Genomic DNA, 56,200 nt, shown 5'->3' with positions numbered 1-56,200 from the left:
GGCGGGTTCGTTCTCGAATACGTCCAGGCCTGCAGCAGCAAGCCGCTTCGCGCGCAGGGCAACGATCAGCGCCGCGTCATCGACAATGCCGCCACGCGCAATATTCACCAGTGTCGCTGTCGGCTTCATCATTGCCAGTTCGATGGCGCCGATGATGTGATGGACCTGCGGCGAATATGGCAGCGCCAGCATCACATGGTCGGCCGTCTTCAGCAATTCTTCCTTGCCCACGTACTGCGCATTGTTCGCACGCGCCTCCAGTTCCGGCGCCACCCGCGAGCGGTTGTGGTAGATCACCTTCATGTCGAAACCCATCGAACGCCGGGCGATTGCCTGGCCGATGCGCCCCATGCCGATGATACCCAGCGTCGCGCCATGCACATCCGCGCCGAGGAAGGTATCGAAGCGCCACTTCTGCCATTTGCCCGCCCGCAGCCAGTGCTCGGATTCGGTGACGCGCCGCGCGGTCGCCAGCAATAGCGCCCAGGCGAAATCGGCAGTGGTTTCGTTCAGCACGTCAGGCGTGTTCGTCACCACGATTCCGGCTTTTGTGGCGGCGTCGACGTCGATGTTGTTGAAGCCGACCGCCATGTTGCACACCGCCTTGAGCGACGGATTGGCCGCAAGCACATCGGCGGTGATACGTTCGCTCGGTGTAGTGAAGATGCCGTCCTTGCCCTTCACCTTCGCTGCCAGCTCGGTCGCAGAAAGGATGCGGTCATCCTGGTTCGACTCGACGTCGAAATGCTGTTCGAGGCGTTCAATAACGTCGGGAAATACCGCACGCGTCACAAGGATCCTGGCTTTGGTCATCGCACATCACCGAAAGAAAATGAAGGTCATCACGATAAACAGCGGGACGAGCACCGCACAGGACCAGGCCATGTAGCCGAAGAAGGATGGCATCTTGATGCCGCGTTCTTCCGCGATCGCCTTCACCATCAGGTTGGGCGCATTGCCGATGTAGCTGTTCGCCCCCATGAACACCGCGCCGCAGGATATTGCGGCCAGCGTGCTCGCCAGGGTGGTCATCAGTACGGCCGGGTCGCCGCCGGCTGTATTGAAGAATACTAGATAGGTCGGCGCGTTATCGAGGAAGGACGACAGCAGGCCTGACGCCCAAAAGTACATGGCATTGATGGGCTGACCGCTCTCGCCGGTAACGGCGCGGATCACTGCAGAGAACGCACCCTCCTCGCCCGCTCGCAGCATGGCAATGACGGGGATGATGGTGATGAAGATGCCGGCAAACAACTTGGCTACCTCCTGGATCGGTCCCCACGAAAATTCATTGCCCTCGCGTGCCGCCTTCGGGGTCACCCACAGGGAAATAAATATCACCGCAACTAGCAGCACGTCGCGCACAAGATTCTGAAGCTCGACACCCGTGCCGAACACATCGAATACGACACCCGGCTTCCAGAGTCCGCTCATCAGCACCAGGCCGACAATCACGGCGAGCAGGACGAAATTGAAGCGTCCTTCGAACCGGATCTCCGAATCGGGCGTGGGATCCATCGACGGCTGGAATTCCTCCTCCCTGTTGTTGTAGTAGTGGCGGTCGAGGAGGTAGAAGATGGTAAGCAGAGCCGCGCACAGGAACAGCGTCTCGGGAAAGATATTCTTCATCGTCCAGAAAAAATCGACCCCCTTCAGGAAACCAAGGAAGAGCGGAGGATCGCCAAGCGGCGTCAGTGAGCCGCCTGCATTCGACACCAGGAAAATGAAGAACACGACAATATGGACAGCGTGCTTGCGATTATCGTTGGCGCGGATGAGAGGGCGAATCATCAGCATCGATGCACCGGTCGTGCCCATGATGCTGGCCAGCATCGTGCCCAGGGCGAGCAGACCGGTATTGAGCGCCGGCGTCCCGTGCAGGTTGCCACGGACGCAAATCCCGCCTGCAACGACGAACAGCGAAGTTATGAGGATGATAAAGGGGATGAATTCGGCGACGAATGCATGCACGGCACCGCCAACCGCTGTCCCCACGCCAAAATAGGCGGCGCACGGCAGCAGGAATGCAAGCACCCACGCGAACGCCACTTTTCCGAAGTGGTGGTGCCAGAAGACCGGGGTGAGCAGCGGACACAACGCAATAGAGAGCAGAAGACCGGCAAAGGGCAGGCCCCACCATGCCGACATCTGGCTGCCGTCAATATCCGCTGCACGGGCGATCGCTGGAAGAAATGCTGGCACAACACCGGCCAGTGCGGCCAGGATTCTTGTTCTCAATTCCGGTCTCCGATTTTTTTATCGGCCGTCATTGTAGCGTGGAACAATGGCGGCGCTTTATGTTTTGCGTACGCAATACTACTAGCGGTTGCGCGTCCGGCTGATGGGAAAATGGTCAGGCACCGAGCACCAGGACGACGTGGACGCGATACGGGCCGTGCGCTCCAAGGACGATCGTCTGCTCGATGTCACCGGTACGTGAAGGTCCAGAGATGAAGTTGACCGCGCGTGGCATGTCGACGCCCTCCGCACGAGCCAGGACGAACGCATCTTCCATGTGCGCGACGATGCGCGACGCCGGCACGATTGCAATGTGCGTTTCAGGAAGCAGGCCGGCGGAGGACCAGGTGTCGGGGCTGGACATCAGCATCAGGCTGCCCGTTTCAGCCACCGCGCAGAAGACACCGGTGATGCCGACCATGTCTTCATTGCGCGGGCGACGGAATTCCACCTGCAGGCCGGTTTCGCTCCAGTTCATGCCACTGAGCGTCTGCCAGGCGATGGCATTGCGCGCCACGCCGATTTCGTCGAGGTAACTTGCAACCGCAGCCGGCACGGCCGTCATGTCCGGCACGGACGCAACGGTGTCGGACATGCGCACAGCCTGTTCCCTGAAATGCTTGACAAGGTCGCTGCCGACCGCGGGACGGGGTCCCGATGCATGCTGCGCGATGTAGTCCTTCACGGCATCCCGTTCGGCCTGCGTCGGCTCGGCCGGGCGGTTCTGGGCCTTGCGAATGCGGTTGAAGATGGCTTGGCGAGCGGCGGACGTGTCCATGGTGACCCCTTGATGACTGGTTTCGCAGTCTACCGGAATTGATTTGACGGGGCGCCGCAGGGGCGCTTGATTTAATTTCAAACACGCATCGCAAATAATTCATGCGACCAGCACGAGGCATTGCCAATTCGTCCACAAACACCGTCAGGCATCGCATTGAACGCAATCCGGCGCATTTGCTTATTCATAAACTGTATAAGTTTGGTTTGTTAGAAACACCCAATTATCTTAAAATACAAGGCTTTGCAGCGGGTTGTCCGGTCCGGTTGCGCCCTGCAGCCACCGCCCTCCCGGCTCCAAATCAGACCAGTTTCACCAAATCCACAGATAGGACTGTTATGACTCACGTTGTGACCGAATCCTGCATCCGCTGCAAGTACACCGACTGCGTGGATGTATGCCCGGTAGATTGCTTCAGGGAAGGCCCGAATTTTCTTACGATCGATCCGGACGAGTGCATCGATTGCGCCGTTTGCGTGGCCGAATGCCCGGTCAACGCGATCTATGCAGAAGAAGACGTGCCGGCGGACCAGCAGCACTTCATCAAGCTGAACGTCGACCTCGCCCGCAAGTGGCCCTCGATCACCAAGACCAAGGATCCGCTGCCTGACGCCGACGAGTGGAAGGACGTCAAGGAAAAGCTGAACGAACTCTCCAAGTAAGCATTCCCGCCGGACGGCAAACCGTCCGGCGAAGCAGCACCATCAGTCAGCGCACTCGCAGGCATGACTGCACCTCCGAAGCTTCAACTCCCCCTCCATCAGGACCCATCGCCGAAGCTGCACAATATCCTGTACGCAGAGCGCGACAGGGGTGTCGGAAACCATCCGACTGGACTTCGCGCAAGTGTTTGTTCCCGCCCCACAGGAAGTGCAACACGGCGCTAACAAATTTCGTCAATATTCGCCTGGCGTCGGCAGCGGTGTTGTACTCACTGTATATACATCCTTCCGCATGAAGATTTCATCCGCATTCCAATGGGATAAATGCGTAAAAATTACAAACTTATCGCCGATTCCATCGAGCAGCCGGACAATGAAAGTCCTGATTTCCGCTGCATAGCACCATTCCTGATTAAAAAACACACTGCTCCGTTCGCGACTAGTGACCGGCACGGTTTATGCGTGCTTTTCTGCCGAGACAGGCAGGTGGTCAACGAGCAAGAAACCTGGAATTCGTGATGCCGCATTCTTTCTTCGGCATGTTCCACGACAGCACACACCGCCAGCCATCCCCCGGACATTCATGGCCGCCGTCAATCTTGGCGATGAGGGTGTCATGATGCGTGAAAAGGTTGAGTAGTACTGTCGTGCAGAGATATAGCTCCATACGGAAGCATAGGCAGGAACAACGCGGTAAAACGGCTTTCTTTCTCGACAAAAAGAAAATTGCGGATTGTGATATGTTGTTAAAAGGCTTGATCGAAAACAAACCTTTTGCAAATTGGAAACTGTAAAAGTTCCCGACAAAGTGTTGCGAACGCGCGATTTATTTTTTTACGGAAAACTCAAAAATTATCGATGATGCATTGCAGCAAGAGATGTTTATCTGCAGAATCTAGAGACACCGGTACCACCTGAAAGAGGCCATCATGCTTTACCAATTTCACGAGCTGAACCGCACCTTCCTGAACCCGCTCATCCAATGGGCGGAAGCTTCTGCCAAGCTGTTCACGAATCCGGTCTCTCCCCTCGCACACACGCCGTTCGCGCAACGTATCGCGGCCGGCTACGAATTGATGTACCGGCTCGGCAAGGATTATGAAAAACCCGAGTTCGGTATCAAGACCGTTTCCGTCGAAGGCAAGGCCGTCGGCGTATTCGAAGAAGTCGCCGTGCAGAAACCGTTCTGCCGCCTGATCCACTTCAAGAAGGACATGAGCGACAAGAAGCTCGCCGACCTGAAGCAACCTACCGTCCTGCTGGTCGCCCCGCTGTCGGGCCACCATTCCACCCTGCTGCGCGACACCGTCCGCACGCTGCTGTCCAGCCACGACGTGTACATCACCGACTGGACCGATGCGCGCATGGTGCCGGCTGCGGAAGGCGCGTTCCACCTGCATGACTACATCTACTACGTCCAGGAATTCATCCGCCGCCTCGGTCCGGACCTGCACGTGATCTCCGTCTGCCAGCCGACCGTTCCCGTCCTCGCCGCCATCTCGCTGATGGCCTCGGACAACGATCCGATGCTGCCGAAGACGATGACCATGATGGGCGGCCCGATCGACCCGCGCAAGTCGCCGACTGAAGTCAACGACCTCGCGATCAAGCGTCCGTTCTCCTGGTTCGAAGACAAGGTGATCTACAGCGTCCCGCCGAACTATCCGGGCTTCGGCCGCAAGGTCTACCCCGGCTTCCTGCAGCATGCCGGCTTCATCGCCATGAACCCGGGCCGCCATGCACAGAGCCATTGGGATTTCTACATGCACCTGCGCGCCGGCGACCAGGAATCGGCTGAAGAGCATCGCAAGTTCTACGACGAGTACAACGCAGTCCTCGACATGCCGGCCGAGTACTACCTGGAGACAATCAAGACCGTGTTCCAGGAATTCCGCCTGCCGCTGGGCACGTGGGAAGTCGAAGGCAAACTCGTACGGCCGCAGGACATCAAGACGGTCGCGCTGTTCACCGTCGAAGGCGAACTGGACGACATTTCCGGCGCCGGCCAGACCGAAGCCGCGCACGACCTGTGCAAGGGCATCCCGAAGTCCAAGAAGCAGCACTTCACCGTGCCCAAGGCCGGCCACTACGGCATCTTCTCCGGCCGCCGCTGGCGCGAAATGGTGTGCCCGAAGATCGGCGAATTCATCCGCACACATTCCTGATTTAACTACCGGTGTAGGCGAAAGCCGTTCCCTCCAAAGGGGGAACGGCTTTTTTGTTTGAAGAAGACGCCATTTACCCGGATAATTCTGTTTTTTATTGCAAACCCCGCTGTGTCCTCCACTTCCGCCCCCACCCTGGCCGACCGCATCGAAGACCTCCTGCCGCAGACGCAATGCACCAAGTGCGGCTATCCGGCTTGCCGGCCGTATGCGGAGGCTGTCGCCGACGGCACGGCCGGCTACAACCAGTGTCCGCCCGGCGGCGCGGAAGGCATCGCGCGACTGGCCGCAGTGCTGGGCAAACCGGTCATCCCGCTCAACCCGGTCAATGGCGTGGAGCGCCCAAGGCCGCTTGCGGTCATCGACGAATCGCTCTGCATCGGCTGCACGCTCTGCATCCAGGCCTGCCCTGTCGACGCCATCATCGGCGCTGCCAAGCAGATGCACACTGTCCTCAACAACCTGTGCACCGGCTGCGACCTGTGCGTCGCGCCGTGCCCGGTCGACTGCATTGCGATGGTGGATGTCACGCCGGACAAAACCGGCTGGGATGCATGGTCGCAGCAGCAGGCCGATGCCGCGCGCGTGCGCCATCAGCTCCGCGTGGCGCGGCTGCGCCGCGAGAAGGAAGAAAACGACGCCCGCCTCGCGGCAAAAGCTGCCGCCAAGCTGAAAGCGGTCGAAGCCGAGGCCACGCTATCGCCTGAGGAAAAAGCGGCTGCGGAACGCAAGAAAGCCATCATCCAGGCCGCCATGGAGCGCGCGCGCCAGAAGAAGGAGCAGATGGCGGCACAGGCTGCTGCAACGACCGGACTTGAAGACGTGTCGCGTTCCGTGAAAAAGCAGATCGAGGAAATCAACCAGAAGCTCGAACAGCAAAAAGACCTGCAATGAACGCTGAAAAACGCCTCCAGATCTTCCGCCGCTTCCGCCAGGCCAATCCCCATCCGACGACCGAACTCGAATACACGACGCCCTTCGAGCTGCTGATCGCCGTCATCCTGTCCGCGCAGGCGACCGACGTATCGGTCAACAAGGCGACGCGCCGGCTGTACACGGTCGCGAATACGCCGGCGAAGATGCACGCGCTCGGCACCGAGGGGTTGGAAGAATACATCCGCACCATCGGCCTGTATCGCACCAAGGCGAAGAACGTGATCGAAACCTGCCGCATCCTGCTGGAACAGCATGGCGGCGAGGTACCGCGCTCACGGGAGGCATTGCAGGCGTTGCCGGGTGTCGGCCGCAAGACTGCCAATGTGGTCCTGAACACTGCCTTTGGGGAACCGACGATTGCGGTGGATACGCACATCTTCCGCGTCTCCAACCGCACCGGCATTGCGCCGGGCAAGGATGTGGACGCTGTCGAGCAGAAGCTGCTGAAAGTGGTGCCGCAGGAATTCCGCCACGATGCGCATCACTGGCTGATCCTGCACGGCCGCTATACCTGCATCGCACGCAAGCCGCAGTGCTGGAACTGCATCATCAACGACCTGTGCGAATACAAGGACAAGACGCCCTTGCCTGAGAAGGGCGTCTAGTTTCTCATTCGATCCGGCAGGCTTCGTCGAACGACAGGCGCGGCCCGCGCGGATGCAGCTTGCTGGTATCGCCGTAACCGATGCTGCACACGAAATTCGCCTTCACGGACGTCCCCTTGAAGAATGTCTCGTTCATCTTGTCGGCGTTGAAGCCCGACATCGGCGCACAGTCCAGGCCAAGCGCACGCGCAGCCATGATGAAATAACCGCCCTGCAGCGACGAGTTGCGCATGGCGGTCGCGTCGATGTTCGGCTGGTTGCCGGCGAACCAGGATCGCGCGTCGGGGTTATGCGGGAAGAGCTGCGGCAGCTTCTCGTAGAACGCCATGTCCATGCCGATGATGGCCGTGACCGGCGCGGATTTCGTCTTGTCGATATTGCCCGGGTTCATGCAGGCCAGCAGTTTTTCTTTCGCTTCGGGTGACTTCACAAACACGATGCGCGCGGGCGAGCAATTGGCCGATGTCGGGCCCCATTTCAGCAGGTCGTAGAGCTGCTTCAGCTGCTCGTCGGTGACGGGCTTGTCGCGCCAGCCGTTGTGCGTGCGCGCGTCGGTGAAAAGCGTCTGGAGTGCGGTGTCGTTCAGCATATGGAATTCCATTCGTGATGGGTGGCGGAAGTGCGTCCGGCACTTGTGGCGCCGGGAAACGGTGCATATGTTAAACGAATCCGTTCCTGCGGGCGGTAAAATAGCCGTTTCTCCGTCTTTCCGTCCGATCCGATGTTCAATCCGTCACAGCACGACGTGCGCCGCTTCTTCTGCGAGACCTTCCGCAAGGTGCGGGCCAATGAAATCCTTACGCCGCTGGAAGCGATCGCGCGCGACTGGATCGTGCAGCACGAGGAGTACGCGGATGCGCTGAAGGACGTCAACGAAGCACTGGCCGCCGACTACTCGGTCGAACGCGGCCAGAGCAATCCCTTTCTCCACCTGTCGATGCACCTGTCCATTGCGGAACAGATTTCCATCGACCAGCCGCCAGGCATCCGCGCCGCGTTTCTCTCGCTGGCACAACGGCTTGGCTCCGAGCACGACGCGCATCACCAGATGATGGAATGCCTCGGCGAAATGATCTGGAATTCCCAGCGCAGCGGCTTGCCGCCCGATGGGGCGGCCTACGTCGAGTGCGTCCGTCGACGTTGAGTTCCGGCGGCATTGCCGCCGCCGGCAACCGCTTTATCAGGCAACCTTTACCTCGATCTTGCGCGGCTGAACGTGCTCAGCCTTCGGGATGCGCAGGCGCAGGACGCCATTCTTGAACTCGGCCGTGGTCTTCTCGCTGTCCAGTTCCTTCGAGAGCGTGAAGACGCGGCGATAGCGCGGCAACCGCACTTCCGCGTGGCCGGATTCCATGCCTTCCGGTGTTCCGAGGCTCACTTCGCCTTCAATCGTCAGGCTGCCCGACTCGAGATGCAAGTTGAGGTTTTCCTTCGGCACGCCCGGCAGGTCGGCCAGCAGGGTGATGCCGGAAGCATCCTCAATCACGTCGACCGGCGGCAACAAGGCAGCCTCGGGCCTTGCATTCTCGTTCGTGCGTTGGGTCACAGCGGTGTTTGCGCTCATGTTCATTCCTCCTCGTTACTGAATGGCGATACGACGCGGTGCCGGCGCCTGGCGGCGCTTGACGGAAACATGCAGCACGCCGTCGCGATATTCGGCCGTTACGCCGCTCGGGTTCACGTCGTCCTCGGGCAGGCTGACGACGCGACGGAAGCGCCCCGCGAAACGCTCGTTGATATGCAGGGCAGCCTTGTCATCCTGCCCCGGCAACTCAGCCACACGCTCTCCGGCAATGGTGAGCACGCCGCGCTCCAGGTTGACTTCAATCGTGGCCGGATCCAGGCCCGGCGCGAACGCATACAGCTCCAGCGATTGCGGGGTCGTCCCCACATTCACCGCGGGAAAACCGCCACGACCCACGCCCCGAATGCTGGGGCCGGTTTCAAAGACTTCCTGCATTTCGCGCTGCAGGCGATCGAGTTCGGCAAAGACATCACGGGGAAACAAGGCTCTGTACATCATTTGGTCCTCCTGACAGGTTATCTGCGGCCGTCAAATCGGCTCACATCCCCAAAATAGGAACACCGGGACAATTTTCAACACCTTGATTTCGCGCGTCGCCGCCCCCATGTCAATGGGGAAAATGCACGCGGACATTTATCGTCCAGCCTTGCTCCGGGCAATAAAAAAAAGCCACGGAATCCGTGGCTTTCTTCGTTGTATCGCGGGCGCGATTACTTGCGCAGTACCAGGGTGCCTGGCAGGCTGTGCAGGTAGGCAGCGATATCCTTGATGTCCTGGCTGGACAGCGGCTTGACCTGTGCGCCCATGATGGCGTTGCCGCGGCCGTTGGCGCCGTCGGCGCCGCGCTTGTAGGCGGTCATCGCGGTGACCAGGTAATCCGCATGCTGGCCGGCCAGCTTCGGATAGCTCGGGTCGATCGGGGTGTTGTAGTCCTTGCCGTGGCAGGAGAAGCAGTTGTACTTTTCGGTGGCGGCCTTGCCCGCTTCGATGTTGCCGGCCGCGAAGGCGTTGAACGAAACCAGCACGGCTGCGGCTGCGAGAATCTTCTTCATTGCGTGTCCCCTCTTATTTCTGCTGTGCGTAGTAGGCTGCGACGTCGGCGATGTCCTGGTCGGACAGGCCTGCAGCGATGCCGCGCATGCTGGGGTTCTTGCGCTCGCCCTTCTTGTAGGCATTCAGCGCATTCTCGATGTACTTGGCGGACTGGCCGCCGAGCTTGGGTACCTGGTACACCTCGGGGAAGGTCGCCTTGTAACCGGGGATGCCATGGCAGCCGATGCACATCGCCACCTTGTTTTCAGCTGCCTTGGCGTTGCCTTCCGCTGCGGCAGCGAAACCGGCGACACCCGCGAGCGCGACAAACGCAATTAGTTTTTTCATGATAGCTCGGGAGATTTAAGACGAAATTTCAAAACACATCCGGAAAGGATTCAGTCCGGCAGCGAATCATTTACGGATAAGTTCTCGGAACATCGGCGGATTTGACCATGACACTTGTAGGTGTTTCTCCGACGCACCAAAACCGTCTAATTCTACCTGAAGACTGACAAGCAGTCCACGAACCGGAAAACGGGGCAAAAACGCTCTGGAGGAGGCCCTCCAACCCCGGAATTCCATCTCGCTTATACTTGGTTTTTCCCCTTTCTCTGACGAACGGTACCATGCGCCCAGAATCACGCTTTGAAGGTTCACAGAATTACGTTGCGACCAACGACCTGAAACTTGCCGTCAACGCCGCGCTGACGCTGCAACGCCCGCTGCTGATCAAGGGCGAACCGGGTACCGGCAAGACCATGCTGGCCGAGGAAGTCGCCGCCGCGCTCGGCATGCCGCTGCTGCAGTGGCACATCAAGTCCACCACCAAGGCGCAGCAGGGCCTGTACGAATACGACGCCGTCTCCCGCCTGCGCGACTCGCAGCTCGGCGACGAGCGGGTGAAGGACATCCACAACTACATCGTCAAGGGCGTGCTGTGGCAGGCCTTCAACTCCGACCAGCAGGTCGTGCTGCTGATCGACGAGATCGACAAGGCCGACATCGAATTCCCGAACGACTTGCTGCGCGAACTCGACCGCATGGAGTTCTACGTCTACGAGACGCGCGAGCTGGTCAAGGCGAAGAACCGGCCGCTGGTGATCATCACGTCCAATAACGAGAAGGAACTGCCGGACGCCTTCCTGCGCCGCTGCTTCTTCCACTACATCAAGTTCCCGGACAAGGACACGATGGAGCAGATCGTCGATGTCCACTTCCCGCAGCTCAAGAAGGATTTGCTGGCGCAGGCGCTGCAGACCTTCTACGAAGTGCGCGAGGTCGCCGGCCTGAAGAAGAAGCCATCCACCTCCGAACTGCTCGACTGGCTGAAGCTGCTGCTGGCGGAAGACATTCCCGCGGAAGCCCTGCGCAGCAAGGATGCGAAGGCCGTCGTGCCGCCGCTGCACGGCGCGCTGCTCAAGAACGAGCAGGACGTACACCTGTTCGAGCGTCTGGTATTCATGTCGCGCACCAATCGCTAGCACGCCATGGCCTTCGTCACGCCGCTCACGCTCAAGGGTGAACACGTCACGCTGGAACCCCTGCACGCCTCTCACGCCGAGGGACTGTCCGAGGCGGCCAGGGATGGTGACTTGTGGAAGCTCTGGTACACCTCGATTCCGGCGCCCGAGGGCATGAAGGCGGAAATCGAGCGGCGCCTGGGTTTGCAGGCTGCGGGCAGCATGATGCCCTTCGCCATCCGCCGCAACGACACCGATGCGCTGTGCGGCATGACGACCTACATGCACATCGACGCGGTTCACCGCCGTGTCGAAATCGGCTCGACGTGGTACGCGAAGAGCGTCCAGCGCACCGCGATCAACACGGAAGCCAAGCTGATGCTGCTGACCCACGCCTTCGAGGAACTGCGCTGCATCGCCGTGGAATTCCGTACGCACTGGATGAACCAGCAGTCGCGCGCCGCCATCGCCCGGCTGGGCGCGAAGCAGGACGGCATCCTGCGCAACCACCAGCGCATGCCGGACGGCTCGTTCCGCGACACGGTCGTGTTTTCGATCATCGAATCGGAATGGCCGACCATCAAGCGTCACCTGCAGTTCAAGCTGGGGCGCTAAGGAGACATCATGCTCATCGATTTTTTCTTCACCCTGAAAGACGCGAAGATTCCGGTGTCGATCAAGGAATTCCTGATCCTGCTGGAAGCCATGCAGAAGAGCGTCATCAGCCCGTCGCTGGATGATTTCTACTACCTGTCGCGTACGACGCTGGTGAAGGACGAGGCGCATTACGACAAGTTCGACAAGGCTTTCGGCCTGTATTTCCGCGGCATCGACGCCATCTTCGAAAAGCATCCGGAGATCCCGCTCGAATGGCTGCAGAAGCGCATGGAGCGCGAACTGACGCCGGAGCAGAAGGCAGCGATCGAGAAGTTCGGCTACGACAAGCTGATGGATCGCCTGAAGGAGCTGCTCAAGGAGCAGAAGGAACGCCACGAAGGCGGCAATCGCTGGATCGGCACCGGCGGTACCTCGCCCTTCGGCAACGGCGGGACGAATCCGGAAGGCATCCGCATCGGCGGCGAAGGCGGCAACCGCTCCGCCGTCAAGGTGTGGGAAGCACGCAGCTACCGCGATTACGACGACGAGCGCGAACTCGGCACCCGCAATATCAAGGTTGCGCTTCGCCGCCTGCGCAAGTTCGCGCGCGAAGGCGCGGAAGAAGAACTGGCACTGGACGACACGATCCGCGCCACCGCCAACAACGCCGGCTACCTCGATATCAGGATGCAGCCTGAGCGCAAGAACAACATCAAGTTGCTGATGCTGCTCGACGTGGGCGGCACGATGGATGACCACATCGCGCGCACCGAGGAATTGTTCTCGGCGGCAAAGACCGAGTTCAAGAACATGGAGTTCTTCTACTTCCACAACTGCGTGTACGACTACCTGTGGAAAAACAATCGCCGGCGCCACGCGGAGAAGTTCCATACCTGGGATGTGCTGCGCAAGTACACGCCCGACACCAAGCTGATCTTCGTCGGCGATGCGACGATGAGCCCGTACGAAATCCTGCAACCTGGCGGTTCGGTGGAGTACAACAACGAAGAAGCCGGCGCGGAGTGGCTGCAACGCTTCACCAGCACCTTCCCGAAGTTCATCTGGCTCAATCCGGAGCCGGAAGGCTTGTGGCAGTACCGGCAATCGATTTCAGTGATTCGTCAGATCATGAACAACCGGATGTTCCCGGTGACGATCGAAGGACTGGAACGGGGAATGCGCCTGTTGAGCAAGTAATCCGCTTGTCAGGCGAACGGCAGGAATTTCTTCAGCACGGTCACGAGATGGTGGCTGGCCAGCGGCTTGTTGAGGAAACCATCCGCGCCGACATAACGCGCCTGCTGCAGGTCGTACACGAAGGGCTTGCTGACCAGGAACACGACAGCGACGCGGACCGGCGAGTCCTTTTCCTTGATCGCCCAGCACAGGCGGTAAGGGTCCACGCCGGGTGTTGACGTATTGACCATCACGAAGGCTACCGGCTCGCGCTTGCAAACTTCAACCGCCGCGACTTCATCGTTGACCCACAGGACGGGCACTTTCTGACGAACCAGCAGGTCGGAGAGGTAATCCCGCAGGGCCGGCGCCTTGTCCACGACGAGGACGACGCCGTTGTCCGGCACCTTGGCGCGCATTTTTTCGTACTCGGCGGGATCGGTGAAGTCGAGATCGATGCGATCGCGGCGGCGCCGTTCCGGTACCGTGACGATATCGGACGCTTCCAGCCGTGACAGCGCATCCGCACGCTTCTCCACCAGTTCATCCAGCGTCTCGAACAGCTGGTCCCAGCGGATCGGATTGTCGACGACGGGATACGGCAGGGCAACGTCCGGCGTGCCGACCAGCATGGCTGGACGTACGTCGCTGGGCCGGAGGTCCGCAAGCGTCACCAGCGCCTTGAGCTGCGTGGCGTTGGCGATGTAAAGGTCGGGATCCTGCAGGTTGTCTTCCACCAGCCTGAAATAGCCGTAGCCCCAGGTCTGCCTGATCGAGAAGTTCTCGTCAAAGCACGCGTCCTCCTCGGGCGAAAAGCCGATGAGGCGAACGGCAAAGGGAAAGGTCTGGCTGATCATGGAGTTTCATTTTATAAATATTTTTACATGTTTCACTAGATAAATTTTCGGCGATGGCATTTACGCCACGGCTATCGGTTTTCGTCCTCCGGCAATGGTAAGGGCTGAAAGCAATGCCCGGCAGGCGCCGATTTTCATTAGAATGCTGGGACTTATGCGTAAATGCATACCCTATAGCAACTCCGCTTCCCATTGAATGGCAACCAGAAAATCTTCCGATTACAGCGAATCGTCAATCCGGGTCCTGAAGGGACTCGAACCGGTCAAGCAGCGTCCGGGCATGTATACCCGCACCGAAAACCCGCTGCACATCATCCAGGAAGTGATTGACAATGCCTCCGACGAAGCGCTCGGCGGCTTTTGCAAGAACGTCATCGTCACCCTGAACCCCGACGGCAGCGTCAGCGTCGAGGACGACGGCCGCGGCATTCCGGTCGGCCTCCATCCCGAAGAAAAGGTGCCGACGGTCGAGATCGTCTTCACCCGCCTGCATGCCGGCGGCAAGTTCGACAAGGGCTCGGGCGGCGCCTATTCCTTCTCCGGCGGCCTGCACGGCGTCGGCGTATCGGTGACGAATGCGCTTTCCACGCGCCTCGAAATCACTGTCTGGCGCGAAGGCGGCGTACACCAGATCGTGTTTGCCGACGGCGACGTGATCGAAAAACTGAAATCGCGCCCGCAAGGCAGGGACGACAAGAAGTCCGGGACGCGGGTCACCATCTGGCCGAACGCCAAGTACTTCGACTCCTCCGCCATCCCCAATGCCGAATTGCAGCGCCTGCTGCGCTCCAAGGCCGTGCTGCTGCCGGGCGTGAAGGTCACCCTGGTCAATGGCAAGACCGGCGAGACCCAGACCTGGAAATACGACCAGGGCCTGCGCGGCTACCTGGTCGAATCGCTGGCACAGACTTCCGGCGCCGAGCCGATGATCCCGCTGTTCGAAGGTGAACAGTACGCGGGCAACGATACGGAAGGCTTTGCAGAAGGCGAAGGCGCGGCGTGGGTAGTGGCGTGGACCGAGGAAGGCAATGTCGTGCGCGAGTCCTACGTCAACCTGATCCCGACGCCCGCCGGCGGCACGCATGAAGCCGGCCTGCGCGAAGGCTTGTTCAATGCGGTCAAGAGCTTCGTCGAAATGCACGCGCTGCTGCCCAAGGGCGTCAAGCTGCTGCCGGAAGACGTGTTCGCCCGCGTCTCCTTCGTGCTGTCGGCCAAGGTACTCGATCCGCAATTCCAGGGCCAGATCAAGGAACGCCTGAATTCGCGCGACGCCGTGCGACTGGTGGGCTCGTTTACCCGCCCTGCCCTCGAACTCTGGCTCAACCACCACGTCGACTACGGCAAGAAGCTGGCCGAACTGGTGATCAAGCAGGCGCAATCCCGCCTGCGCTCGGCGCAGAAGGTCGAGAAGAAGAAATCCTCCGGCGTTGCCGTGCTGCCGGGCAAGCTGACCGACTGCGAATCGGACGACATCTCGCGCAACGAGCTCTTCCTCGTCGAGGGCGACTCCGCAGGCGGATCGGCCAAGATGGGACGCGACAAGGAATTCCAGGCCATCCTGCCGCTGCGCGGCAAGGTGCTGAACTCCTGGGAAACCGAACGCGACCGCCTGTTCGCCAACAATGAAATCCACGACATTGCGGTAGCGATCGGCGTCGATCCGCACGGCCCGAACGACACGCCGGACCTCTCCGGTCTCCGTTACGGCAAGATCTGCATCCTCTCCGACGCGGACGTCGACGGCTCGCACATCCAGGTGCTGCTGCTGACGCTGTTCTTCAAGCATTTCCCGCAGCTGATCGCACACGGCAATATCTGCATCGCGCGTCCGCCGCTATATCGTGTCGATGCCCCGGCACGCGGCAAGAAGCAGGCGCAGAAACTGTACGCGCTGGACGACGGCGAACTGGAAGCGATCGAAGACAAGCTGCGCAAGGATGGCGTCAAGGAAGGCGGCTGGAGCATTTCCCGCTTCAAGGGCCTAGGCGAAATGAACGCAGAACAGTTGTGGGAAACCACGATGAATCCGGACACGCGCCGCCTGTTGCCGGTGTCGCTCGGCGACTTCGACCTGGCCGCCTCCGAATCGCGCTTCAACATGCTGATGGGCAAAGGCGAAGCTGCCGCCCGCCGCGCCTGGCTGGAAGAACACGGCAACGAAGCAGAAGCCGATATCTGATCCGCCGCGACGAATAGACAAAAGAAACAATGACTGAACAAGCCACCCTGTTTGAAGAAGCGCCGTCGGGTGACGGCGAATCGCTCACGCTCGCGACCTTTGCCGAGCGTGCCTACCTCGACTACGCCATCTCGGTCGTCAAGGGCCGCGCTTTGCCGGACGTGTGCGACGGCCAGAAGCCGGTCCAGCGCCGCATCCTGTACGCGATGCACGAACTCGGCCTCGACTCCGCCGCCAAGCCGCGCAAATCCGCAGCTGTCGTCGGCGACGTGCTCGGCAAGCTGCACCCGCACGGCGACCAGTCGGTGTACGACGCGCTGGTGCGCATGGCGCAGGACTTCTCGCTGCGCTACCCGCTGATCGACGGCCAGGGCAACTTCGGCTCGCGCGATGGCGACGGCGCGGCGGCGATGCGTTACACGGAAGCGCGCCTGACCCCGATCTCGAAGCTGCTGCTCGACGAGATCGACATGGGCACGGTCGATTTCCAGCCGAACTATGACGGCTCGACCCAGGAACCGAAGCTGCTGCCGGGACGCCTGCCCTTCGTGTTGCTTAACGGCGCGTCCGGCATTGCGGTCGGCCTGGCCACCGAAATTCCGGCACACAACCTGACGGAAGTCGCGAAGGCCGCCGTGGCGATGATCCGCAACCCGAAGATCACCCATGCTGAATTGATGGAAATGATTCCCGGCCCGGACTTCCCCGGCGGCGGCCAGATCATCACGCCGGCGACGGCGATCGCGGAAATGTACGAGAACGGCCGCGGCACGCTGAAGGTGCGCGCACGCTGGAAGATCGAAGACCTCGCGCGTGGTCAGTGGCAGGCGGTGGTCACCGAACTGCCGCCGGGCACCTCGGCGCAGAAGATCCTTGAGGAAATCGAGGAACTCACCAACCCGAAGGTCAAGCTCGGCAAGAAGTCGCTGCTGCCCGACCAGCTGGCGATGAAGCAGATGATCCTGTCGGTACTCGACACGGTGCGCGACGAATCCGGCAAGGACGCGCCCGTGCGTCTGGTGTTCGAACCGAAGTCGAAGAACCAGGATCAGACCGAGTTCATGAACATCCTGCTGGCGCACACGTCGCTGGAAACCGGAAACTCGATCAACCTGGTGATGATCGGGCGCGACGGCCGTCCGCGCCAGAAGGGCCTGTCGCACATCCTGCACGAGTGGATCGAGTTCCGCTTCGACACGGTGACGCGCCGCACACGCTTCCGCCTGCAAAAGGTCGACGACCGCATCCATATCCTGGAAGGCCGCGAAGCGATCCTGCTGAATATCGACAAGGTCATCAAGATCATCCGCGAGTCGGACGAACCGAAGCCGGCGCTGATCCAGGCATTCAATCTCTCCGATCGCCAGGCCGAAGACATCCTGGAAATTCGCCTGCGCCAGTTGGCTCGACTGGAAGCGATCAAGATCCAGCAGGAACTGTCGGACCTGCGCAAGGAAAAGGAAACACTGCACGACCTGCTCGACAATCCTTCGTCGATGAAGAGACTGGTCATCAAGGAAATCGAAGGCGATGCGAAACAGTTCGGCGATGCACGCCGCACGCTGATCGAGGAAGCGGAGCGCGCCAGCGTCGAGCAGAAGGTGCTGGACGAACCGGTGACCGTCGTCATTTCGCAAAAGGGCTGGGTGCGCGCCCGCACCGGCCACGGCCACGACGCTGCGCAATTCACCTTCAAGGCCGGCGACAGCCTGTACGGCACCTTTGAATGCCGCACGGTCGACACGCTGCTTGCCTTCGGCTCGAACGGCCGGATTTATTCAGTTTCGGTTTCCGCCCTGCCCGGCGCACGCGGCGATGGCGTTCCGGTCACGACGCTGATCGAGGTCGCGGGCGGCACGCGCATCCTGCATTACTTCGCCGGTCCGGCGGATATGATGCTGATGCTAGCGTCGACGGCAGGCTATGGGTTCACTGCGAAAGCAGGCGACATGGTCAGCCGCATCAAAGCGGGCAAGGCATTCGTCACGCTCGATGAAGGCGACGAGCCGCTGGCACCGCGCATGGTCGTCGCCGACGCCAGCGCTGTGGCCTGTCTGTCGGAAAAAGGCCGCTTGCTGGTCTTCGGCCTTGATGAACTGAAGACGCTTTCCGGCGGCGGGCGCGGTGTGATCCTGATGGACTTGGAGAAGAACGAGAAGCTTGTTGCCGCACAACCCATCAGCCAGAGGGGCGTGGTCGTGTCAGGCACAGGGCGCGGTGGTAAGGCGCAGGAAGTTTCCCTGTCGGCGGCGGCGCTGGCACCGCATATCGGCAAGCGCGCGCGCAAGGGGAAGACGCTGGAGGCGAAGGTGAAACCCGCGGCGTTGGCGTTACCCAAGTAGGAACGGTACAAGGAAACGGGGTGTGCACTCGCCGTGCGCACCCCGTTATTCTTTTCAGACGAAGTAGATGTATTCCATCCCGTTTTGAATGGAACCAATCACTTGTACCTGGTTTTCCGGACTTTCGCTGAAACTGGTCAGGACAACTGCGCGAGATTGCTGGCCGGCATTCAGAATATCCACCCAGAAGCCGGTTTCCGTGGAACTGGGTGTCCGGTGCAGTACGTTCTGGTAGAGGAGTGTGACCAGCTGGGTGTTCGATACACTGCTTCCATAAAGGTTTGTGAATTCGGCGGAACCCTGGAACCGCGAAGAAACTTCATGGAGGCTCATGCCCTTGTCCATGTAGCTTATCCAGAAGCCCAGTCCCGGAACATCGGGCTGCCGGCTGAATGCCGCCTGATACAGACGGTATGCTTGGCCGGCGATGCCATCGACGTCGTAGGCGAGGGCTGTATCCCGGAAGATGATGCGTTCGACATTCTCTACCGTGTCATGGCCTTCCGTACCGGCGGCGTGATCCAAGGTGATGCGCGTACCCGTCCTGGTTATCGTGAATGCGCTTTTCGTTCCTGCAATGAACACGCTGTCCGTACCGGCACCACCATCGATGATGTCATTCCCACCGCCCGGGGTAAGCAAGTCGTTTCCGCCGGCGCCGTCAATAATGTCGTCCCCGATACCGCCGACGAGCGTGTCGCCTTGATCCGTCCCCGTATATGTCCGGCCAACCCCGGGTGAATCGATCAGCGTCAGCGTCACGCCCGAGAACGTCGCCAGTTCCACGGCGGTAAAGACATCCGTTCCCTCTGCTCCCGAGTGATCAAATGCGATATATCCAGTGCTCGTTTTCGTCACGGAGAATTGGTTCCGGACTCCGTGAAATATTACGGTGTCGATTCCGGCGCCGCCATCGATAATGTCATTGCCGACGCCACCCGTTATCGTGTCATTGCCGGCGTTCGTCGAGATCCGATTGGCAGCGCCATTGCCGACTATCGTGTCATTACCGCTCCCCGCATTCACGTGCTCGATCGTCGTGCCGATGTTGATCGTGATCTGCCCGTCAGTGGTAATCAGGCTCGACTTGAAGCCAACGTAGCCCCACGCCCCTGGCTCAAGACTGAGGTTGATTGCGTGAACGATCGCCGAACCGTCAATCGTGTCGCTCCCGCCCCCATCCCAGATGAAATTGGGTACCGTGGTACTGAGGATGTATGTGCTGTCCGACTGATCGCTTTTGCTTGGACCGTACAGATACTGCAGTGCGGCGATGTCGAACGACGAATAGCGAAGACGGTAGTCTTCGGCGCGATCCGTATAGCTCATGACGGACCACTGCGTACTATCCTCGGCGGTTGAAAGGTAAGGCCCGTCCTCCGTTTGCCCGGTAGCGTCTCCATGGCTGAAGGTGTGCTTAAGTCCGAGCGCATGACCTAGTTCGTGAATGAGCGTCAACGCCGCGTAGTTTCCGTTCGCGGGTGCGAGGTTGAGGCTCGAAGTATTGTCAAGAAGAATATCGTTGCCAATTGCCGACGCATACGGATAGTAGGCGTAGGCTGCCGAGGTTGATTGGGCGTTATTGGCGAAAACAATTGTATTCAGCCCCGCCGAGTCCGTCGTTTCGATGAACTGAACGTCGATAATGCTGGAGATGTAACTCAGCGCCTGCTTGGAAAACGCCTTCTGCTGTACATTGAACGCTGAAAACCCGCTACGGTCGACCTGCGAAAAATGCGACGGGGCCACGGATGGAAAACTGTAGTAGAAGGTCTTGCTTGAGCCAAGCAGTGGCAGGAACCCAGGCGCTTCGTCAGGAAGAAGCGCGTCGATCCAGTAAGGCAGTTTTTGCACGCCCGTCGCCCAGCTCCAGTTCTCGACAGCGCTATTGGTCTTGTAGAAATCGATATGGATCAGTCCCGAATCGATTCCACTGATGTCATGGACCTGGGCATGCAGGTCAGTGATGACGTAGTGGTCGTTCCCTGCTCCGCCGGACAGGTAATCGTTCCCACCTCCTCCATGGAGCGTATCGTTCCCGTCGCCGCCATACAGAGAATCATCACCGGCCCCACCGTATAACGCGTCATTGGCGCTGCCGCCATCAAGTATGTCGTTGCCCGTGAGGCCGGAGAGGAAATCGTTTCCGGAGAGCCCGACGAGATAATCGTCGCCGTAGGTCCCCTCGAGGACGTCCGCGTAGACAGTGCCTGTTTTGTTCATGTGGAAGGTCGGCTAGCTGAAGAACGCATACTCCATGCCGTTCTGGATAGAGCCGAGTACCTGTGCCTGGTTTTCCGGGCTTTCGCTGAAGCTCGTCAGGATCACCGCGCGTGATTGCTGACCGGTCTCGAGAATATCGATCCAGAAGTCCGACTCGATTGTTGCCGGCGTCCGGTGAAGGACGTTCTGGTACAGAAGCGCAACCAGCTGTGCACTCGACACATGAATGCCGTACAGGCTCTGGAACTCGTCCGAACCCTGAAAACGGGAAGAGACTTCCACGAGACTCATGCCCTTGTCCATATGACTGATCCAGAACCCCAGTCCCGGAACGTCGGGCTGGCGATTGAACGCGGCCTGATAAAGGCGGTAAGCCTGACCGGCGATTCCATCAGAATCGAATGCGACGGCGGAATCATTAAACAGGATGCGCTCAACGTTGGTCACAGTATCGCTTCCATGCCCCCCGGTCTTGTCGACAACGGAAACCGAATTCGATTCCTTCGATATTGCGAAGCTGCTTCGACTCGCAGCGATGACGAGCGTATCCGTTCCTGCTCCGCCATCGATAATGTCAACACCATTTCCGCCGATGATCCTGTTGCTCGAAGCGTTGCCGGTAATCCTGTCGTCTGCATTCGTGCCGATCACGTTTTCTATCAGGCTGCCGTACATGATGGACAGATTGTTTACGGCCAGACGCCCGCTATCCGAGCGTCCGAGAGAACTGAAAGCCCCTTCACGCAGGTCGATCGTTGCGCCGACCGTCACTGCGCTCACGTCGATGGTATCGATTCCGCCGCTATCCTGGATCAGGAGTTGCCCCTTGCCCGTGTCATTGGTATAGGCGTACGACGTATCCGAGATATTGATGTCGTTGCTTGCGCCGTACAGGTACTGCAAGGCGAGCATGTCATACATTCCGAACCAGGTGCGCTGCTGGCCATCCGAGCCGGGCGCGTCCTGATACGACATGATGGAATAGTTGAGGTTATCCTCGCCCGTGCCGAGGTAGTTCCCGGCCGGGTCCGGCGGGCCGAATTCGGACCCGTTGTAATTGCCGGGATGCTTGAGCCCGAGTGCATGCCCGATTTCATGCACGAGGGTGGCGTAGTTGAAGCTCCCCGGTGCCTGTTGGTCCGCGTAGTCAAGATTGATCCACACATCGCCGGACAAGTCACTGGCATCCGAATTGGGCAGGAAGGCGTAGCCCGACGAATCCGTCTGCGTGTTGTTGCCGAAGCGGATCTGGCCGTACACCTCGTGCGTGTCGGCCACTTCCACAAAACTGATGTCGAGTTCTGCGGCAAGTTGCGCGAATATGCCGTGCACAGCTTGCTTCTGCGCCGCGCTGAACAACGTGAATCCGCTGTTTCCTTCCATGTCAGTACCGCCGTACGAAGGCTTGACGGTCATGAAGCTGTAGGTCACCGTGACGGGAGTTTCGAGCGCAGTGCCGGCATTCCACCGCAAGGACGCCGATTCGAGCAAGGCGTCGATCCTGTAGTCGCCGGAAATGATGGTACCGTGCTGTCCTGCTAGCGGAGTGGATGAAACACTTGAGCCGGCGCTTGCAGCCGATGCGCACAGTGGACAGTTGCAAACAAGATAAGGCATCGCGGCATTGCAAGGCTGGAACGAAAATATCGTTATACCAAAGCAATTACCAACGGGCAATCTCTTCCGGCTGCGGTGTCAGATATGCAATGACGAGCGGTGAAATTCCCGCGCGAGTAACGCCTCTGCGCAGCTACGGGAAATGAAAGTGAGGGCCGTACTCCATACGCACGGCCCCTTTCAGCCAAGTTTAAAGTTTGGAACTGATCAGCTTGCCCAGCTTCTCCACACCTTCGCGGATCTTGGCCGGAGGTACGGTGACGAAACTGAGGCGCAAAGTATTTTTCTCCGGCGCATTGGCGTAGAACGGCGCACCCGGAACAAAGGCAACATTCTGTGCAATCGCCTCGTCGAGCAGCTTCATGCTGTCAATGTGCTTCGGCAGCGTGACCCAGATGAACATGCCGCCTTCCGGACGCGTCCATGTGACCGACGACGGGAAGAACTCGGCGAGTGCCGAGAGCATCGCTTCGCACTGGTCCGCATACAGCTTGCGGATGGTGGGGATGTGCTCCTTCAGGAAGCCGTCCTTGACCACTTCATGGACAACCATCTGCGTCAATTGGGCAGTGTGCAGGTCGGCAGCCTGCTTGGCCTGTTCCAGCTTGCGGATCAGCGGCACTGGAGCGACCACGTAGCCGAGGCGGATACCCGGCGTCAGGACCTTGGAGAAGGAACCCATGTAGATCACGCCGTTCGGGTTCATCGTCAGCATCTTGGGCAGCGGCTCGCCGCGATAGCTGAGGGCGCCGTACGGATCGTCCTCGATCAGCGGCAGGCCGAGGCGTGCGCAGGTTTCGACCAGCGCGGCGCGGCGCTCGACGGAGAGCGAACGGCCGGTCGGGTTCTGGAAATTCGGAAGGGCATACAGCAGGCGTGCGCCCTGGGCCACGCCGGCGAGCTGTTCCGGAATCAGGCCATGGTCATCGGTCGGCACCGACACGAATTCAGGACGATAGACGGAGAAGGCCTGCAGCGCGCCGAGGTAGCTCGGCGTTTCGACCAGGACCTTGCTGCCCTCATCGATCAGCACTTTCGCCAGCAGGTCGAGACCTTGCTGGGAACCGGAGACCATCAGCACTTGTTCCGGCACGATCTTCGCGCCATCGGTGGAGAGGGAGCCGGCAATCCATTCACGCAGCGGACCATAGCCATCCGTCGGGCCGTATTGCAGCGCGACCTTGCCCTGGTTCGACAATACCGTGTCGAAGGCAGCGCGCATGCGCTCCACGGGGAAGGTTTCCGGCGACGGCAAACCACCCGCGAAAGAAATCACGTCGGGACGGACCGTCACCTTGAGGATTTCGCGGATGACCGAGCTTTGCAGCTGTTGTGCGCGCTCGGAGAATTGCCATTGGATGGGGGTAGGATTTTCCATTTTCATACTTGTCTCACTGGTTGAATGGCGTTGTACGCCTGTTATGTCAGCACGCTTGTGGCGCACCTGCTAAAAGACGGCATGGGATACATGCCGGCCGAAATATTCGATTTTACCTGCGTATTGCTGCACAAGCCTATGCTGAAAACTTTTCAGACAGGCCTTTTTCAAGCTCTGCGATGCCTGCCGGGAGATCGAGGGAGGCGCCCGCATACTGCATGCTCGAACCGAAGGCATGCAGCGTCCTGAACAGGTTGTGCGCGCGGCTTTGCTCGCCCATCTGGCCGATACGGACGATATTCAGGCCGAAGGAGCCGGAAATCTCGACGCGATGCACGCGCGACATGTGGGTGCGGACGGCGTCGGCCGAAATCCCTGCCGGCACGGTGATCCCGATGACCGAGTTCAGCCGGACGCGCTCGGGCACGAGCAGGTCCAATCCCATTGCCTCGATACCGCGTTGCAGCGCCTTGGAGCAGAGTTCATGGCGATGGAAGCGCCGCGGCAGCGTCTCTTCGCAGACCAGGCGCAATGCCTCGTGCAGTGCGAGGATGCCGGACACCGGCGCGGTGTAGTGATAGGACTTCTGGTTCCAGAACTTGTCCGCCAGCAGCGCATCCAGGCACCAGTGGGTGATCGGTTTCTTGCGCGCCTCGATACGCTGCCATGCGTTCTCGGAGAATGCGAGCAGCGACACGCCGGGGATCGAAGACAACCCCTTCTGCCCGCCAGTGATCACGGCGTCGACCTTCCAGCGGTCCATCTCGAGCGGCATCGTGCTCAGCGTGCAGACGGCATCGACAATCACCATGCAACCATAGGAATTGGCAAGGCGCGCAATGGCTTCGAGATTGCGGTTGAAGACGGTGTTCGACGTCTCGCCCTGCACGATGGTAAGCGTCTGGAAATCGCCCTGCTTGAGGTATTGCTCGACCGCTTCCACTTCGGCGGCTTCGTTGTCGGGTACGTCGAGCGTCGTCACCTGTGCGCCGATGCGCGTCGCCATTTCCGCCATGCGGCGACTGAAGTAACCGTTGCATACCGCTAGCACCTTGGCGCCGGGATCGACCAGGTTGCAGATCGCCATTTCCATCGCCGCCGATCCCGGACCGGCGACGCCGAGCACATGGCGCGACGAGGTCTGGAAGACGTAACGGCCCATCTCCTTCACCTGCTCGATCACCTTGTTCATCGTCTCGCCGAGGTGGTTGATGACGATGGAGTTGGCGTAGGCGACCTTGTGCGGAATCGGCACGGGGCCGGCGCCCATCATCAGCAGAGGTTCCTGCGGGAGGATATGGTCGAGCGATGCAACGGATGGCGGTTGGAAGGTTTCCATGTCTGGGTCTGTTGAAATGAAGAATTATCCGGTCAGGCGGTGATCTGTCCCTCGATGCAGTTTACCGCCAAACCGCCGAGCCAGATCGTGTCATTTTCGTAGGCAATCCCTATATGCCCGTCACTGCCCACGCAGCGTCCCTGCCGTGCGCGGTAATCGACCGGGCCGCGCCGTTCGCGCAGATAACAGGCCACCGCGCCGTTGCCGCTGCCGCATACCGGATCTTCCGGCGTACCTTCGGTCGGTGCAAAAGAGCGGACTTCGACACCCACACCGTCGAAACCGAAGATGTTCAGCCCGCTTGCGCCCGCGCGTGTCGTCGCCATGCCGATGCGGTTCATGTCCGGGCGCAGGCTGCGCAGCAATTCGCCGCTCGCAACCTGCCCGGTCAGCCAGGCGACACCGGGATCGACGACGACCGGGTCTTCCAGCAGCGATGCGCCCAATGCTTCCTCCACCAGCGCGCGCGTTTCCTTGTCCACCGGCCTGAACTGCGCGGGCGGCAAGGCAATGCGAATGCCGCCTTCGCCAGTCCGCATCTGCACCAGCCCGACACCGCATTCCTGCACCAGCACGCCGGCGCGCTTCGGGACGAATCCGGACGACAGCATCGCATGTGCGCTGCCGATCGTCGGATGTCCCGCGAAGCGCATTTCATTCGCCGGATTGAAGATACGCAGCCGGTAATCCGCATCCGGGTGCTCGGGTTTGCAGACGAAAGTCGTTTCGGACAGGTTGGTCCAGCGTGCAATCGCCTGCATCTGCGCCGTGCTCAGTCCGTCGCCATCAAGCACAACGGCAACCGGGTTGCCCTTGTACGGTTCGGCGGTGAATACATCGACCTGGCGGAAGCGGCGCTGCTGCATGGCGATTGTCCTTGTAACGGATCAGGAAAGTTCGGCGATCAGTTCGATCTCGACACAGGCGCCGAGCGGAACCTGGGCCACGCCGAAGGCGGAGCGCGCATGCTTGCCCTTCTCGCCGAAGACTTCGCCGATCAGGTCGGATGCGCCATTGGTGACGAGGTGCTGTTCGGTGAATTCGGAGGTCGAGTTCACCAGGCTCATCACCTTGACGATGCGTGTCACGCGATTGAGGTCGCCGCCGCAGGCGGCCTGCAGGGTCGCGATCAGGTCGACGGCGACGGCGCGCGCGGCCAGCTTGCCTTCGTCGGTCGCCATGTTCTTGCCGAGCTGGCCGACCCAGGGCTTGCCGTCCTTCTTGGCGATGTGGCCGGACAGGAACACCGTGTTGCCGGTCTGGGCGAACATGACGTAGGACGCGGCGGGTGCGGCGACCGCAGGCAGTTCGATGTTGAGGGCTTTCAGTTTTTCGTAAACGGACAAGATGTTCTCCTGATGGATTGGAATAAGGGATGACGATTTTAACGCTTCACCGATGTGCGCCGGCCAATCGCGACGACCGCGATCACAGCCACCGCGAACAGGAAGTTGCGCGCATCGAGCGCTTCGCCGAGGATCAGGGCCGCACCGACCAGCGTCAGGAAAGGTTGCAGCAACTGCACCTGCCCGACGCGGGCGATGCCGCCCAACGCCAGCCCTTTATACCAAAAGAAGAACCCAATAAACATCGAAAATAGGGAGACATAGCCGAATCCTATCCACGCCTTGGCGGATGCCGTCACGCCATAGTTCCAGCCGAGCCAGACCGTTACCGGCAGCAACACCGGCATGGACAGCACCAGTGCCCAGGAAATGACCTGCTGCCCGCCCATGGTTTGCGACAGGCGGCCGCCTTCGGCATAACCCATTGCAGCAGCAATCGTCGCTGCAAACAGGGCAAAGTCCGCAGGATGCAGGGCCCCGCCGCCCTGCCAGAGTGCAAACCCGACGACGATGCCGCTGCCGATGAGTGCGGCGATCCAGAAGCCCGCCGAAGGCCGCTCGCCGAAACGCAGCGCGCCAAACAGGGCGGTGGCAAGCGGGAGTATGCCCACTACGATGGCGCCGTGTGACGCAGGGACATAGCGCATCGCGATCGATGAAAACACCGGGAAACCGACGACGACGCCGAGCGAGGTGATGATGAGCGCGCGCAACTGCGAACGCGTCGGCCGCGGCGCGCCTATCCACCAGAGCAAGGCAGCGGAAGCCGCGGCGGCCACCACCGCACGCCCGAGCGCCACCAGCACCGGATTCAACTCCTCCACCGCCATGCGGGTGAACGGCAGGGTCAGGCTGAAGATCGCCACGCCTATCGTTCCCAGCCACATGCCTCGTGTTTCCTGCGTCAAGCTTGTGCTCATTGCGCGCCCCTACATCCAGATTGCAATCGCGGAATAGACGGTCAGCACCATCATCGCGCCGCAGAACAGCCGCTGCCACAGCGGCTGCGCAAGATAACGGCGCAGCACCGCGCCGGTTCCCGCCCATACGCCTACGCACGGCAGGTTGATTGCACAGAACACCAGGCAGAACAAGGCAATCGCAAACCACACCGGCTGCACCAGCGGCAGGAAGGCGGAAGCGCCGGTCACCGCCATCACCCATGCCTTCGGATTGGCGAACTGGAAGAGTGCCGCGCCAAGGAATGACATCGGCTTCGCAGTGGAATCGGCATCCTGGCGGAAGGCCATGCTGCGCAGTTGCCAAGCCAGGTACAGCAGGTAAGCGGAACCGAGCGACTTGAGCACCACATGGATCGCGGGGACGGCCAGCACCAGGCTGCCGATGCCCGCAGCGCACAGCACCAGCATCACGCCGAAGCCGAAGGTGATGCCGAGCATGTGCGGAATAGACCGGACGAAACCGAACAGGATGCCCGACGAAGTCAGCATGATGTTGTTGGGCCCCGGCGTGATCGACGACACGAAGGCGAAGGTAGCGAGCGGAAGCAGGGTTTCCATGACTACTCCAGGGTTCCGAGTGCGTATTCGGCTGCCTTGCGTGCGTGAAGGGCCGTCGTATCAAAGACCGGGACAGGCGAGTCTTCCGGCGATATCAGCATGGAGATCTCGGTGCACCCGAGGATGATGCCTTCCGCCCCCTGCCCCACCAAGCGCCGGATGACCTTGCGATACGCCTCGCGCGACTCGTCGCGCACGATGCCGCGGCACAGTTCCTCGTAGATCACCTTGTGCACCACGGCGCGGTCGTCCTCGTCCGGAACGATCGTTTCGATGCCATGACGCTCGCGCATGCGCTGTTTGTAAAAGTCCTTTTCCATCGTGAAGCCGGTCGCAATCAGCCCGACCTTCTTCAGGCCGCTGCGGCGGATTTCCTCGGCCGTCGGCTCGACGATGTGGAACAGAGGGATATCCGCCTCCGCTTCGATCCTGTCGGCGACGATATGCATGGTGTTGGTGCACACCACCAGGAAGTCGGCGCCTGCGGCTCGCATCGACTTTGCCGCGCGGGCAAGCCGGCTGGCGGCCTCGTCCCACGCACCGGCACGCTGCAATTGCGCGATTTCCTCGAAATTGCAGCTGTACAGGAACAGTTTTGCCGAATGCAATCCGCCCAGCTTTTCCTGCACGGTACGGTTGATGATGCGGTAGTAGGGAACCGTCGATTCCCAGCTCATGCCGCCCAGCAGGCCGATTGTTTTCATTGGGTCTCCATGAGATTGAAGTTTTTCACGTGTTGAACTATCCTAAACGACATTACCAGTACAGTACCAGTACACTTTTTCAAATAATTCCAACCACTGTCACGGCAAAATGACCAATACAGCCAGCATGCGCAAAGGTGTCACCGCGGAATTCAGCATCGCCGCGCCGCAAGTCCTGTCGCGCGAGGGCGGCGAATCGCTCGTGGACCAGATCGTGCGCTCCATCGAAGCGCGCATCGATGACAAGCTCTTGCGCAGCGGCGCGCGCATGCCGTCCATCCGCCAGTACGCCGAGACCTACGGCGTGTCGCGCTTTACGGTCGTGGAGGCCTACGACCGCCTAGTGGCGAAGGGTTATCTCGAGTCGCGGCGGGGCTCGGGATTCTATGTGCGGGAACGGTCGCCCATGGTGGCAAGCAGTGCGCCGCGCGCGGTAGATACCATGCCGCCGCATCTTGACGTGGTCTGGCTGGTCCGCAACATGTTCCGCCAGCACCCGCCGGAAAAGATGCCCGGCTCGGGCCTGCTGCCAAGCGACTGGCTGGATGGCGAACTGGTCGCCAATGCATTGCGTGCGATCAGCCGGCAGAACCAGAGCCTGCTCCTGCAATACGGCAATCCCCAGGGCTCCCTGCTGTTGCGCCAGCAGCTACAGCTGAAGCTGGCAGAACTGGAAATCGCGGCCGCGCCGGAACAGTTCGTGACAACCTCCGGCATCACCCAGGGGCTGGACCTCATTGCCCGCCATTTCACGCAGCCGGGCGACACGATTTTCGTCGACGATCCGGCGTGGTTCCTGATGTTCGGCTCCTTCGCCACGCTCGGCGCCAAGGTGGTCGGCATCCCGCGCCTGCCCGACGGACCGGACATCGCGAAACTGGCGGAACTGGCCGAACTGCACAAGCCCAAGCTCTACGTCATCAATTCGGTGCTGCACAACCCCACCTCCACCTCCCTGTCGGCAGCGAAGGCCTTCCAGATCCTGAAGATCGCCGAGCAGCACAACATCACCATCGTCGAGGACGACATCTACTGCGACCTGCACCCTGGCAGCAGCGTGCAGCCGGCGACTCGCATCGCTTCGCTGGACCAGTTGAACCGGGTGATCTACCTCGGCGGATTTTCCAAGACGCTGGCGGCCAACCTGCGCGTCGGCTTCATCGCCACCTCGCCGGAAATGGCGCAGCGGCTGGCGGACCGCAAGATGCTGACGACGCTGACCACCTCCGACATCGGCGAGCGCACGGTGTACAAGATCCTGTCGGAAGGCCATTACCGCAAGCACGTCGACCGGCTGCGCGGCAAGCTCGATGCGGTGCGCGACAAGACGATCAAGCAACTGGAGCGGGTCGGGCTGAAGGCCGATATCACAACGCCGGCCGGGATGTTCGTCTGGATCGATACCGGCGTGGACACCAACGTGCTGGCTGAAAAGGCGGTCCAGGAAGGCTACCTGCTCGCGCCGGGCAGCCTGTTTTCGCCCAGCCAGCTGCCGTCGACCCGCATGCGGATGAATGTGGCCAGTGCCGGCGAGGTCGGCCTGTTGCGCTTCCTGGAGCGGGAAATCGGGAACATCCGAAGATAACCCTGTTTCCGGCCTTGAAATCCGGCCGGCCATCCCCATATCGCTAGAGTTGTCTTCCAGACATCGTCCGGAAGACTTGCAATCGCAACCCTTCAACAGACTCTAGAGGTAAAAATGGTCGTAGCCGAAAAGCAAACCCTGGGTTTTCAGGCCGAAGTCAAGCAGCTCCTGCAATTGATGATTCATTCCTTGTACTCCAACAAGGAAATCTTCCTGCGCGAACTGATCTCCAACGCATCCGACGCATCAGACAAGCTGCGCTTCGAGGCGATCAACAATGCCGCGCTGTTCGAGAACGACCCTGAACTGCAGATCAAGGTCACCTTCGACAAGGCCGCCCGCACCGTCACCATTTCCGACAACGGCATCGGCATGAGCCGCGAGGAAGCCATCGAGCACCTCGGCACCATCGCCAAATCCGGTACCAAGGAATTCTTCTCCCGCCTGTCGGGCGACCAGCAAAAGGATGCGGCGCTGATCGGCCAGTTCGGCGTTGGCTTCTACTCCGGCTTCATCGTCGCCGACAAGATCACCGTCGAGACCCGCCGCGCCGGCCTGGCTGCCGAGCAAGGCGTGCGCTGGGAATCGGGCGGCGAAGGCGACTTCACCGTCGAGCCGATCGACAAGCCGTCGCGCGGCACCGACATCACCCTGCACCTGCGCGAAGGCGAGGACGAGCTGCTCTCCGTGTGGAAGCTGAAGTCCATCATCCGCAAGTACTCCGACCACATCTCGCTGCCCATCCTGATGAAGAAGGAAGAGTGGGACGACGAAAAGAAGGAAACCGTCGTCAAGGACGAGTTCGAGACGGTGAACCAGGCCAGCGCCCTCTGGACCCGCAGCAAGAACGACATCACCGCCGAGCAGTACGAAGAGTTCTACAAGCACGTCTCGCACGATTTCGAAGGCCCGCTCGCCTTCACCCACAACCGCGTCGAAGGCCGCAGCGAATACACCCAGCTGCTGTACGTCCCGAAGCGCGCGCCTTTCGACCTGTGGGACCGCAACAAGCGCGGCGGCATCAAGCTCTACGTCAAGCGCGTGTTCATCATGGACGACGCCGAGCAACTGATGCCGGTCTACCTGCGCTTCGTGAAGGGCGTGATCGACTCCGCCGACCTGCCGCTGAACGTGTCCCGTGAAATCCTGCAGGAATCGCGCGACGTGAAAGTCATCCGCGAAGGCTCGACCAAGCGCGTGCTGGGCCTGCTGGAAGAACTGGCCAACAGCGACGAACAGGAACAGAAGGACAAGTACGACACCTTCTGGAAGGAATTCGGCCAGGTGCTCAAGGAAGGCATCGGCGAGGACCACGCCAACAAGGAACGCATCGCCAAGCTGCTGCGCTTTGCGTCCACGCACAATGACAACGATGCGCAGAACGTCTCCTTTGACGACTACATCGGCCGCATGAAGGAAGGCCAGGACAAGATCTACTACGTCACGGCAGACAACTATGCAGCCGCGAAGAACAGCCCGCACCTCGAAATCTTCCGCAAGAAGGGCGTCGAAGTGCTGCTGCTGACCGATCGCGTCGACGAGTGGATGCTGTCCTTCCTGCACGACGTCGACAGCAAGGAGCTGGTGTCGGTGGCCAAGGGCGACCTCGACCTCGGCAAGCTGGAAGACGAAGCCGAGAAGAAGGAACACGAAAAGACCGAGAGCGAATACAAGGACCTGGTCGAGAAGATGACGACTGCGCTGGCCGACAAGGCCAAGGAAGTGCGCGTCACTTTCCGCCTGACCGATTCGCCGGCCTGCCTGGTGGCGGACGAGCACGAGCTGTCGGGCAACCTGATCCGCATGCTCAAGGCCGCGGGTCAGAACGCACCGGAGAGCAAGCCTATCCTCGAGATCAACCCGAACCATCCGCTGGTGCAGCGCCTGAAGTACGAAGAGGCGAAGTTCGGCGACTGGTCGCACATCCTGTTCGACCAGGCTGCGCTGGCGGAAGGCGGCACGCTCGCCGATCCGGCGGGATTTGTGAAACGGTTGAATGAGATGCTGCTGGCGGTGAAGTAATCCGGCGACGCATCAAAAAAACGGGTTGCCCATCCAGGCAGCCCGTTTTTACTTTGGAGTGCGCTGGGCTCCCTACACGATATGCGTCGACCGCGGCGCCCGCTGTTCCATCCACTCCAGCGCCTGCCGCCACAGCGTCTCCCGGAATTCCGGCCGGAAGAAACCGAAGTGCCCGACGCGTATCGCCTGCACGTCCTGCGGCGCGATGTAGCGGTGCTCGACCGGCGCATTGCGGTATTTTCCGTGCAGGCTATCGATGCTCCAGCGGCTCATCATCTCGTCGTCGGTGAAGCTCATCGCCAGGATCGGCGCACGGATCTCGTCGTAGCCGGCGCGAATAGGATTACCCTTGCGGTCGACCACGTAGTGCGGACTCTTGCACCACTGCGCCCACTGGAAAATCACCCCCTTGGGCAGGTCGCCGACCATCTTCACCTTCTTGCCGGGAAAGTAGCCGAACAGCCGCGTGGACAGCGGCACGGCGAAATACCACATGAACCAGACCATGCGGCGCAGTTGCGGGGAATTCTTCCGCCAGTAGCCGCTGCCGCAGGCAACGGTGACGATGCCGTCGATCAGTTGCCGGTCCGGCAGCAGGCCCGGAAGCTGTCCGCCAAGCGAATGCCCGACCACCAGCAGCGGCACCTCCGGCTGCCACGCCTTCGCCGCCCGCAGCGCGGCGTTATAGTCCCGCCCGGCCCAGGTGAACAGATCGGCGTCAAAACCGCGCAAGGAGCGCCGGAAGCGCTCGGGAATCGACGCGCCGGAGCCCCGGTAGTCGAATGTCAGCGCGGCATACCCCTGCTCGGCGAGGAATTGCGCGAACGGGAAATAGAAGTCCTGCTTCACGCCCATCGCATTCGACAGCACGACAACGCCACGCGGCTTGCCCGCCGGTGCAAACCGGCGCGCTGCCAGTTCAAAACCATCGTCGGCACGGATTGTGATCGGTTCCATCCTCATCTCCTTGGCTTGCTGTACCCGGCCTGCCTCACTTCAGGTTCATGGTGATCGTGGCGGTGAAGACCTTCTTGCCTTCTGCATCGAAAGCGTCGACCGGCACCTGGACATCGCCAGTCTGCTCCCAGTCGACGGAGGCGCCGTCGGCGACAACACGCATGTCGGTCCTGGCCTTTGCCAGGTATTGCACGCTCATGCCCACCGGGATCCACTGGCGGCCATCAGGAATGGAAACGGTAGTCATCGTGCCGGCAGCGAGCTCGGCGGCGTTGCACAGCGCAATCGCATGGACCGTACCGAGGTGGTTATGAACTTCGCGGCGGTTGGCAAATGTCACCTCGGCATAGCCCGGGCGGAGTTCGGTGAACTGCGGGTCGATCGTCGAGAAATACGGCGCGAAATTGGTGACCGCCTTGCTGAACGCCTCGTTGCCCATCTGCCTGTACATGCCGAGAGTCTGGTTCATTGCCTTCTCCTTTGCCTGATCGTGAATTGTTGTTAAGGTGCGCGGGTGCCCGGCATGCCGCCGGAGCCATTAGAATACTATTCTAGAATATAATTCTAGTCAAACGACTGGGATGCCATGACCACGACCAGGAAAAACAGAAAACAGGAAATCCTCGACGCCGCCCTCGCCTGCTTCACGGAAAACGGGGTCGAGGCCACCACCATCGACATGATCCGGGAACGCTCCCGGGCGAGCGTCGGGAGCATGTACCACCACTTCGGGAGCAAGGAGGCCATCGCCGCCTCGCTGTACGTCGAGGCGCTGGCGGAGCATCATGAATATCAGCAGTCGTTGCTGACGAAGGCGCGCACGGCGGAGGAAGGCGTGAAAGCGATTACTTACGCCTATATCGACTGGGTATCGGCCAATCCGGACAAGGCACGGTTCATCCTGTACAACCGGAGCGTGCTGGCGAAGACCGAAAAGGCCGATGAGCTGAAGGAGCGGACCCGCAAGCAGTTCACGGAAATCCTCGCCTGGTTCCAGCCCTTTGTCGCACGCGGCGATCTGAAGAAGGTGCCGCAAGAACTGTACGCGTCGCTGATCACCGGGCCGGCCCACGACTACGCCCGCCTCTGGCTGTCCGGACGGGCGAAGACGGATATCAGGGCGTATCGCGAAGTGTTTGCCGACGCGGCATGGAGTACCGTGAGGCCCTAATAAGAGATACGGAAGCGACGGTAAAGGAAGCTGAGCACGAACAAGGGCCCGATCAGCAGGAAGCGCAGGTCTTCGAAGAAGGACGGCTTCTTGCCCTCGATCTTGTGGCCGATGAACTGCCCGATCCAGGCGACGACGAAAATACCGAGCGAGATTTCCAGCATCCACGCCTGCGGCAGAATGGACAGGATCCACAGCATCACGCCCGACATGAGCAGCATGCCGAAAGCGAACGGCACCGAAAGCCGCACGTAATAAATGAGGCTGACCACAGTCACTGCCAGTGCGGCCAGCGGATGAGCGGCCCACAGCATACCGAGGAAGGAAAAGACGATCAGCGGGATGCAGACGAAGTGGATCACTTCGTTGGTCGGGTTGAGATGACTTTCGGAATATTTCGCGAGCAATGCTTCGATTTGTCGCTGTGCAACACCTTGCATGACTAGTCTCCTATGTGAATCGGCGGCTGCGAATGTCCGCTCTGTGAATTCATCTTAGGCGTTCGTCATGCTTTCTGCTTGAACGCAATCGAGCTGGTGCTGCTGGTTGGGCGCGAAGACCGCCGCCCGCGTCTCCACCCATGGCGCCCCGGTGCCAAGACGTACCCGGAAGGCTTGGTCCAGGTCCAGGGTGATCTGCGCCGCGTAATGCGCATGCGGGGTCGAATCGATGCCCGGCCCGACGACCAGGGCGCGGCCATGCCACAGGAAGAGGCTTGCCGGTTCCGCCATCAACGTCCGCCCGTCACATCGACGAACGTGCCCGTCACATAGGATGCTTCGTCCGACAAGAGCCAGAGGATCGCCTGCGCCACTTCCTCCGCGTTTCCGCCGCGTTTCATCGGCACGGCATCCTTGACGCGGTCGACACGGCCCGGCTCGCCACCGCTTGCATGAATGTCCGTATAGATGACGCCCGGCCGCACGCCGTTGACGCGGATACCCTCGCCCGCCACCTCCTTCGCCAGGCCAACGGTCAAGGTATCGATCGCGCCCTTGGACGCCGCGTAGTCGACATATTCGTTCGGGGCGCCAAGCCGGGCGGCAATCGAAGACAGGTTGACGATGGCTCCGCCGGGCCCGCCGTGGCGCGTGGACATGCGGCGGACGGCTTCCCTGGCGCAGATGAAGCTTCCGGTCACGTTGGTTGCCAGGATGCGCGTCAGCCGGGCTGCGTCCAGTTCATCGACGCGCGCCTGCCGCTCCAGGATGCCGGCATTGTTCACCAGTGCCTGCACAGGCCCGAGCACGCGGTCCACTTCCTGGAACATGCGCACGACCTCGGCCTCCGCCGCCACGTCGGCCTGCACGGCCATCGCCTCGCCGCCGGAGTCGCGGATCGCGGAAACGATCTCGTCCGCCGCCGCGCGATTGTGCACGTAGTTGACGGCGACCGCATAGCCGCGCTGCGCACCAATCCGTGCGGTAGCCGCACCGATGCCGCGACTGCCGCCGGTAACCAGCATGACTTTTCGCCCCATCCAGCCTCTCCCGCAATAATTTTTTCTCAATGACACTTGAGAAAATTTGAAAGCTTGCCTAAGTGACATCAGGAGCGCATGCCGTCTGCCGGTATCGCCCTCATTACAAACATATTATCAACTTTGCAGCAAAGACATCGCTGCCCAACTGAGGAAAACGGGACCATGGTTTCTGCAGTCAATTCCAATCCGGCATCTCATGCCCAACACTCATCGGGCGCGCCACCCGGCGGCGCTCCAAACCCTGCTGCCAAATTGGGCATAAAGGACACGATGGAAGGAAAACCGTCCGCGCTCAGCAAGTCGCTCAAGGATCAGGTCGGCCCAATGCCCGATTGCTCCATGCCGTGCGCCTCGAAGAAGGGTGACTCGAAGGGTGGTCCGGACGGCGCGCCGAAGGATGCCTCGAAAGGCGATTCGAAGGGCGGTCCGAAGGATGCACCGAAGAATGCGCCGAAGAATGCGCCGAAGGATGCGCCGAAGGATGCACCGAAGAGTGGTCCGGCAGATGCCTCGAAAGCTGCCGATCCGAAGCAAGGTGACACTATGGCTCCGTTGAAGCAGGCCTTGAATAGCATGTACGAGGGAGCAAAGAAGCTGGCAGAAGAAACAAAGAATCCCGAACTGAAGGCATTTGCAGAAGCGCAAGCGAACCAGATCAAGCAGATCATTGACCTTCTAGATGCCATTGATCCGAAGGGTGCTGATCCGAAGGGTGCTGATCCGAAGGGTGCTGATCCGAAGGGTGCTGATCCGAAGGGTGCTGATCCGAAGGGCACTGATCCGAAGGGCGCTGATCCGAAGGGCGCTGATCCGAAGGGCACTGATCCGAAGGGCACTGATCCGAAGGGTGCTGATCCGAAGGGCGCTGATCCGAAGGGCACTGATCCGAAGGGCACTGATCCGAAGGACTCTGATCCGAAGGGCACTGATCCGAAGGGCGCTGATCCGAAGGGCACTGATCCGAAGGGCGCTGATCCGAAGGGCGCTCCGAAAGATGCTCCGAAGGACGCTCCGAAGGACGCTCCGAAGGACGCTCCGGCAGGTGCTCCGGCAGGTGCTCCGGCAGGCGCTCCCAAATCAGAAACGAAGGAACCAAAGAACGATGCACCGAACGATGCACCGAAGGCAGGCGGCCCACAGGCAGGCGACGCGAAACAAGGCGACATCATGGCTCCGTTGATGATGGCCTTGGGTAGCATGTACGAACAGGCGCAAAAGCTGGCGAACGAAACTAAGGATCCCGAGCTGAAGAAATTTGCGGAAGCACAAGCCAATCAGCTCAAGCAGATCATCGATTTGGTTGAAAAGATGGCAGGTGCATCGGGCGGAGCGCCTACTGGCAGCCCGGCTCCAGGCGGCGCGACGCCGGGAAACCCAGCACCTGGCACGTCGTCGCCTGGCAGCCCGTCGCCCGGCACCCCCTCTCCGGGCGGAGCAACACCTGGCGCCCCGGCACCGGGCGGAGCGGCTCCCGGCGCACCTGCTCCCGGCGCGCCTGCACCTGGTGGATCTGCTCCTGGGACGCCTGCACCTGGCGCACCTAAGACTGGCACAACGCCTCCTGGCGATGGCGGGGAGTGCACCACTTGCTAATTTTTAGCTGAAGTCGCTAAATCAGGCAAAGTTGGACCGGGCGCCAGGAAGGTCGAGAAGTTCACATCCTTAACGGGTGTGGCTTCCGATCTGACTGGTTGCCCGGTCCACGTCATTGCACACATACTGAAAACTGGAGTCACGGCAACCTCGCCACTGCTCCCCCAAGGATAGCGTTGATCTGACCTCAATTCCCAAAAGATCGCGCACCTTAAAATCCCGATCCACACGTTGTAGTCATTACCGATTGCACTGGCAGACGTCAGCCACGGCATGACCGCTCGCTGCATCAAACCGCGCGATAGCTATAACCCGCGCCCGCCAACCGCGTCATTCGTCTTGCCATTCACAAAACTACAGGTAATTTTTCTCAATGACTATTGAGAATGGCCGTTGCCTTGACTAATTGCATTCAGAAGCCTGTGCCGTATGGTGGCATCGCCTTCGCGGCATCCGCACCATTAACTCCGCAGCGAAGTCTTCGCTGCCCTGTTTGAGGAAGAATCGCGATCATGGTTACTGCAATCGGTTCAAAGACGGCTTCACCTCTCCCATCCACTGCCGGTCCTGCGCCGAATGCAAAGCCGTCGCCCCAAGGACAGCCACCGCTCAAAAACACCATGCCAGAGAAGCCGGATGCACTCGCCAACTCGCTCAAGAATGCGGTTGGCCCTCTGCCCGGAAATGGCCCGAAGCCCGGCGAAGGCAACGCAAAGGCCGGTGATCCTGTAACACAGGTCTGGAAGAGCAAGTACGAGGAGGCGCAGAAGCGGGCGGACGATGCCAAGGATCCGGCATTGAAGGCGCACGCGGAAGCGGAAGCGAAACAGATCAAGTTGACCCTCGATGCCATGGAAGGCAAGACGCCGGGCGGCGCCAACAACGGAGCTGCCCCCGATCCCGACGGGGCGCCACCGGGCGGGGCGAATCCAACTGCTCCGGGAGCGCCGGGCGAAGGAAACAGCAAGAAGATCGAAGAATTCATGCCGATGATCGAATCTGCCGCGGAAAAGGCCGGCGTCCCGCCTGAAATGCTCGGCGGAATGCTGTGGCAGGAATCGCGCGGCGCGATCAACGCCGGCTCCGTCAACGGCGGCAATGGCCTGACCGATACCGGCCTCATGCAAGTCAATCCGAACAAGTTCGCCGAACTGCAGGAAAATCATCCCGACCTGCAAGGCAAGAATCTCGCAGATCCGGAAACCAACATCCTCGCCGCTGCCTACTTCCTGGCGGAGATGAAGGAAAAATTCGGCACCTGGGAACTGGCGCTACGCGGCTACAACTCTGGTGAAAACGGCGTCGATGTCAACAATCCGGACGCTACGCCCGCAGGTACCGGCGACAAGACCTACATTCCCAAGGTGATGAATTTCGCACAGTCGATAGCCAAAGGCGAGGAACTCCCTCCCTGACGATGCCGGTGTGGCGGGCATGCGTCTACAATAAGGCATGCACGCAGCCGCCACCTCCCCTTTGCTGGCCGGCTTCCCGCCGGTGATCGACCGCGCCACCCGCATCCTCGTCCTTGGCAGTTTTCCCGGAGAAGCTTCGCTCGCCGCACAGCAGTATTACGCCCACCCGCGCAATCAATTCTGGCGCCTGCTATCGGCAGTCCTCGGCGACGCACTGGCAGGCTTGCCCTACGAACAACGCCTTCAACGACTGCGCTCGCACGGCATCGGCCTGTGGGACGTCATCGCCGCCTGCGCTCGGGAAGGCAGCCTGGACACCGCGATCCGCCAGGCACAGGCAAACGAATTCGCCATGCTGAAACTTCAATGCCCGCAACTGGAAAAGGTGTGCTTCAACGGCAAGACTTCGGGCCGCTTCGAACCCGCCTTCGCCGCCGCCGGCTTCCGGACGCTTGTCCTTCCGTCATCATCGCCGGCCAACGCCCAGCTCTCCTTCGAGGAAAAACTGGCGCAATGGAAGAACATCATTCTGTAGAATGGAAGAAACAGTTCCTATGACCAGCATGCTCATCAAACGAAATTCCATGGAAGCCCAGGGCAATACCAAGGCCGGCCCGGGCAAGAAGCCGCGCAAGCCCAAATTCGCGCCTATCACCCTGTCCGAGGAAGCGGGCGTCGTCTTCCTGCATTTCGGCAACGAATGGATCCAGGGCGCGATGCGCATCCGCAAGCCCGACTGGATCGAGCTCACTTACGCGCAGCACATGATGGCGTGGATGCTGTTCAACAAGAATCCGCAGCACCTCGTCCAGCTCGGACTGGGTACCGCCGCCCTGACCAAATTCTGCTACCGCCAGTTTCCGCAAACCCAGGTGACTGCGGTCGACCTGAATCCACAGGTGATTTCCATCTGCCGCTCGATGTTCCGCCTGCCGCCCGACGATGACCGGCTCTCGGTACTGGAACTGGATGCAATGGACTTCGTCACCGACGTCAACAATCACGGCAAGTTCGACGCACTGCAGGTCGACCTCTACGACGCCCTGGTGCAGGGTCCGGTGCTCGACACACCCGAATTCTACGAAGCCTGCGCAGCGTGCGTGACGCCGGATGGCGTGGTCAGCGTCAACCTGTTCGGCGACCATCCCAGCTACCCGAAGAACTACAAGGCGCTGAAACATGCCTTCGCCGAAGTGATCTGCCTGCCGCCCTGCCACGAAGGCAATGTGGTGGCGCTCGGTTTCAACAAGCGCCCCGAACTCGATTACGAGGCGCTGTACGAATGCGCGGACCAGATCACCACCGCGACCAAGCTGCCGGCAAAATCCTGGGTCAACGGCATCAAGGCCTGGATGGAAAAGGACAAACCCCGGAGGAGCAAGACATCTTGAACGCCCGCGTCGAACATTCCGCAGCCCCTGCGGCCGCGCACAAGCCAGCGCACAAAGTGCTCGATCTCCACCAGGTCTTCAGCTGGATGCTGGCAGACGGCATGATCACGAAGGCCGAGGCCAAGACGCGCTACAACGAGGCGCAGGCCCTGCTTCGGAATGCTTCGGCTAACATGCATCCGCTGACAGCTATCGCGCAGATCAAGCTGACGTCGTCCACGCCGCCGCACAAGCTGCTGACGCTGGACGTGCTCTCGGAATGGCTGGCTTTCAAGGCCAGGGTTCCCTTCTTCCGTATCGACCCGCTGAAGATCGACTTTACCCGCGTAGCCGATGTCATGTCGGCGACGTACGCCGCCCGCTTCAACATCCTTCCCGTGGAATTGACGCAGACGGATGTCGTGATCGCCACCGCCGAACCCTTCGCCATCGAATGGGAGGCCGAGATATCCAAGATCACGCGGCGCAACGTGAAGATCGTCGTCTCCAATCCGCTCGACATCGCGCAATACACGGCGCAGTTCTTCACGCTCGCCAAATCGATCAAGGGCGCCAGCAAACACGGCCAGCACGACACCGCGCTGCGCAACAACTTCGAGCAGCTGGTCGAACTGGGCAAGACCAACAAGTCGCTCGACGCCAACGACCAGCACATCGTCAACATCGTCGACTGGCTGTGGCAGTACGCGTTCGAACAGCGCGCCTCGGACATCCACCTCGAACCCAAGCGCGACCTTGGCGCCATCCGCTTCCGCATCGACGGCATCCTGCACCAGGTCTACCAGGTGCCCGCGACGGTCATGATCGCGATGACCGCGCGCATCAAGCTGCTCGGCCGCATGGACGTGGTCGAGAAGCGCCGCCCGCAGGACGGCCGCATCAAGACGCGCACCGCCGGCGGCCAGGAAATCGAGCTCCGTCTTTCCACGCTGCCGACAGCCTTCGGCGAAAAACTGGTGATGCGTATCTTCGATCCTGAAGTCGTGGTGAAGACGCTGCCCGAACTCGGCTTCCCGCCCGACGACGCGAAACGCTGGGACAGTCTCACCGCCCGTCCGCACGGCATCATCCTCGTCACCGGCCCCACGGGCTCGGGCAAGACGACCACGCTGTACACCACGCTCAAGGCGCTCGCCACTGCCGAGGTCAACGTCTGCACGGTGGAAGACCCGATCGAAATGGTGGAAGGCTCGTTCAACCAGATGCAGGTGCAGCACGGCATCGACCTGTCCTTCGCCGACGGCGTGCGCGCCCTGATGCGCCAGGACCCGGACATCATCATGGTCGGCGAAATCCGCGACCTCGAAACCGCCGAGATGGCGATCCAGGCCGCCCTTACCGGCCATCTCGTCCTCTCGACGCTGCACACCAACGACGCGCCGTCCGCGGTGATGCGCCTGCTGGAACTCGGCGTTCCCTACTACCTTTTGGAAGCCACACTGATCGGCATCATGGCGCAGCGCCTAGTGCGCACGCTCTGCCCCGACTGCAAGAAGGTGGAAGGCGAGATTTCGGACGATGTCTGGGACGGCCTGGTCGAAGGCTGGAAAATCCCGAAGCCGGCTTCGGTCTACCGCCCGATAGGCTGCCCCGAATGCCGCCAGACCGGCTACCGCGGACGCACCGGCCTGTACGAATTGCTCACCATCACCCAGCCCTTCTCGCGCCTGATCAAGGAAGAGACCGATATCCACGCATTGCGGGAGCAAAGCATCAAGGATGGCATGAAGCCGCTGCGTGTGGCCGGCGCGCTGAAGGTCGTCGAAGGCGCGACAACGGTGGATGAGGTATTGAAGGTGACGTCCGCGTTGACCTGATCACGACATTTTGAGCCGGGCCATTTGACTCCTTCCGGAAAGTACTGCTATAATTTTTGACTTCGTTGGGTCGTTAGCTCAGCTGGTAGAGCAGCGGACTCTTAATCCGTTGGTCGTAGGTTCGATCCCTACACGGCCTACCAACAGTTTCAAACATCTAGCCCGGTCTGTCGACCGGGCTTTTTGTTGCCTCGCCTTTCAGGGTGCCATTTTGCAATGGCTCCGGATCGTGCCCATGTAGCTCAGTGGCAGAGCACTCCCTTGGTAAGGGAGAGGTCGGCAGTTCAATCCTGCCCATGGGCACCATCGCCGCCCTTCGCCCGGAATGCTCTTCGGGAAATTTGATCCAAGCACTTGACCTTCCCATTGGGGAAAGCCCCACAATGCTTTCCGCTAACACAACCGGAGAACATCATGTACGAACTGAAAGTTGAAGGAATGAGTTGCGGCCACTGCGTCAGCGCCGTGACGAAGTCAGTGCAGGCCGTCGACGCCGGCGCAAAAGTGGAAGTGGACCTGTCGACGCAGAAGGTACTCGTCAATTCGAGCGCGCCACTGGAGAACATCAAGGCGGCTGTGGTGGATGCGGGTTACGACGTACTTGCCAGCAGCGAGCGTTGATTCAGCGGAGCGGGAGCGGCGAGCGCCGCCCCGCACGTTTTAATGACAGGAAGCCTTTCCACCCATCCTTTCAAGGCTGTGCAAAATCGGGCAATCGGGTCGATGGTCGCCCGAGCATGCATGCTCCAGATGCTGCAGCGTATCCCGCATCTCCGTCAATTCCCGGATACGCATCTCCAGCTCTTCCAGGTGCGAGCGCGCAATCGCCTTCACGTCCGCGCTCGCGCGATGCGGATCCTGCCACAGCGACAGTAGGTCCTTGATCTGCTCCAGTGAAAATCCCAGCGTGCGCGCCCGCTTGATGAAGCGCAGCGTGTGCACGTCGTTCTCGACGTAAATACGATATCCCGAATCCGTCCGCTTGCCCGCCTTGATCAGGTCGATGCTCTCGTAATAGCGGATCATCTTGGCGGTCACGCCGGATGCCTTGGAAGCTTCGCCGATATTCATGTCGTCCTCCCTTACGATGCCGCCTTCCAGCGGCGCAACAGCAATGCGTTGGTGATCACGCTGACCGAACTGAAGGCCATTGCCGCCCCGGCGATCACGGGGTTGAGCAGGCCGAACGCCGCCAGCGGAATCCCGACCAGGTTGTAGATGAACGCCCAGAACAGGTTCTGCCGGATCTTGCTGTAGGTCCGGCGCGAGATGTCGATCGCATCCGGCACCAGCGCCGGCTCGCCGCGCATCAGCGTGACGCCTGCGGCATGCATGGCGACGTCGGTGCCGGTTGCCATTGCAATGCCCACATCTGCGGCGGCAAGCGCGGGCGCATCGTTGATGCCGTCGCCCACCATCGCCACGACCTGCCCTTGCTGTTTCAGGCTGTTGACCTTCTCCGCCTTGTCGGCGGGCAGCACTTCCGCGATGACCTGATCGATGCCGAGCGCACCGCCGACAGCCATCGCACTGCCCTTGTTGTCGCCCGTCAGCAGGACGGTTTTCACGCCGAGCGCATGGAGCCGCGACACGGCGCGCGCCGCGGAGGGCTTCACCCGGTCGCCGAATGCCAGCAGTCCGAGCAGGCTGCCATCGTCGGCCATCAGCCAGGATACGGTGTTGCCCTTCTGTTCAAGTGCGCTGGCAGTCCCGCCAAGCTGACCGGCGTCGATGCCGGCTTCCTGCAACAGGCGGGAACTGCCCAGCTTCAATGCGCGCCCCTCGATGACTGCGGAGACACCGCGGCCAGGCAGCGCCATCAACTGTGAAGCAGGCGGAATGGCGATGCCCTTGGCTTTCGCCGCCTCCGCCACGGCGCGTGCCAAGGGATGCTCGCTGCCCTGCTGGACCGCGGCGGCGAGCCGGATCAGCTCGTCTGTCTCCATGCCGTTCGGCACCGCCTCGGCCAGCACCGGCCGGCCCTCGGTCAGCGTGCCGGTCTTGTCGAAGACGACGGTGGTGACGGAGTGCGCAAGTTCGAGCGCCTCCGCGTCCTTGATGAGGATGCCGTGGGTCGCGCCGACGCCCGTGCCGGCCATGATGGCGGCCGGCGTCGCCAACCCGAGCGCGCACGGGCAGGCAATGACCAGCACCGCGACCGCGTTGATGATGGCCATTTCGAGATCGCCGGCGGCCATCCACCAGCCGGCAAACGTGACCAATGCGATCAGCAGCACGACCGGCACGAACACGGCACTGACCTTGTCGACAAGGTGCTGGATCGGTGCCTTTGCCGCCTGCGCGTTTTCGACGAGGCGAATGATGCGCGAGAGCGTCGTCTCGCCGCCGATGGCAGTGGTGCGCACCAGCAGCAGTCCTTCGGCATTGATCGAACCGCCGGTCACCTTGTCGCCCGGCTGCTTGGCGACTGGCAGACTCTCGCCGGTGATCAGCGATTCATCGATGTGGCTGCGCCCCTCCTGCACCTGGCCGTCGACCGCCACGCGTTCGCCCGGACGCACGACGACGAGGTCGTTGACATTGACCTGCGCAATCGGCACCTCGATCTCTTCCGCCCCGCGCCGCACACGGGCGACGTCCGGACGCAGGACCTGCAGCGCCCGTATCGCCGCGCTGGTCTGCCGCTTGGCGCGCGCTTCCAGGCATTTGCCGAGCAACACCAGCGTGATGACGACGGCGGCCGCTTCAAAGTACAGGTGCTGCATGCCTTCGCCGCCGTACGCCAGCAATTGATACACGCTCAACCCGTACGCGGCGCTCGTTCCCAGCGCGACAAGCAGGTCCATGTTGCCCGCGCCCGCCTTAACCGCCTTCCAGCCCGCGCGATAGAAACGCCCGCCCAGCCAGAACTGTACCGGCGTGGCCAGCGCAAGCTGAAGCCATCCGGGCAGCATCCAGTGCACGCCGGCCAGCTCCAGCACCATCGGGACGATCAGGGGCAGCGACAGCAGCGCGGCGATGACGACCTTGATGTACTCCGTATCGCGGCGCTCTTCCTGCGGCGCCGCTTGCGTATCGCGATGCGGCCTGGCGTGGTATCCGGCCGCCTCCACCACGCGTGCCAGCGCGCCGGCATCAATGCCCGAGGCCACTCGTACGTGCGCGCTCTCGGTTGCCAGGTTCACGCTGGCATCGAGCACGCCGTCGATCTTGCGCAAGGCGCGTTCCACTCGCCCGACGCAGGAAGCACAGGTCATTCCTTCGATGTCGAGGTCGATTTCCTGCTGGGCAAGCTGGTAGCCCGCTTTCTCGACAGCCTGCTGCACCGTGCTGAAGTTGACGGACTTGTCGGCTGTCACGCGCGCCCGCTCGGTCCCGAGATTGACATCGGCTGCACTCACGCCGGGGATGGCGCGCAGGGCCTTCTCGACCCGCCGGACACAGGAGGCGCAGGTCATGCCCTCGATGGGCACGTCCAGTTCACGCCCCGCGAGTGGAAGGGTTGTTGCCGACAGTGATGTTGCGTTGCTCATGATCCAATCCTCGATCATTCAGGATGGCTTCATTATTGACCTTACCATGATGGGAAGGTCAAGCCCCCGGATCAAGATGCCGGATAAATCTGTTCCAGGGCGTCGCGGACACGCGGGAACAGCAGGCGCACGCCGAGTTCCGTTTGCAGTCGGGCGTTGCTCAGGCGTCGCGATTCGGACATGAAAGACAGCATCATCGGCGTGACCGCAGCCGACAGTTGCTCTTTCGGCAAGCGCGGAGGACGCGGGAAGCCGGCCTTGTCGGCAACCGCATCGAAGTAGTCGCCCATCTTCATGTCCGAATCGTCGACCGCGTGGTAGAGCCGGTTCGGCTGCCCGCGATACAAGGCCGCCGCAATGATCCTTGCCAGGTCGTCGGCATGGATATGATTCGTATACACATCGTCCTCCGCCCGCAACGCCGGCGTTCCCTTCTTCAGGCGATCGAGGGGCAAGCGGTCGGCGGCGTAGATGCCCGGCACGCGCAGGATGGCCAGGCGCGACCCGGAGCGCCGCGCCCACTTGCGCAGCACCTGTTCTGCATCGACACGGCGTTTCGCGCGGGCATTCTGCGGATTCGCCGGCCGCGTTTCATCCACCATGGCGCCGCCGCAGTCGCCGTACACCCCTGTTGTGCTCACATAAACCATGTTGGCCCGCTCGGGTAAAATGGCGGTCAAATTTCGGGAGCGCCGGTCTGTCATGCCCTCCGATTGGGGTGGCGCGAGGTGCACGATGGTCCGCGCGAGGCGAGCAAGGCGTGCCAGGCTTTCCGGCTTGTCGAGGTCGGCAACGACCGGAACGGCCCCTGCGGCACGCAACTCCTCGCGGCGCTCGGGCTGGCTGGTCACGGCATACACGCGGAAGCGGCCTCGGACCAGCGGCAGCAGGCGCATGCCTACGTCGCCGCAGCCGAGGACCAGCAAGCGCGGCCGGCCGAATCCCGGGGCAATCAGGTTTTCTTTATTTTTCATCATCAGGATTGTATGACTTTCCAAGTAACTGTTCAGCCGAGCGGACGCCAGTTCACCTGCGATGACGGCGAGACCGTATTGAGTGCGGCGATACGCGCCGGCGTAGGCCTGCCATATGGCTGCAAGAACGGCGCATGCGGCACCTGCAAGGGCAAGCTGGTCGACGGCAGCGTGACGCACAAGGCCCATCAGGAGAAGGCCCTGCCCGTCGCCGAAGAGGAAAAGGGCTTCTCGCTGTTCTGCTGCGCCACGCCGCATTCGGACATCGTGATCGAAGCACGCGAAGTGCTGGGCGCCGGCGAATTCCCGATCAAGAAGCTGCCGGCCCGCGTCGCGAAGCTGGACAAGGTCGCCGATGACGTGATCGTCCTCTCGCTGCAGCTGCCGGCCAACGAACGCCTGCAGTACAAGGCCGGCCAGTACATCGAATTCCTGCTGAAGGATGGCAAGCGCCGCAGCTACAGCATGGCCAACGCGCCGCACCTCGACGAGCACCTGACGCTGCACATCCGCCACATGCACGGTGGCGTGTTCACCGACCACGTGTTCAACAACATGAAGGAACGCGACATCCTGCGCTTCGAAGGGCCGCTCGGCACCTTCTTCCTGCGCGAGGATTCCGACAAGCCGATGGTGCTGCTCGCTTCCGGCACCGGCTTTGCGCCGATCAAGGCCATCATCGAGCATGCGATCCACCAGAAGAGCGGCCGCCAGATGATCCTGTACTGGGGCGGCCGCCGTCCGAAGGATCTCTACATGCACGCCATGTGCGAGGAGTGGGCGCGCACGGTGCCCAACTTCAAGTACGTGCCGGTGGTTTCCGACGCCCAGCCCGAGGACGGCTGGAGCGGCCGCAGCGGCTTCGTTCACCGCGCGGTGATGGACGACTTGCCCGACCTGTCCGGCTATCAGGTCTATGCCTGCGGCGCGCCGGTGATGGTGGATTCGGCCAAGCGCGATTTCGTCGCCCAGTGCAAGCTGCCGGAGGCGGAATTCTATGCCGACGCCTTCACCTCGGAAGCCGATCTTGCTGTCGATCTGGAAACGAAATAGGTTTTGACGCAGTGCGCAAAACGCCTTACCATTTCTCGTATGAACACAACAGCCAAGCTCTTGCGACGCCGTACCCAGCTGCCTCAGCCTGGGAAGCCGTGCGTGTAAGCGTTTGATGCTCACAAAGCCACAGGCCCGCCCTGTGGCTTTTTTTTTGATCTCTCAGCACACCCAGTCAGGAGCCCCGAAATGGAATTCAGCCAGTACGACGTCAACGCCCTCATGCAGATCACCAACCGGCCTTCGATCGTGTTCACCGAAGGCCGCGGCATGTGGCTGACGGATAACAAGGGCAAGCGTTACCTCGACTACCTGCAGGGCTGGGCGGTCAATTGCCTCGGCCATTCGCCGCAGTGCATCGTCGACGCCGTCACCGCGCAGGTCGGCAAGCTGATCAACCCCTCGCCGGCCTTCTACAACGAACCGTCGATCGTCCTCGCATCCATGCTGACGAAGAATTCCTGCTTCGACCGCGTGTTCTTCGCCAACAGCGGCGCGGAAGCGAACGAAGGCGCGATCAAGCTGTCCCGCAAGTGGGGCAAGCTGAACAAGAACGCCGCAGGCGAAAACCGCTACGAAATCATCACCTTCAACCACGGCTTCCACGGCCGCACGCTGGCCACCATGTCCGCGAGCGGCAAGACGGGCTGGGACACCATGTTCGCGCCGCAGGTGCCGGGCTTCCTGAAGGCCGAGCTGAACGACATCGCCAGCGTCGAGAAACTGATCACCGACAAGACCGTCGCCGTGATGCTCGAGCCGGTGCAAGGCGAGAGCGGCGTCATCCCCGCCACCCGCGAATTCATGCAGGCGTTGCGCACCCTGACCAAGCAGCGCAACCTGCTGCTGATCGTCGACGAAGTGCAGGCCGGCATGGGCCGCACCGGCGAACTGTTCGCCTACCAGCTCTCCGGCATCGAGCCCGACATCATGACGCTGGGCAAAGGCATCGGCGGCGGCGTTCCCCTCTCTGCGCTGCTGGCACGCGAGGAGGTCGCCTGCTTCGAGCCGGGCGAGCAAGGCGGCACCTACAACGGCAACCCGCTGATGACGGCCGCCGGCATCGCCGTCCTCTCCGAACTCCTCAAGCCCGGGTTCCTGCAATCGGTGAAGGACAAGGGTGACTACATGCGTGCCGAGCTGCTCAAGCTGTGCGAAATGCATGGCCTGGAAGGCGAACGCGGCGAAGGCCTTTTGCGCGCACTGAAGCTGGGCAAGGACATCGGCCCGAAGATCGTGGAGACGGCGCGCGACATGGAACCGGTCGGCCTGCTGCTCAATTCGCCGCGTCCCGACCTGCTGCGTTTCATGCCCTCGCTGAACGTGACGACAGATGAAATCGACCAGATGATTTCCATGCTGTCCGACGTACTGACCAAGCTCGGTCACTGAGCGATCCCCGCGGAAGCGCCGCCCGGCGCTTCCCTCCCCTCCCTGCGCCGGGTTTCCCGGAAAACCCATTTCCAGATCAAGGACGTTTGCAACTAGGCAACCTAGAATGATCAGCCATTAGCCCTGACCGGAGGCTGCTGATGGTCGACCAGGCCAAACCCTTCCAACCCATGCGCATCGCGCGTCTGTCGCCTCACACGGGATACGCACGTCCGCACTTCACCATCCAGAACCCCGTGAAGGCTTCGTCCTCGGCACTCGAGGTGATGACCGACCTGCGTTTCATTTCCGCGGCAACCGTCTCGTCCGACCTCGACCTGGACACTGCCACGCAGAAGATGATCGCGCGCGGCGTGCGCTCCCTGCTGGTGACCGACGCGAACGAGGACGTCATCGGCATCATCACCTCGCGCGACCTGCTCGGCGACCGCCCGCAACTGGCGATGGATGCACGGAACATCCCGTTCGCCGAAGTGCGTGTACGCGATGTCATGACGAACGATGGCCATATCGAAGTCCTTCACCTCGACGACGTGCTCCATGCCCGCGTCGGCGATGTAGTCGAGACGCTGAAGCATTCCGGCCGCCAGCATGCACTGGTCGTGGAAGAAGATTCCTCCACCGGCAAGAACAGCATCCGCGGAATTTTTTCCGCTTCGCAGATCGCGCGCCAGCTTGGCGTGCATTCGCAGACCCATGCGCTTTCCGACACCTTTGCGGGCATCGAGCGAGCGATGTCCGCGCAGGCCTGAACCGCGAGCGCACGGTTCCATGAACAGGAGTAAACACATGCGATTCCGCCTGGTTCGCTATTTCACCATTGCCGCCCTCGGCATGTTTATCGTTGTGACGGTTGCCCTCGTTTTCTTCGAACGCCAGCAGGCATCCTTCTTTCAGGAAGTCCAGTCCGCCGAAAGCGAATTCATCAAGCGTGTGCAGGCAAGTTTTGCGAAACAGCAGGAAGAAGCGGCACGGCATGACCTGCTGGCGATTCACGAGCGAGCCAACGTCGACCTGACGCGCCTGTTCGCCAACATGCTGTGGGAAAAGGACTTCGCGCCGTTCGTCGCCAAGGTGCAGGCGCTTCCGGTGGACGATTGCCGTGCCATCGCGGACATCTCCGGCGAGGACGGCAAGAAGAAACAGCCGGACAGCAAGAAAGCCTGTTACCAGGAACTGGGGTCGAAGATCCGCTCTCTCCCCGAATACAAGGCGCTGGACGCCAAGGTATTCAGCGCCATGAAGAAAAGCTCTGTCTTCAAGGTCAAGGTGTTCGACATGCGCGGCATCACCGCCTATTCCTCCGAGGCGGCACAGATCGGCGACGACAAGAGCGGCAACGCCGGCTGGAAGAATGCCACGGAGGGCAAGCCGAGCAGCGAGCTGACGCACCGGGACAAATTCAGCGCATTCGAAGGCGTGGTCGAGAACCGCGACCTCATCTCGAGCTACCTGCCCGTCCACACGCCCGATGGCGAAAAAGTCATCGGCGTATTCGAGGTCTATACGGACGTGACGGGCTTCCTCGACCAGATCAAGCAAACCTCGGCCAAGATCGCGACGACCGCGCGCGACAACGAAAACCAGATGGAAAAGGTCGCCGAGTACAACCTGGACGAAGTGAACAAGATGTCCAACAACGGGATTGCCATTGTCGCCGGCCTGCTGGTGCTGCTCTTCGCATCGCTGTTCGTTATCGTCCGCCGCGCGGAAAAGACCATCCGCCAGCAGGAGCAAGACCGCGAACACGCCCACCAGCAGTTGGCCCAGGCGGAAAAGATGGCGCTGCTCGGCCAGATGGTGGCCGGCGTGGCGCACCAGCTCAATACGCCGCTCGCTTTCTCGCGCAGCAACATCAGCATGGTCATCGACGGCCTCAAGAGCTTCGAACTGCCGCTCAAGGTGGCGCATGCCTTCGCTCGCGCGGTCCGCAAGACGGAAGGCGACCGCGTCACGCTGAACATCTCCCGGTCCCGCGCGCAGCTGCAAAAGATCGACTCGCACGATGATGATGTCGTCATGTTGTCGCAAATGCTCGGGGACACACTGCAAGGCCTGGAGCAGATGCGCGAACTGGTGGAGAACCTGCGCGACTTCACCCGACTCGACCGGGAAAAGGTCACGCATTTCGACATCAACAAGGGACTGCACACCGTCGTCTATATCGCCAAGAGCGTGATCCCGCACCGCATCGAGGTAGTCGAAGAGTACGCCGACGTGCCTGAAGTGGAATGCAATCCGTCGCAGCTCAACCAGGTCTTCCTCAACCTGATCAACAATGCGGCGCAGGCGATCCCGGACAACGGCAAGATCACCGTGCGCACCTCCGTGGAAGACCTGCGGGTACGGATCGACGTCGTCGATACCGGCAGCGGCATTCCCGCCGACGTCCAGCCGCATATCTTCGACACCTATTTCACGACCAAGCCCGCGGGCGAAGGAACGGGCCTCGGCCTGCCCATCGTGAAGAGCATCGTCGAAGAGCACGGCGGCACGGTCAAGTTCGACACGCAGGCCGGCGCCGGCACCACATTCACCGTTTATCTGCCCGCAGCGTTCCCGGAAACCCTGCTCAAGGCAGCCTGAAGGAGCCGGTCATGAGGGACAAGAAAGGTCTGGTGCTGTGCGTCGACGACGAGCCGAACATCCTGCGCTCGCTGCACTGGATGCTGCACAAGGATTTCGACGTGATGACCGCGCCTGACGGGCTGAGCGGCCTGGACATGCTGCGCAAGCATGACTTCGACGTGATCGTCAGCGACCAGCGCATGCCCGGGATGATGGGCTCGGAGTTCCTGCGCGAAGCATGCAAGATCGCGCCGCGTGCCATGCGCATCCTGCTCACCGGCTACTCCGATCTGCAAGCGATCCTGCGCTCCGTCAACGAAGGCGAGGTCTTCCGATTCGTCAACAAGCCCTGGTCCAACGAAGAACTGACGAAGACGGTCGCCGAGGCGGCAACGATCGCGAAGACGCAACCGCTTCCCGCGCTCGTCGAAGATGCCGAGCCCGGTGGCGAAAGCATCCTGCTGATCGATGACGACGAGGAAATGATCGAGCTGGTCCGGCAGTCCATCTCGCCGGACACGCAGTTCCGGCATGCGAGTACGCTGTCGGAAGCAGTGACGATCCTGAGCGCGCAGCCGGTCGGCGTATTGATGAGCGAAACGCGCGTGGGACGCATGGATGCGACGCCGCTGGTCAAGCTGCTCAAGCAGCGGCACCCGGAGATCGTGTCGATGGTGTTTACGGTCAACAGCGACGTCGACGCCATCATCAAGCTGATCAACCAGGGACAGATCTACCGCTTCATCCCGAAACCGGTCAAGCCCGGATTCCTGAAACTCATGCTGAGCTCCGCGGTGAACAAGCATCGCGAACTCAAGCGCAGTCCGGGCGCGGTACACCGCCATGCCGTCGAAAAGACGCCGGAAGGAATGGAAGAAAAGCTGGAGCAGGACCTCCAGCTCGAAGCGGGGCGCCTCGCCGCCCCCGCCGCGTCAACCGCATCGGCCGTGAACGATGGCTCGTTCATGCACCGGATCGGCATCGGATTCCGGCGCATCTTCGGCACCGCCTGATCCTGCCACAAAAAAATAGGGGCCGCCCTGTGACAGGCGGCCCCTATTTCTTTGCGCAAAGAACTTACTTCTTGCGCGCGGGCGGCAGGTCTGTGCAAACGCCTTCGAACGCTTCCGCCGCCATGCCGATCGACTCGCCGAGCGTCGGGTGCGGGTGGATGGTCTTGCCGATATCGACTGCGTCGGCGCCCATTTCGATGGCCAGCGCGATCTCGCCGATCATGTCGCCGGCATGGGTACCGACGATGCCGCCGCCCACGATGCGATGCGTCTCGGCATCGAACAGCAGCTTCGTGAAGCCCTCGTCGCGGCCATTCGCCGTCGCACGGCCGCTCGCCGCCCACGGGAACAGGCCCTTCTCCAGCTTGACGCCCTTGGCCTTCGCCTCGTCTTCCGTCATGCCGACCCATGCCACTTCCGGATCGGTGTATGCCACGGACGGGATCACGCGCGCGTCGAAGAAGGACTTCTGGCCCGTGGCCGCTTCCGCGGCGACATGCGCCTCATGCACCGCCTTGTGCGCCAGCATCGGCTGGCCGACCACGTCGCCGATGGCGAAGATGTGCGGCACATTGGTGCGCATCTGCGAATCGACGTTGATGAAGCCACGGTCGGTGACGGCAACGCCGGCCTTGTCGGCAGCAATCTTCTTGCCGTTCGGGCTGCGGCCTACCGCCATCAGCACCATGTCGTACAGTTGCGGCTCCGGCGCGGTAACCGACGGATCGGCGCTTTCGAACGTGACCTTGATGCCGTCCTTCAGTGCCTCGACCGCGACCGTCTTGGTCTTGGTCATGACCTTGTCGAAACGCTTGTCGTTGAACTTCTGCCAGACCTTGACGAGGTCGCGGTCGGCGCCCTGCATCAGGCCGTCCATCATTTCGACCACGTCGATGCGTGCGCCCAGCGTGGAGTACACGGTCGCCATTTCCAGACCGATAATGCCGCCGCCGATGACCAGCATCTTCTTCGGCACCTGGCGCAGTTCCAGCGCGCCGGTGGAATCGACGATGCGCGGGTCTTCCGGCACGAAGGGCAACTTCACCACGGCGGAACCGGCTGCGATGATCGCCTGCTTGAACTGCACCGTTTTCTTGCTGCCGTCGGCAGCAGTCACTTCCATGTGGTTCGGGCTGACGAACTGGCCCACGCCCTGCACCACATTCACCTTGCGCGACTTCGCCATGCCGGCGAGGCCGGTGGTCATCTTCTTGATGACCTTTTCCTTGTACTCGCGCAGCTTGTCGATATCGATTTGCGGCTTGCCGAAGGTGACGCCATGGGCAGCCATGGCGGCGGTTTCATCGATGACGGCGGCAACGTGCAACAGAGCCTTGGACGGGATGCAGCCAACGTTGAGGCAGACGCCGCCAAGCGTCGAATACTTTTCCACCAGCACGGTATTCATGCCGAGGTCGGCGGAGCGGAACGCAGCCGAATAGCCGCCAGGACCGGCGCCAAGGACGAGCATGTCGCACTCGACGTCGACCTTGCCACCGTAGCTGCCGGCCACCGGTGCTGGCGCCGGTGCAGTCGCTGCGGGAGCAGGCGCGGCGGCGGCAGGTGCCGGGGCCGGTGCGGCGGCACCGACAGATGCTTCCACGAGGAGCAGCAGCGAGCCTTCGGAGACCTTGTCGCCCAGCTTGACCTTGAGTTCCTTGATCACGCCGGCATGGCTCGACGGAATCTCCATGCTGGCCTTGTCGGATTCGACCGTGACGAGGGATTGATCGACGGCGATGGTGTCGCCTACCTTGACCAGCAGTTCAATGACTTCGACTTCCTTGAAATCGCCGATATCGGGAACCTTGACTTCAATCGTGCTCATAGCGTTAGCTCCATTCTCACCCTCCCCTTGAAGGGGAGGGAACTGTTTTTAATCTCTCATCGGAAAACTGAAAATCCGGAACGGTCCCGATGTGCTCTTATCGAATTCCTCACCTGCGCGTACGCCGATCTCCGCGATTTCCCGTGCCGACAGCTTGCTGTCGTACACCGCATACATCGCGCCTAGCGCAAAGTTGCGGCCGCTGCCGATTCCCCAGAAGCGTTCGAAGCTGAACACTTCGCGGTAGGAATACACGCCGAAAATGCCGTTCGGGTTGGCGATCAGCGCGGTGATCTGCGACGACTCGTACGGGTCGTCCTCGTCTTCCTTGGTGTTCAGGAAATACTTTTCCTTCAGTATTTCGTGCACCTTGGAAAACGTCTCGAACACTTCGTCGCGCGTGCCCAGCCTGCACTCCTCGCCCATCCCGGTCAGCAGCTTGCGCATGACCGGAAAGTGGGCGGCGGTGCCGGCAAGCGTCACATACGAATCGCCAACGGGAAAAACCTTCTCGTTCAGCTCGTATGCATGCGAGAGCCGGGTATCACCGAAGGTGACGAGCGAATCCGACGCAATGGCGACTTCGTTGTTCTTCTTGACGACGACGCAGGTAGTCATTGTTGATCTCCGTAAATGGGGAAGCTGGCGCTACGGGCCGCGGGAAAAGTGAGGGATTTTCTCATTTTCCCCGATGCGCGGCGCCGCCCCCGATTTCCAGGATTACAGCAACGTCTTGCGCATGTCGCCCAGCACTTCCGCCAGGTAAGCCGCGAAGCGCGCGCCCATCGCACCGTCGATCACGCGATGGTCGTAAGACAGCGACAGCGGCAGCATCAGGCGCGGCGCGAACTGCTTGCCGTCCCACACCGGCTTGATCGAGGACTTCGACAGGCCGAGGATCGCGACTTCCGGCGCATTGACGATCGGTGTGAATGCCGTGCCGCCGATGCCGCCGAGCGAGGAAATCGTGAAGGTCGCGCCCTGCATGTCGGCCGGCTTCAGCTTACCGTCGCGTGCGGCTGCGGACAGGTCGCCCATTTCCTTGGCGATCTCGGAAAGGCTCTTCTTGTCGGCGCTCTTGATCACGGGCACCACCAGGCCTTGCGGGGTGTCGGCCGCGAAGCCGACGTTGTAGTACTTCTTGAGGATCAGGTTTTCGCCCTTCTCATCCAGGGACGAATTAAAGGCCGGGAACTTCTTCAGTGCCGACACGCTGGCCTTGATCACGAACGCCAGCATGGTGAGCTTGACGCCGGACTTGGCCATCGCGTTGTTGGAATCCTTGCGGAATTCTTCCAGATCCGTGATGTCCGCTTCGTCGAATTGCGTGACGTGCGGAATCATGACCCAGTTGCGGTGCAGGTTCGGACCGCTGATCTTCTTGATGCGCGACAGCGGCTGCAACTCGGTTTCGCCGAACTTGGAGAAGTCGAGCGACGGCCACGGCAGCAGGTCGAGGCCGGCACCGCTGCCGCCCTTGGCTGCTGCGGCTGCCGGAGCGGCTGCCGTGCCTGCCATGACGGACTTCACGAAGTTCTGCACGTCGGTGTGCAGGATACGCGCCTTGGGACCGGTGCCGGTCACGCGGCCCAGGTCGACGCCCAGTTCACGTGCAAACTTGCGTACCGACGGCGACGCATGCGCCTTGGTATTGGAAGGCGCCGCGGGTTCCAGTGCAGCCGTCGGAGCTGCCTTCGGTGCAGGCGCGGATGCCGTTGCCGCTGCGGGAGCACTCGCTGCCGCCGCAGCCGGTGCCGGTGCT

General features: G+C 61.1%; 53 protein-coding genes and 2 tRNA genes (2 of these 55 running past the window's edge). 26 read left to right on the top strand and 29 right to left on the bottom strand.

Going from position 1 to position 56,200, the window contains the following annotated elements; all coding sequences use genetic code 11:
• The 3 genes from AC3WOY_RS19875 to AC3WOY_RS19865 all read right to left on the bottom strand — a co-directional run.
• Nucleotides 1-813: the 5' portion of a 2-hydroxyacid dehydrogenase gene (locus AC3WOY_RS19875; RefSeq protein ID WP_492426871.1), read on the bottom strand. The gene continues 174 nt to the left of window position 1, outside the view; the window shows 813 of its 987 coding nt (coding positions 1-813); it begins with the start codon at nt 811-813; its stop codon lies beyond the left edge, outside the window.
• Nucleotides 814-819: 6 nt separating this feature from the next.
• Nucleotides 820-2,238, bottom strand: coding sequence for a sodium:proton antiporter (locus tag AC3WOY_RS19870; RefSeq protein WP_492426869.1), 1,419 nt, complete (start codon nt 2,236-2,238; stop codon nt 820-822).
• Nucleotides 2,239-2,353: 115 nt separating this feature from the next.
• Complete coding sequence (locus AC3WOY_RS19865; protein WP_492426867.1) at nt 2,354-3,016, bottom strand: LutC/YkgG family protein; 663 nt, start codon at nt 3,014-3,016, stop codon at nt 2,354-2,356.
• Between the two features lie 338 nt (nt 3,017-3,354).
• On the opposite strand from AC3WOY_RS19865, the gene fdxA reads away from it, so the two are divergent.
• The 4 genes from fdxA (at nt 3,355) to nth (ending at nt 7,384) form a co-directional block, all read left to right on the top strand.
• Nucleotides 3,355-3,678 (top strand): ferredoxin FdxA, encoded by a 324-nt coding sequence (gene fdxA, locus AC3WOY_RS19860; protein WP_492426865.1) that lies wholly within the window; start codon nt 3,355-3,357, stop codon nt 3,676-3,678.
• Nucleotides 3,679-4,607: 929 nt separating this feature from the next.
• Nucleotides 4,608-5,843 carry a polyhydroxyalkanoate depolymerase gene (locus tag AC3WOY_RS19855; RefSeq protein WP_492426863.1) on the top strand — a complete coding sequence of 412 codons (1,236 nt, stop codon included), beginning with the start codon at nt 4,608-4,610 and terminating at the stop codon, nt 5,841-5,843.
• A gap of 111 nt (nt 5,844-5,954) precedes the next feature.
• Entirely contained in the window at nt 5,955-6,737 is a 783-nt protein-coding gene (gene rsxB / locus AC3WOY_RS19850) for an electron transport complex subunit RsxB (protein ID WP_492426861.1), read from the top strand.
• A complete protein-coding gene (gene nth, locus AC3WOY_RS19845; RefSeq protein ID WP_492426859.1) occupies nt 6,734-7,384 on the top strand; it encodes an endonuclease III in 651 nt (216 codons plus the stop codon). The genes rsxB and nth overlap by 4 nt, the downstream gene beginning before the upstream one ends.
• Before the next feature lie 4 nt (nt 7,385-7,388).
• Here nth and AC3WOY_RS19840 read toward each other — a convergent pair whose 3' ends face one another.
• Nucleotides 7,389-7,973 carry a malonic semialdehyde reductase gene (locus AC3WOY_RS19840; RefSeq protein WP_492426857.1) on the bottom strand — a complete coding sequence of 195 codons (585 nt, stop codon included), beginning with the start codon at nt 7,971-7,973 and terminating at the stop codon, nt 7,389-7,391.
• 132 nt (nt 7,974-8,105) lie between these two features.
• On the opposite strand from AC3WOY_RS19840, the gene AC3WOY_RS19835 reads away from it, so the two are divergent.
• Nucleotides 8,106-8,528, top strand: a complete 423-nt coding sequence (locus AC3WOY_RS19835) for a DUF1841 family protein (RefSeq protein ID WP_492426855.1) — start codon at nt 8,106-8,108, stop codon at nt 8,526-8,528.
• A 36-nt stretch (nt 8,529-8,564) separates the two neighbouring features.
• Here AC3WOY_RS19835 and AC3WOY_RS19830 read toward each other — a convergent pair whose 3' ends face one another.
• The 4 genes from AC3WOY_RS19830 to AC3WOY_RS19815 form a co-directional block, all read right to left on the bottom strand.
• Nucleotides 8,565-8,948, bottom strand: coding sequence for an Hsp20/alpha crystallin family protein (locus AC3WOY_RS19830; RefSeq protein ID WP_492426853.1), 384 nt, complete (start codon nt 8,946-8,948; stop codon nt 8,565-8,567).
• 15 nt (nt 8,949-8,963) lie between these two features.
• The gene (locus AC3WOY_RS19825; protein ID WP_492429371.1) at nt 8,964-9,404 is read right to left on the bottom strand and encodes an Hsp20/alpha crystallin family protein; all 441 of its coding nucleotides are present in this window, start codon (nt 9,402-9,404) and stop codon (nt 8,964-8,966) included.
• A gap of 215 nt (nt 9,405-9,619) precedes the next feature.
• A complete protein-coding gene (locus tag AC3WOY_RS19820; protein WP_492426851.1) occupies nt 9,620-9,961 on the bottom strand; it encodes a c-type cytochrome in 342 nt (113 codons plus the stop codon).
• A 13-nt stretch (nt 9,962-9,974) separates the two neighbouring features.
• On the bottom strand, nt 9,975-10,289 hold the full coding sequence (locus AC3WOY_RS19815; protein ID WP_492426849.1) for a c-type cytochrome: 315 nt from the start codon (nt 10,287-10,289) through the stop codon (nt 9,975-9,977).
• A gap of 281 nt (nt 10,290-10,570) precedes the next feature.
• Between AC3WOY_RS19815 and AC3WOY_RS19810 the strand changes: the two genes are divergently transcribed.
• The 3 genes from AC3WOY_RS19810 to AC3WOY_RS19800 are packed head-to-tail and all read left to right on the top strand — an operon-like array spanning nt 10,571 to nt 13,198.
• The gene (locus AC3WOY_RS19810; protein ID WP_492426847.1) at nt 10,571-11,425 is read left to right on the top strand and encodes an AAA family ATPase; all 855 of its coding nucleotides are present in this window, start codon (nt 10,571-10,573) and stop codon (nt 11,423-11,425) included.
• A gap of 6 nt (nt 11,426-11,431) precedes the next feature.
• A complete protein-coding gene (locus AC3WOY_RS19805) occupies nt 11,432-12,019 on the top strand; it encodes a GNAT family N-acetyltransferase (RefSeq protein ID WP_492426845.1) in 588 nt (195 codons plus the stop codon).
• A 9-nt stretch (nt 12,020-12,028) separates the two neighbouring features.
• Entirely contained in the window at nt 12,029-13,198 is a 1,170-nt protein-coding gene (locus AC3WOY_RS19800; protein WP_492426843.1) for a vWA domain-containing protein, read from the top strand.
• Nucleotides 13,199-13,206: 8 nt separating this feature from the next.
• On the opposite strand, the gene AC3WOY_RS19795 is transcribed toward AC3WOY_RS19800, so the two are convergent.
• A complete protein-coding gene (locus AC3WOY_RS19795; protein ID WP_492426841.1) occupies nt 13,207-14,034 on the bottom strand; it encodes a response regulator in 828 nt (275 codons plus the stop codon).
• Nucleotides 14,035-14,230: 196 nt separating this feature from the next.
• Here AC3WOY_RS19795 and AC3WOY_RS19790 point away from each other — a divergent pair, with 196 nt between their 5' ends.
• Complete coding sequence (locus AC3WOY_RS19790; RefSeq protein ID WP_492426839.1) at nt 14,231-16,213, top strand: DNA topoisomerase IV subunit B; 1,983 nt, start codon at nt 14,231-14,233, stop codon at nt 16,211-16,213.
• Nucleotides 16,214-16,242: 29 nt separating this feature from the next.
• The gene (parC, locus tag AC3WOY_RS19785; RefSeq protein ID WP_492426837.1) at nt 16,243-18,555 is read left to right on the top strand and encodes a DNA topoisomerase IV subunit A; all 2,313 of its coding nucleotides are present in this window, start codon (nt 16,243-16,245) and stop codon (nt 18,553-18,555) included.
• Between the two features lie 54 nt (nt 18,556-18,609).
• Here the strand turns inward: parC and AC3WOY_RS19780 are convergent, their stop codons facing one another.
• From AC3WOY_RS19780 to AC3WOY_RS19740, 9 genes are all read right to left on the bottom strand, one after another.
• Nucleotides 18,610-20,778 (bottom strand): DUF4214 domain-containing protein, encoded by a 2,169-nt coding sequence (locus AC3WOY_RS19780; RefSeq protein ID WP_492426835.1) that lies wholly within the window; start codon nt 20,776-20,778, stop codon nt 18,610-18,612.
• 12 nt (nt 20,779-20,790) lie between these two features.
• On the bottom strand, nt 20,791-22,269 hold the full coding sequence (locus AC3WOY_RS19775) for a DUF4214 domain-containing protein (RefSeq protein ID WP_492426833.1): 1,479 nt from the start codon (nt 22,267-22,269) through the stop codon (nt 20,791-20,793).
• A gap of 316 nt (nt 22,270-22,585) precedes the next feature.
• The gene (locus tag AC3WOY_RS19770; RefSeq protein WP_492426831.1) at nt 22,586-23,779 is read right to left on the bottom strand and encodes an aminotransferase-like domain-containing protein; all 1,194 of its coding nucleotides are present in this window, start codon (nt 23,777-23,779) and stop codon (nt 22,586-22,588) included.
• Between the two features lie 130 nt (nt 23,780-23,909).
• Entirely contained in the window at nt 23,910-25,112 is a 1,203-nt protein-coding gene (locus tag AC3WOY_RS19765) for a pyridoxal-phosphate-dependent aminotransferase family protein (RefSeq protein ID WP_492426829.1), read from the bottom strand.
• 32 nt (nt 25,113-25,144) lie between these two features.
• Entirely contained in the window at nt 25,145-25,978 is an 834-nt protein-coding gene (locus AC3WOY_RS19760; protein WP_492426827.1) for a PhzF family phenazine biosynthesis protein, read from the bottom strand.
• 21 nt (nt 25,979-25,999) lie between these two features.
• The gene (locus AC3WOY_RS19755; RefSeq protein ID WP_492426825.1) at nt 26,000-26,458 is read right to left on the bottom strand and encodes a RidA family protein; all 459 of its coding nucleotides are present in this window, start codon (nt 26,456-26,458) and stop codon (nt 26,000-26,002) included.
• Nucleotides 26,459-26,496: 38 nt separating this feature from the next.
• Nucleotides 26,497-27,378, bottom strand: a complete 882-nt coding sequence (locus AC3WOY_RS19750; RefSeq protein WP_492426823.1) for a DMT family transporter — start codon at nt 27,376-27,378, stop codon at nt 26,497-26,499.
• A 9-nt stretch (nt 27,379-27,387) separates the two neighbouring features.
• Complete coding sequence (locus AC3WOY_RS19745; RefSeq protein ID WP_492426821.1) at nt 27,388-27,978, bottom strand: LysE family translocator; 591 nt, start codon at nt 27,976-27,978, stop codon at nt 27,388-27,390.
• Nucleotides 27,979-27,980: 2 nt separating this feature from the next.
• Nucleotides 27,981-28,682 (bottom strand): aspartate/glutamate racemase family protein, encoded by a 702-nt coding sequence (locus AC3WOY_RS19740; RefSeq protein ID WP_492426819.1) that lies wholly within the window; start codon nt 28,680-28,682, stop codon nt 27,981-27,983.
• 109 nt (nt 28,683-28,791) lie between these two features.
• Between AC3WOY_RS19740 and AC3WOY_RS19735 the strand changes: the two genes are divergently transcribed.
• Together AC3WOY_RS19735 and htpG are read left to right on the top strand one after the other, a co-directional pair.
• Nucleotides 28,792-30,267, top strand: a complete 1,476-nt coding sequence (locus tag AC3WOY_RS19735) for an aminotransferase-like domain-containing protein (protein WP_492426817.1) — start codon at nt 28,792-28,794, stop codon at nt 30,265-30,267.
• Between the two features lie 114 nt (nt 30,268-30,381).
• Complete coding sequence (gene htpG, locus AC3WOY_RS19730; protein WP_492426815.1) at nt 30,382-32,289, top strand: molecular chaperone HtpG; 1,908 nt, start codon at nt 30,382-30,384, stop codon at nt 32,287-32,289.
• 72 nt (nt 32,290-32,361) lie between these two features.
• Here htpG and AC3WOY_RS19725 read toward each other — a convergent pair whose 3' ends face one another.
• A complete protein-coding gene (locus AC3WOY_RS19725) occupies nt 32,362-33,246 on the bottom strand; it encodes an alpha/beta hydrolase family protein (RefSeq protein WP_492426813.1) in 885 nt (294 codons plus the stop codon).
• A 34-nt stretch (nt 33,247-33,280) separates the two neighbouring features.
• On the bottom strand, nt 33,281-33,715 hold the full coding sequence (locus tag AC3WOY_RS19720; protein WP_492426811.1) for a hotdog fold domain-containing protein: 435 nt from the start codon (nt 33,713-33,715) through the stop codon (nt 33,281-33,283).
• Nucleotides 33,716-33,832: 117 nt separating this feature from the next.
• Between AC3WOY_RS19720 and AC3WOY_RS19715 the strand changes: the two genes are divergently transcribed.
• Nucleotides 33,833-34,417, top strand: coding sequence for a TetR/AcrR family transcriptional regulator (locus AC3WOY_RS19715; RefSeq protein WP_492426809.1), 585 nt, complete (start codon nt 33,833-33,835; stop codon nt 34,415-34,417).
• On the opposite strand, the gene AC3WOY_RS19710 is transcribed toward AC3WOY_RS19715, so the two are convergent.
• From AC3WOY_RS19710 to AC3WOY_RS19700, 3 genes are read right to left on the bottom strand one after another with little or no spacing between them, the layout of a single operon-like run.
• Nucleotides 34,414-34,857: an Mpo1 family 2-hydroxy fatty acid dioxygenase gene (locus AC3WOY_RS19710; protein WP_492426807.1), complete on the bottom strand. Its 444-nt coding sequence runs from the start codon at nt 34,855-34,857 to the stop codon at nt 34,414-34,416. The genes AC3WOY_RS19715 and AC3WOY_RS19710 overlap by 4 nt on opposite strands.
• A 54-nt stretch (nt 34,858-34,911) precedes the next feature.
• On the bottom strand, nt 34,912-35,148 hold the full coding sequence (locus AC3WOY_RS19705; protein ID WP_492426805.1) for a hypothetical protein: 237 nt from the start codon (nt 35,146-35,148) through the stop codon (nt 34,912-34,914).
• Nucleotides 35,148-35,897 (bottom strand): SDR family oxidoreductase, encoded by a 750-nt coding sequence (locus tag AC3WOY_RS19700; protein ID WP_492426803.1) that lies wholly within the window; start codon nt 35,895-35,897, stop codon nt 35,148-35,150. The genes AC3WOY_RS19705 and AC3WOY_RS19700 overlap by 1 nt, the downstream gene beginning before the upstream one ends.
• A gap of 273 nt (nt 35,898-36,170) precedes the next feature.
• Here AC3WOY_RS19700 and AC3WOY_RS19695 point away from each other — a divergent pair, with 273 nt between their 5' ends.
• The 8 genes from AC3WOY_RS19695 (at nt 36,171) to AC3WOY_RS19660 (ending at nt 42,737) form a co-directional block, all read left to right on the top strand.
• Nucleotides 36,171-37,493, top strand: coding sequence for a pentapeptide repeat-containing protein (locus tag AC3WOY_RS19695; protein ID WP_492426801.1), 1,323 nt, complete (start codon nt 36,171-36,173; stop codon nt 37,491-37,493).
• A 620-nt stretch (nt 37,494-38,113) separates the two neighbouring features.
• The gene (locus AC3WOY_RS19690; protein ID WP_492426799.1) at nt 38,114-38,908 is read left to right on the top strand and encodes a lytic transglycosylase domain-containing protein; all 795 of its coding nucleotides are present in this window, start codon (nt 38,114-38,116) and stop codon (nt 38,906-38,908) included.
• Nucleotides 38,909-38,969: 61 nt separating this feature from the next.
• Nucleotides 38,970-39,443, top strand: a complete 474-nt coding sequence (locus tag AC3WOY_RS19685; RefSeq protein ID WP_492429370.1) for a DNA-deoxyinosine glycosylase — start codon at nt 38,970-38,972, stop codon at nt 39,441-39,443.
• Nucleotides 39,444-39,471: 28 nt separating this feature from the next.
• Nucleotides 39,472-40,299: a spermine/spermidine synthase domain-containing protein gene (locus tag AC3WOY_RS19680; protein ID WP_492429369.1), complete on the top strand. Its 828-nt coding sequence runs from the start codon at nt 39,472-39,474 to the stop codon at nt 40,297-40,299.
• Nucleotides 40,296-42,116 carry a type IV pilus assembly ATPase TfpB gene (tfpB, locus tag AC3WOY_RS19675; protein ID WP_492426797.1) on the top strand — a complete coding sequence of 607 codons (1,821 nt, stop codon included), beginning with the start codon at nt 40,296-40,298 and terminating at the stop codon, nt 42,114-42,116. The genes AC3WOY_RS19680 and tfpB overlap by 4 nt, the downstream gene beginning before the upstream one ends.
• A 67-nt stretch (nt 42,117-42,183) precedes the next feature.
• Nucleotides 42,184-42,259, top strand: a tRNA-Lys gene (locus AC3WOY_RS19670).
• Nucleotides 42,260-42,347: 88 nt separating this feature from the next.
• A tRNA-Thr gene (locus tag AC3WOY_RS19665) sits at nt 42,348-42,422 on the top strand.
• Between the two features lie 108 nt (nt 42,423-42,530).
• On the top strand, nt 42,531-42,737 hold the full coding sequence (locus tag AC3WOY_RS19660; protein ID WP_492426795.1) for a heavy-metal-associated domain-containing protein: 207 nt from the start codon (nt 42,531-42,533) through the stop codon (nt 42,735-42,737).
• Nucleotides 42,738-42,776: 39 nt separating this feature from the next.
• On the opposite strand, the gene cueR is transcribed toward AC3WOY_RS19660, so the two are convergent.
• The 3 genes from cueR to AC3WOY_RS19645 all read right to left on the bottom strand — a co-directional run bounded on the left by cueR (nt 42,777) and on the right by AC3WOY_RS19645 (nt 46,584).
• Entirely contained in the window at nt 42,777-43,187 is a 411-nt protein-coding gene (gene cueR / locus AC3WOY_RS19655) for a Cu(I)-responsive transcriptional regulator (RefSeq protein ID WP_492426793.1), read from the bottom strand.
• An 11-nt stretch (nt 43,188-43,198) separates the two neighbouring features.
• Complete coding sequence (locus AC3WOY_RS19650) at nt 43,199-45,610, bottom strand: heavy metal translocating P-type ATPase (RefSeq protein WP_492426791.1); 2,412 nt, start codon at nt 45,608-45,610, stop codon at nt 43,199-43,201.
• Nucleotides 45,611-45,681: 71 nt separating this feature from the next.
• The gene (locus AC3WOY_RS19645; protein ID WP_492429368.1) at nt 45,682-46,584 is read right to left on the bottom strand and encodes an SDR family oxidoreductase; all 903 of its coding nucleotides are present in this window, start codon (nt 46,582-46,584) and stop codon (nt 45,682-45,684) included.
• Nucleotides 46,585-46,596: 12 nt separating this feature from the next.
• Between AC3WOY_RS19645 and AC3WOY_RS19640 the strand changes: the two genes are divergently transcribed.
• From AC3WOY_RS19640 to AC3WOY_RS19620, 5 genes are all read left to right on the top strand, one after another.
• Nucleotides 46,597-47,637, top strand: a complete 1,041-nt coding sequence (locus tag AC3WOY_RS19640; protein WP_492426789.1) for a CDP-6-deoxy-delta-3,4-glucoseen reductase — start codon at nt 46,597-46,599, stop codon at nt 47,635-47,637.
• Between the two features lie 189 nt (nt 47,638-47,826).
• A complete protein-coding gene (locus AC3WOY_RS19635) occupies nt 47,827-49,029 on the top strand; it encodes an acetylornithine transaminase (RefSeq protein WP_492426787.1) in 1,203 nt (400 codons plus the stop codon).
• Between the two features lie 140 nt (nt 49,030-49,169).
• A complete protein-coding gene (locus AC3WOY_RS19630) occupies nt 49,170-49,781 on the top strand; it encodes a CBS domain-containing protein (RefSeq protein WP_492426785.1) in 612 nt (203 codons plus the stop codon).
• 37 nt (nt 49,782-49,818) lie between these two features.
• A complete protein-coding gene (locus AC3WOY_RS19625) occupies nt 49,819-51,615 on the top strand; it encodes an ATP-binding protein (protein ID WP_492426783.1) in 1,797 nt (598 codons plus the stop codon).
• An 11-nt stretch (nt 51,616-51,626) separates the two neighbouring features.
• Nucleotides 51,627-52,610 (top strand): response regulator, encoded by a 984-nt coding sequence (locus AC3WOY_RS19620; RefSeq protein ID WP_492426780.1) that lies wholly within the window; start codon nt 51,627-51,629, stop codon nt 52,608-52,610.
• Nucleotides 52,611-52,674: 64 nt separating this feature from the next.
• Here the strand turns inward: AC3WOY_RS19620 and lpdA are convergent, their stop codons facing one another.
• The 3 genes from lpdA to aceF form a co-directional block, all read right to left on the bottom strand.
• A complete protein-coding gene (gene lpdA / locus AC3WOY_RS19615) occupies nt 52,675-54,438 on the bottom strand; it encodes a dihydrolipoyl dehydrogenase (RefSeq protein ID WP_492426778.1) in 1,764 nt (587 codons plus the stop codon).
• A gap of 48 nt (nt 54,439-54,486) precedes the next feature.
• Complete coding sequence (locus AC3WOY_RS19610) at nt 54,487-55,056, bottom strand: MFS transporter (RefSeq protein ID WP_492426776.1); 570 nt, start codon at nt 55,054-55,056, stop codon at nt 54,487-54,489.
• Nucleotides 55,057-55,158: 102 nt separating this feature from the next.
• Nucleotides 55,159-56,200, bottom strand: partial view of a dihydrolipoyllysine-residue acetyltransferase gene (gene aceF / locus AC3WOY_RS19605; RefSeq protein WP_492426774.1) — the 3' portion only. The gene runs 584 nt beyond the window's last position; the window shows 1,042 of its 1,626 coding nt (coding positions 585-1,626); its start codon lies beyond the right edge, outside the window; its stop codon occupies nt 55,159-55,161.

The organism is Noviherbaspirillum sp. FW303-A3 (assembly GCF_058788695.1).
Note: the sequence above shows the minus strand (reverse complement) of the source record. Positions and strands in the feature narration are given on the sequence as shown.

What these genes read in the sequence shown, in the direction of transcription:
- AC3WOY_RS19865 (WP_492426867.1), bottom strand. Translation starts at nt 3,016, where the DNA reads ATGGACACGTCCGCCGCTCGCCAAGCCATCTTCAACCGCATTCGCAAG.
- fdxA (WP_492426865.1), top strand. Translation starts at nt 3,355, where the DNA reads ATGACTCACGTTGTGACCGAATCCTGCATCCGCTGCAAGTACACCGAC.
- AC3WOY_RS19855 (WP_492426863.1), top strand. Translation starts at nt 4,608, where the DNA reads ATGCTTTACCAATTTCACGAGCTGAACCGCACCTTCCTGAACCCGCTC.
- nth (WP_492426859.1), top strand. Translation starts at nt 6,734, where the DNA reads ATGAACGCTGAAAAACGCCTCCAGATCTTCCGCCGCTTCCGCCAGGCC.
- AC3WOY_RS19840 (WP_492426857.1), bottom strand. Translation starts at nt 7,973, where the DNA reads ATGCTGAACGACACCGCACTCCAGACGCTTTTCACCGACGCGCGCACG.
- AC3WOY_RS19835 (WP_492426855.1), top strand. Translation starts at nt 8,106, where the DNA reads ATGTTCAATCCGTCACAGCACGACGTGCGCCGCTTCTTCTGCGAGACC.
- AC3WOY_RS19830 (WP_492426853.1), bottom strand. Translation starts at nt 8,948, where the DNA reads ATGAGCGCAAACACCGCTGTGACCCAACGCACGAACGAGAATGCAAGG.
- AC3WOY_RS19825 (WP_492429371.1), bottom strand. Translation starts at nt 9,404, where the DNA reads ATGTACAGAGCCTTGTTTCCCCGTGATGTCTTTGCCGAACTCGATCGC.
- AC3WOY_RS19820 (WP_492426851.1), bottom strand. Translation starts at nt 9,961, where the DNA reads ATGAAGAAGATTCTCGCAGCCGCAGCCGTGCTGGTTTCGTTCAACGCC.
- AC3WOY_RS19815 (WP_492426849.1), bottom strand. Translation starts at nt 10,289, where the DNA reads ATGAAAAAACTAATTGCGTTTGTCGCGCTCGCGGGTGTCGCCGGTTTC.
- AC3WOY_RS19810 (WP_492426847.1), top strand. Translation starts at nt 10,571, where the DNA reads ATGCGCCCAGAATCACGCTTTGAAGGTTCACAGAATTACGTTGCGACC.
- AC3WOY_RS19805 (WP_492426845.1), top strand. Translation starts at nt 11,432, where the DNA reads ATGGCCTTCGTCACGCCGCTCACGCTCAAGGGTGAACACGTCACGCTG.
- AC3WOY_RS19800 (WP_492426843.1), top strand. Translation starts at nt 12,029, where the DNA reads ATGCTCATCGATTTTTTCTTCACCCTGAAAGACGCGAAGATTCCGGTG.
- AC3WOY_RS19795 (WP_492426841.1), bottom strand. Translation starts at nt 14,034, where the DNA reads ATGATCAGCCAGACCTTTCCCTTTGCCGTTCGCCTCATCGGCTTTTCG.
- AC3WOY_RS19790 (WP_492426839.1), top strand. Translation starts at nt 14,231, where the DNA reads ATGGCAACCAGAAAATCTTCCGATTACAGCGAATCGTCAATCCGGGTC.
- parC (WP_492426837.1), top strand. Translation starts at nt 16,243, where the DNA reads ATGACTGAACAAGCCACCCTGTTTGAAGAAGCGCCGTCGGGTGACGGC.
- AC3WOY_RS19780 (WP_492426835.1), bottom strand. Translation starts at nt 20,778, where the DNA reads ATGAACAAAACAGGCACTGTCTACGCGGACGTCCTCGAGGGGACCTAC.
- AC3WOY_RS19770 (WP_492426831.1), bottom strand. Translation starts at nt 23,779, where the DNA reads ATGAAAATGGAAAATCCTACCCCCATCCAATGGCAATTCTCCGAGCGC.
- AC3WOY_RS19765 (WP_492426829.1), bottom strand. Translation starts at nt 25,112, where the DNA reads ATGGAAACCTTCCAACCGCCATCCGTTGCATCGCTCGACCATATCCTC.
- AC3WOY_RS19760 (WP_492426827.1), bottom strand. Translation starts at nt 25,978, where the DNA reads ATGCAGCAGCGCCGCTTCCGCCAGGTCGATGTATTCACCGCCGAACCG.
- AC3WOY_RS19750 (WP_492426823.1), bottom strand. Translation starts at nt 27,378, where the DNA reads ATGAGCACAAGCTTGACGCAGGAAACACGAGGCATGTGGCTGGGAACG.
- AC3WOY_RS19745 (WP_492426821.1), bottom strand. Translation starts at nt 27,978, where the DNA reads ATGGAAACCCTGCTTCCGCTCGCTACCTTCGCCTTCGTGTCGTCGATC.
- AC3WOY_RS19740 (WP_492426819.1), bottom strand. Translation starts at nt 28,682, where the DNA reads ATGAAAACAATCGGCCTGCTGGGCGGCATGAGCTGGGAATCGACGGTT.
- AC3WOY_RS19735 (WP_492426817.1), top strand. Translation starts at nt 28,792, where the DNA reads ATGACCAATACAGCCAGCATGCGCAAAGGTGTCACCGCGGAATTCAGC.
- htpG (WP_492426815.1), top strand. Translation starts at nt 30,382, where the DNA reads ATGGTCGTAGCCGAAAAGCAAACCCTGGGTTTTCAGGCCGAAGTCAAG.
- AC3WOY_RS19725 (WP_492426813.1), bottom strand. Translation starts at nt 33,246, where the DNA reads ATGGAACCGATCACAATCCGTGCCGACGATGGTTTTGAACTGGCAGCG.
- AC3WOY_RS19720 (WP_492426811.1), bottom strand. Translation starts at nt 33,715, where the DNA reads ATGAACCAGACTCTCGGCATGTACAGGCAGATGGGCAACGAGGCGTTC.
- AC3WOY_RS19715 (WP_492426809.1), top strand. Translation starts at nt 33,833, where the DNA reads ATGACCACGACCAGGAAAAACAGAAAACAGGAAATCCTCGACGCCGCC.
- AC3WOY_RS19710 (WP_492426807.1), bottom strand. Translation starts at nt 34,857, where the DNA reads ATGCAAGGTGTTGCACAGCGACAAATCGAAGCATTGCTCGCGAAATAT.
- AC3WOY_RS19705 (WP_492426805.1), bottom strand. Translation starts at nt 35,148, where the DNA reads ATGGCGGAACCGGCAAGCCTCTTCCTGTGGCATGGCCGCGCCCTGGTC.
- AC3WOY_RS19700 (WP_492426803.1), bottom strand. Translation starts at nt 35,897, where the DNA reads ATGGGGCGAAAAGTCATGCTGGTTACCGGCGGCAGTCGCGGCATCGGT.
- AC3WOY_RS19695 (WP_492426801.1), top strand. Translation starts at nt 36,171, where the DNA reads ATGGAAGGAAAACCGTCCGCGCTCAGCAAGTCGCTCAAGGATCAGGTC.
- AC3WOY_RS19690 (WP_492426799.1), top strand. Translation starts at nt 38,114, where the DNA reads ATGCCAGAGAAGCCGGATGCACTCGCCAACTCGCTCAAGAATGCGGTT.
- AC3WOY_RS19680 (WP_492429369.1), top strand. Translation starts at nt 39,472, where the DNA reads ATGCTCATCAAACGAAATTCCATGGAAGCCCAGGGCAATACCAAGGCC.
- AC3WOY_RS19660 (WP_492426795.1), top strand. Translation starts at nt 42,531, where the DNA reads ATGTACGAACTGAAAGTTGAAGGAATGAGTTGCGGCCACTGCGTCAGC.
- cueR (WP_492426793.1), bottom strand. Translation starts at nt 43,187, where the DNA reads ATGAATATCGGCGAAGCTTCCAAGGCATCCGGCGTGACCGCCAAGATG.
- AC3WOY_RS19650 (WP_492426791.1), bottom strand. Translation starts at nt 45,610, where the DNA reads ATGAGCAACGCAACATCACTGTCGGCAACAACCCTTCCACTCGCGGGG.
- AC3WOY_RS19645 (WP_492429368.1), bottom strand. Translation starts at nt 46,584, where the DNA reads ATGAAAAATAAAGAAAACCTGATTGCCCCGGGATTCGGCCGGCCGCGC.
- AC3WOY_RS19640 (WP_492426789.1), top strand. Translation starts at nt 46,597, where the DNA reads ATGACTTTCCAAGTAACTGTTCAGCCGAGCGGACGCCAGTTCACCTGC.
- AC3WOY_RS19635 (WP_492426787.1), top strand. Translation starts at nt 47,827, where the DNA reads ATGGAATTCAGCCAGTACGACGTCAACGCCCTCATGCAGATCACCAAC.
- AC3WOY_RS19630 (WP_492426785.1), top strand. Translation starts at nt 49,170, where the DNA reads ATGGTCGACCAGGCCAAACCCTTCCAACCCATGCGCATCGCGCGTCTG.
- AC3WOY_RS19625 (WP_492426783.1), top strand. Translation starts at nt 49,819, where the DNA reads ATGCGATTCCGCCTGGTTCGCTATTTCACCATTGCCGCCCTCGGCATG.
- AC3WOY_RS19620 (WP_492426780.1), top strand. Translation starts at nt 51,627, where the DNA reads ATGAGGGACAAGAAAGGTCTGGTGCTGTGCGTCGACGACGAGCCGAAC.
- lpdA (WP_492426778.1), bottom strand. Translation starts at nt 54,438, where the DNA reads ATGAGCACGATTGAAGTCAAGGTTCCCGATATCGGCGATTTCAAGGAA.
- AC3WOY_RS19610 (WP_492426776.1), bottom strand. Translation starts at nt 55,056, where the DNA reads ATGACTACCTGCGTCGTCGTCAAGAAGAACAACGAAGTCGCCATTGCG.